Source organism: Thermomonas fusca DSM 15424, assembly GCF_000423885.1.
Taxonomy (GTDB): Bacteria; Pseudomonadota; Gammaproteobacteria; order Xanthomonadales; family Xanthomonadaceae; genus Thermomonas; species Thermomonas fusca.
In genome coordinates this window covers 57,474-112,131 of sequence record NZ_AUIV01000009.1, presented here as the reverse complement: position 1 = coordinate 112,131, position 54,658 = coordinate 57,474, and the positions used below count along the sequence as shown (strand labels likewise).

Here is a 54,658-nt window from a genome sequence, read left to right as displayed (position 1 = left end):
GCAGGCAGCTGGAAGGGCGCTCCAGCGGCGACACCTACCGCAGCGAATCGCTGCGGCTGGCCGCGCCGGCGCCGTTGATGTGGCTGGGTTTCGACATCGCCATCGGGCCGTTCGGCGACCGCGCGCTGACCCGCTGGGAGCAAGGCTTCCTGCCGCGCCGACTGGCCGACGACCTACGCAAGGTGACCCGCGCCGACGGCCGCCCGCTGGTGGCGGCAGAAATCGAGCTGTTGCCGCAGGGGCAGACCGCCGAACCGGTCGAACAGGCCCTGCCGCTGTGGCCGTGGCTGCTGGTGGGCGCGAGTCTGGCGCTGCTCGTGTTGGGCCTCGGGCGGCGCTACCCGCGCACGCTGGCGGGACTGGCCGGCGGGTTCTGGCTGCTGTGCGGATTGCTTGGCGCGGTGCTGGCGCTGAGCTGGGCGTTTACCGAACACCGCGCGCTGTGGGCCAACCGCAACCTGCTGCTGATGAACCCGCTGTGCCTGCTGCTGCTGCCGGGGGCCTGGGCGCTGCTGCGCGGGCGCCTGCCTTCGCCGCGCTTCCGCGCGCTGCTGCTGGCGGTGGCGGTGCTGGCGGCACTGGCCTGCCTGCCGCTGTGGCTGCAGGCGGTGCCACAGCGCAACGGCCACTGGATCGCCCTGCTGCTGCCGCTGCATCTGGCGTTCGCACGGCTGTGGTCGCGTCTTGTCCGCGCTTGATGGCCCGGATCCGCGCAGGCAGGATGCGGCGATGAGCAGCCCGCCCCTCCAACCCGCCTGCGTGGTCAACTGCGCCGCCTACGACCGCAGCGGCCAACGCCGCGAAATCAGCATCGAACAGATCAGCGACGTGCTCGCCATCGACGACGGCAGCTTCGTCTGGGTGGGCCTGTACGAACCCGAGGAATCGCTGCTGGACACGATGCAGGAAGAATTCGCCCTGCACGATCTGGCGGTGGAAGACGCCCATCACGCGCACCAGCGGCCCAAGCTGGAACCCTACGGCAGCACCCTGTTCATCGCCGCGCATACCGCGCAGCGGATCGATGGCCATGTGCGCTTCGGCGAGACCCACGTCTTCATCGGCCCGCGCTTCCTGATGACGGTGCGGCACGGCGCCTCCCTCAGCTTTGCGCCGGTGCGGCAGCGGCTCGAGCGCGAGCCGGAGGTGTTGGCGCACGGACCCAGCATCGCCCTGCACGCGGTGCTCGACTTCATCGTCGACAACTACCAGCCGATCGTCTCCGACTTCGAGGCCGAGCTGGACGCGCTGGAGCAGGACGTGTTCGCCGAAAGCTACAAGCGCGGCACCATCAAGCGCCTGTATGCGCTGCGCAAGGAACTGACCCAGATGCGGCTGTCGGTGGCGCCGATGCAGGACATCCTGTCGCAGCTGATCCGCACGCCGGTATTCGCCATCCCCGACGACGTGAAGCCCTATTTCCGCGACGTGCTGGACCACGCCGCGCGCGTTGGCGACAGCATCGACACCCTGCGCGAGATGGTGGCGGCGGCGATGAACGTTAACCTCTCGCTGGTCACCGTGGCGCAGGGCGAGATCGTCAAGAAGCTGGCCGGCTGGGCCGGCCTGCTGGCCGCGCCGACGCTCATCGCCAGCTGGTACGGGATGAATTTCCAGCACATGCCGGAGCTGCAGGGCCGCTACGCCTATCCGGTGCTGATCGGCGTGGTGGCGCTGTTCTGCGTGCTGCTGTACCGCTACCTGCGCCGGATCGGCTGGCTCTAGCGCGAGGGGGCCGAGTCCCAGCCATGGTGGCGACGATCCTTGCCGCTGCGCCGCTCGCCGCGATCAAGGTCGAAACGGATCATCTCCCGACGCTCGGCGTTGATACGGCGTTCGCCACGACGGCGCTCCGGGCCGGTGTAGCCGACGCGGTACTGTGGTTCCCTGGAATGAAACATCGGCCTCTCTCCCGGGCGGTACAGCCGCCCCCATGACGGGCAACGAAGTTTTCAGCCGGCGCCGGCCAGCGCGCGCAGCATCAGCCCGGTGAAATAGGCCAGCACGGTGCCGGTGGCATAGCCCAGCGTGCCCAGCAGCGCGCCCACCGGCGCCAGCGAGCGATGGAAGGCCGAGGCCACCACCGGCGCACTGGCCGGGCCGCCGATATGGCTCTGCGAGCCGATCGCGAAATAGAAGAACGGCACGTTCAGCAACCGCCCGACCAGCCACAGCAGGACGATGTGGATGCCCAGCCAGACCACACCGAGCAGGAACAGCAGCGGCTTGTCGAATAGCGCGCCGATTTCCATCTGCATGCCGATCGCGGCAATGAGGAAATACAGCAACAAGGTGCCGATGGTCGACGCGCCTGCGCCTTCCAGCGCGCGCGCGCGGGTGAAGCTGAGGCCCAGGCCGGCCATGGTGCACAGCCCGATGATCCACACGAACGGCTGGTCCAGGCTGACCGTATGGGCCCAGCCGACGTTGGCGCCGAACCACGCCGACAGCGGGCCGGCCAACGCGTGCGCCAGCCCGACCGCGCCGAAGGCGATGCCCACGATCACCATCATGTCGGCCAGGGTCGGGATCCGCTCGTGCTGCGCGCGATAGGCCTCCACCCGCTGCTTCAGGTCGTCCAGCGCAGTGGTGTCGGCGCCGCTGCGGGCGTCGATGCGCGCGGCGCGCTGCGCCATGAACAGCAGCAGCGCCATCCAGGCATAGCCCACGCCCACGTCGACCACCGCGAACTGGCCGAAGGTGGTGGCGTCGACGTCGAAGATCTCCTTCATCGCCATCATGTTGGCGCCGCCGCCGATCCAGCTGCCGGCCAGCGCCGCCATCCCGGCCCAGGTGTCGCCTGCCATGGTTTCCGGCGCGATCGCGCGCATCGCCAGGAACGACAGCACCGCACCCAGCATGATGCTGGCCGAGGTTGCCGCGTACATCGCCAGCAGCTTGGGCCCAAGCCGCAGGATCGCCTTCAGGTCCACCGACAGGGTCAGCAGCACCAGCGCCGCCGGCAGCAGCACCCGGCTGGCAACCGGGTTGTAGAGCTGGCTGTTGGCGCCGTCGATCAGGCCGACCGAGTTGTAGATGCCCGGCAACAGGTAGCACAGCAGCAGCGGCGGCACGATGTTGTAGAAGCGCTGCCAGCCGCCCGGCCTGGACGCGGTCCAGAACACCAGGCCCAGCGTGCCTGCGATCAGCCCGAAAATGACGATGTCGTTGTCGATCAAGGGGGCGGGGAGTACCGCTGCCGTCATGCCTTGGATTTCCTGTGGGTTGCCTGCGGCACCAGCTCGCCGCTGCCGCCACGCCTGTCGTGCGCGGGTGTGGATGGCCCGGGCACGCCGCTGCGGCGAACCCGGCCCTTGTGCTGTTGCCGTTTTACTGGCCGATGTGCTGCTTCAGCCAGGCGTTGACCGTGTCGTGCCACTGCACGCTGTTCTGCGGCTTCAGCACCCAGTGGTTCTCGTCCGGGAAGTACAGGAACTGCGACGCCACGCCCTTGCGCTGGTTGGCGGTGAACAGCGCGATGCCCTGCTCCACCGGGATGCGGAAGTCCTGCTGGCCGTGGATCACCAGCATCGGCACCTTGAAGTTGGCGACATGGTTGGCCGGGTTGAACTTCTGGTAGCTGGCGGGGTTGTCATACGGCGTGCCGCCGTTCTCCCACTCGCTGAACCAAAGCTCCTCGGTGGCGTAGCCCATGGCGTTGTTCTCGAACACGCCGTCGTGGCTGACCAGGCACTTCCACGGCTGCGTCCAGTTGCCAGCGATCCAGTTGACCATGAAGCCGCCGTAGCTGGCGCCGAGCGCGCAGGCCTTGTCGCCGTCGAGGAATGCGTACTTCTGCTGCGCCGCGGCCCACCCCTTCTGCAGATCTTCCAGCGGGCGGTCGCCCCAGTGGCCGCTGATCGCGTCGGTGAACTTCTGGCCGTAGCCGGTGCTGCCATGGAAGTCGATCATCACCACCGCGTAGCCCTGGCCCGCGTAGGTCTGCGGGTTCCAGCGGTAGCTCCAGCCGTTGCCGAAGCTGCCCTGCGGACCGCCGTGGATCAAGAAGGCGACCGGGTATTTCTTGCCGGGTTCAAAGTTCCACGGCTTGACCACGTAGCCATGCACGGTTTCGCCGTTCCAGCCGATGAAGTTGAACTGCTCAAAGTCGCCCCAGGCCACGTCCGGCAGCATCTGCGAGGCCGACGGGGTGATCGCGCGGATCGGCACCTTGCCGTCGGCGCTGGTGGTGGCGATGACATCGCCGGTCTTCAGCGTGTTGCGCGAGAACGCCAACGTGGGTCCGGCCAGGTCGAAGGCCGAAACGCTGCCGTCCTTCACCACGCCCTCTACCTCTCCATTGGCCAGCGAGACGCGGAACAGCGGATGCTGGCCCAGCTCCTGCGCGGTGGTGTAGATCCATTTGCCGTCGGCGGACAGGGTGATGCCGTCTGCGGAGGCATCCCAGCGCGGCGCGATCTCCTTCGCCTTACCGGTGGCGATGTCCATCGCCATCAGCGCGAAGCGGTCGGCCTCGAAGCCCGGGCGCGCCATCGCGCGGTAGTACAGGGTCTTGCCGTCGGCAGAAAACACCGGGCCGGCGTCCCAGGCCTTGTTGGCAGCGGTCAGGTTGCGTGCGCCGCTGCCGTCGGCATTGACCAGCCAGAGGTCGAAGTTGGTGCTCCACGGCTCCTCGCGGTTCGACTGACGCACGCTCATCGCCACCGACTTGCCGTCGGGCGACCACGCGAAATCGGACAGGTCGCCGAACGGCTTGGACGGGATGTCGCCGTGGACGTCGCCGCTCAGCAGCGTCGCCGAGGTCAGCATGCCCTCGCCCAGCGTCGCCGCGAACACGCGGTTCAGGCGGCCGTCGTTCCACGCGTCCCAGTGGCGGATGAACATCCGGTCGAACAGCAGGCCGGTGCTCTTGCGCGCCGCCTCGTCATCGAGCTTCTTCTTCGTGCAGGCGAGGTCGGCCTTGCAGTCCGGGAACACCGCGAACGCCAGCGCCACCTGCCTGCCGTCGGGAGAGAGCTTGTAGCCATCCACGTCAATGGCGAAGTCGGTCAGCCGCTTGGCCGCGCCGCCGTTGGCCGGCATGGCGTAGAGCTGCATCGAACCCGACTTCGCGCTCATGAAATACAGCGTCCTGCCGTCCGCCGAGAACGCCGGCGAGTTCACGTTCCAGCCTTCCGGCGACACCTGCCTGGGCGGCGCGTTGTCGCGCGTGACCAGGTTGCGCATCCACAGCGTGGTCGCCGATTTGTTGGCCTGCTTGTCGACCACGCGCTTGGCGAACACCAGCACGCGGCCGTCCGGCGACAGCGTGGGCGCGGAATGGCGGTCCATGTAGGCCATGTCGCGCACTTCGAAGCCGCGCTGGGCGGCGTTCGCGGCGGTGGGCAGCGACAGGGCGAGGGCGAGCGGAAGAAGGGCGTGGCGGAGCTTCATGGCGATGGTCCCGTGCAGCGGAAAATGAGGACGCCCGCGCGGGCGTCCGGTGGATCAGGCGTTCGGGTTGGCCTTGGCGCCGGTGCGGTACAGCAACCAGGCAACCAGCGCGAGCACGGCAAGACCGACGTATTTGCCGAATTGCAGGCTCTCCGGCGCGGCAATCACGTCGGCGCGGCCGGACAGCACGATCGGGATAGCGATGAAGATGCCCATCAACGCCTCGCCGGTGATCAGGCCGGCCGCGAACAGGGTGCCGGGGCGATGCAGGCGATCACGTGCAGCCTCGTCGTGGCTGCCGACCAGGCCGTGGCGCTTCTCCACCAGGTAGGCCAGCAGGCCGCCGAGGAAGATCGGCACCATCAGCTCCAGCGGCAGGTAGATGCCGATGGCCGCGGCCAGCACCGGCACGCGGAAGGTCTTGCCGGTGGCCTTCAGCCATTCGTCGAGCGCGATGATGGCCGCGCCGACCACCGCACCAATGCCGATGATCGTCCACGGCAGCTCGCCACCGAACATGCCCTTGGCCACCGAGGCCATCAGCGTGGCCTGCGGTGCGGACAGCGAATTGGGATGCTCCGGCGTCGGCGCGCCGATGCCATAGGCCTGCGCCAGCAGGTTCAGCACCGGCGCCATGATCAGCGCGCAGGAGAACGCGCCGATGCCCAGCATCAGCTGCTGCTTCCACGGGGTGGCGCCGACGATGTAGCCGGCCTTGAGGTCCTGCAGGTTGTCGCCGCCGACCGCCGCCGCACAGCACACCACCGCGCCGATCATGATCGCGGCCACCGCACCCAGCGGCGCGCCGGACGCGCCCACTGCCATCTTGCCGCCCTCGCCCAGCAGCACCAGCAGCACCGCGGAGGCGAACAGGATGGTGGCAATCGTGATGCCGGACACCGGGTTGTTGGAGGAGCCAACGAGGCCGGCGAGGTAGGCCGACACCGACACGAACAGGAAGCCGGCGACGATCATGATGATCGCCATCGGGATGCTCACGCTCCACATGCCGACGATGGCCTGGTACAGCAGCAGCAGCGGCACCACGAAGGCGATCAGCGCCACCAGCATCCACTTCATCGGCAGGTCGCGCTCGGTCTCGGCCACCTGCTCGCCGCTGCCCTTACGCGCCGCCGCGATGCCGCTGCGCACGCCCGACAGCAGCGACTTGCGCAGCGAGAACAGCGTCCACACGCCGCCGATCAGCATCGCGCCGACGCCGAGGTAGCGGATCTTTGCCGACCAGATCGCGCCGGCGATGTCCTCCGCGCCCGCGCCGGCGATGCTGGTGGCCAGCGCCGGGTCGGTGTCGAGGAAGAACATGTGGTACAGCGGGATGGCGATGTGCCAGGAGAGGATGGAGCCGGAAACCACCACGATCCCGATGTTGAGGCCGACGATGTAGCCCACGCCCAGCAGCGCCGGCGACAGGTTGGTGCCCATGTAGCCCAGGTATTTGCCGAAGAAGCCGGCGCCCGCAGCGGTATCCGGGATCAGGCGCATGCCGCTGGCGGCAGCCGCCTTGATCAGGCCGCCCAGCGTCGCCGACAGGGCGAGGATCTTCAGGCCGGGGCCGGGGTTCTCACCCGCCTTCAGCACCTCCGCGGCGGCCTTGCCTTCCGGGAACGGCAGCGGCTCCTCGACGATCATGGAGCGCCGCAGCGGCACGGAGAACAGCACGCCGAGCAGGCCGCCGAGGCCGGCGATCGCCAGCACCCAGGAATATTTGAAGTCGTCCCAGTAGCCCAGGATGATCAGCGCCGGGATGGTGAAGATCACGCCCGCCGCGATCGACGAACCCGCGGACGCACCGGTCTGCACGATGTTGTTTTCGAGAATCGTGCCGCCGCCGAGCAGCCGCAGCACGCCCATCGAGACGACCGCTGCGGGAATCGCGGTGGCGATGGTCAAGCCGGCGAACAGGCCGAGGTAGGCGTTGGCGGCGGACAGGATCACCGCCAGAACGATCGCCAGGATCACCGCACGCAGGGTCAGCTGCGGCACGGCTTTGACAGGGTTCGACATCGGACATCCTCGTCGGGAAGGCAAGCGACGAAACCTAGCCGCTGCCGGGCGGCAAGTCCAGTGCAGCAGGTTCCGGCCCGCGCCACCAACACGCGGGCGGGCGCCCCGGCATCCGGTGAAGTCGCGCTGAACCGGCGTCGCCGGCAGCGTCGGAACCCGCTGCTAAACTCGGGCGCTTCCCCCGCGAACGAGATCCACCGCATGCCGACACCGCGCCCGCTTGCCATCGCCCTGGTCATCGCCCTTGCCGCCGGACTGGCCTCGCCCGCCGGCATGGCCGCGAAGAAGAAGCCGGCGTCGAAGAAAGCAGCGACGCCCCCGGCCTGCACCGATTTCTATGCCGAAGCCAACAAGGGCTGGCTGGCCGCCAACCCGATGCCTTCAAGCGGTGCCATTTCAGCGCTGGGCCAGCTCACCGCCCGCGCGCAGCAACAGCAGCGCGACCTGCTGGACGCGGCCATGAGCGCGCCGCAAAACAACGTGCAGAAGCTGCTGGGCGACTTCTGGGCCAGCGGCCTGGACGAAGCGTCGGTGGAGCGCGACGGCGCCGCGCCGGTGGCGCCGCTGCTCAAGCGCATCGATTCGATCCGCAAGCCGAAGGACATCGCGCCGGCCATCGCCGCGCTGCACCAGGTCGGCATCCCGGTCGCTTTCCATTTCGGCGCCGACATCGACCTGCGCGACCTCGACCGCCACCTCGGCTACTTCAGCCAGGGCGGACTGGGCCTGCCCGATCCGGCCTATTACACCCGCGAGGACGCCGATACCAAGGCGCTGGTCGCACGCTACGCCGATTACATCCGCAAAATCCTCGCCCTGACCGGCGTGGCGCAGAAGGACATCGAAGCCCAGACCGCACTGGTGCTGGACCTGGAAAAACGCATCGCCACCACGGCGCGCCCGCTGGTGGAGCTGCGCGATCCGCGCAACACCTTCGCGCCGGTGGCCACCGCCGGGCTGGGCAAGCAGTACCGCAACCTGCAGCTGGATGCGTTCCTGCAGGTGCAGGGCGTGCACGACGACACCGTGTCGCTGGCCAACCCGGCGATGTTCGCCCAGCTCGATGCGCTGGTCGGTACGCTCAAGCCCAGCCAGTGGCAGGCCTACCTGCGCTGGCGGGTGGGCGATGCGATGGCGCCCTATCTGTCGAAGTCCTGGCGACAGGCCGCGTTCGATTTCCGCGGCAAGGTCCTGCTGGGCCAGGCCGAACCCGCGCCGCGCTGGCAGCAGACGCTGGACGCGATCAACCTGGCCGCCGGCCCGATGCTGGGCCGCGAGTACGCCGCCGCGCACCTGCCGGACGCCACCCGCAAGCAGGCCGAAGCCATCGCCGAGCAGATCCGCGATGCGCTGGTCAGGCAGGTCGCCGGCGGCAGCCTGCTGGGCGAGGCCGCCAAGGACGAGGCGCGCAAGAAGCTCGAGCGCCTGCGCATCGAAATCGGCACCCCGCGCTACGACCTCGACTACACCGTGCAGCCGATGGGCCGCGGCAGCTTCGGTGGCAACATGCTGATCGCCTCCACCTGGCGCCATCGCCAGGAGATGAAGCGGATCGGCAAGGGCAACGCCAACCGCCGCTGGGACGTGCTGCCGCAGCAGCCGGCACTGGCCTACGACCTCGCCCACAACCGCCTGATTGTCACCGCCGCCATGCTGCAGGCGCCGGTGCTGGACGCGGCGATGCCGGCCGATGCCCAGTTCGGCGCATTCGGCGCGCTGGTCGGCCACGAGCTCAGCCACGCCATCGATGGCCGCGGCCGCCATATCGATGCCAAGCGCGAGATCCGCGACTGGTGGAGCCCCACCGAAACCGGCGCCTGGGAGACACTGGCGCAGAAGGTGACGGCGCTGTATGCCGGCCTGCCCTATCCCGGCCTGACCGGCACCCGGGTGGACGGCGCGCTCACCCGCGATGAAAACATCGCCGACTTGGCCGGCCTGGAACTGGCCCATGCCGCGCTGGTTGCGACGCGGCCGGACGGCGGCTCACAGGCGGACAGGGCCTTCTACACCGGCTGGGCGCAGCTGTGGGCGCAACAGGTCACCCGCGACGAAGCCGAGATCCGCGCCCGCCAGGACGTGCGCGCCCCGGGTCCGTGGCGCGCCAACGCCACAGTGATGCAGCAGCCCGCCTTCGGCACCGCCTATGCCTGCAAGGCCGGTACGCCGATGCAGCCGAAACCGGAAACCCGCGTCGTCGTCTTCAATTGATGCAGCAGGCGCGCCGCTGCGGCGTGGCCCGTGGCGGAACGCAGCTTCAGCGCACGATCCGCATCTTCGGCCCGCCGCGCCCGCGCCCGCCGAACGGCGGCTGGCCGCGCCAGTGGCGAATCAGCAGCCAGCCGAACAACATGCCGCCGAGGTGGGCAAAGTGGGCCACGCCCGGCTGCAGGCCGGTGATGCCCACGCCCAGTTCGAAAAGGCCATAGACGATCACCAGCGTGCGCGCTTTCATCGGGATCGGGGGGAACAGCAGCATCACCCTTTGGTGCGGGAACAGCATGCCGTAGGCCAGCAGCAGCCCGAACACGCCGCCGGATGCACCGATGGTGGGATAGGGATCGGCGCCCTGCGCCAGCGCATAGGAACCGACCGCCAGCTGGCAGACACCGGCGCCGGCCACGCAGACGAGGTAATAGGTGAGGAAGCGGCGCTCGCCCCAGGTGTACTCCAGCGGCGCGCCGAACATCGCCAGCGCCAGCATGTTGAAGGCAAGGTGCATGAAGCCGCCGTGCAGGAAGCTGTAGCTGAGCAGCTGCCAGGGCATGAACGCGGGCGCCGCACCGGCCGGGTCGAAGTCGACATCGCCCCAGGGCCACAGCATCAGCGTGATCAGCCGCTGGTTGCCGAGCAGCCACTGCAGCAGGAAGCCGACGCCGTTGGCGATCAGCAGCGCCTTGGTGACGCGGGGAAGATTGAACGGCATCCGTGCGGCTTTCCGATTACATTGCAGCGCATCATAGCCGCTCAGCGCGGCGCCCACAGGGCTGCATCCAGCGTCCCTTCATCCTCCGGCATGCGAACCCGACCGTTGCGGGGCTCGACGCCATCGGCACGCAAACGCCGGCATTGTTCGGCGAACTCCACCGATTCCGGCGGGAACGCGATACGCCCGTCGGAACGCAGGATGCGGTGCCAAGGCAGCCCCGGATCCTCGTTCTGGCCGAGGATGCGCGCCACCAGCCGCGCCCGTCCGGGCAGGCCGGCGCGCCGCGCGATGGCGCCGTAACCGGCCACCTGCCCGCGCGGCACCGCGCGGATCGCGGCCAGGATGCGTTGCTCGGGCGTGGTCGGCGTCGATTTCATGTTCCGGGTTAGCATAGCCCGACACCCCTCGCTGATCGCCGCCCGCCATGAACAACTTCGAGCAGATCCGCAGCCACCTGGTGTCCTCCGGTTACCGGCTGACCTTGCTGGACCCGTTCGTGGCCTGCGTGGAGCTGTCGCTGGCGCAGGGCAAGCGCCACCAGGCGATCTTCCTGGCCGAGCTGCAGGACGACGACGGCCGCAACTACCTGCGGGTCAGCACTGCGATCGCGCCGACCACCGGCATGGACGCCCGCCGCGCACTGGCATTCAACTGGCAGAGCCGGGTCGGCTATCTGGCGGTGGGCGAACTGGACGGCGTGCCCTACCTGCAGCTGTGCGAGAACCGCCCGTACGACTGCCTCAACGCGGCGGAGATCGACCGCTTGGTGCTGGAAATCGGTGGTACCGGCGATGAGATGGAGCGCCGCATGTCGGCCGGCGGCGACCTGCTGTAGACATCGCCCCGTGCGGCAACGAGAAAACGCCGGCACTGGCCGGCGCTTTCCGTTTTGCCGCTATCCGGCGGTCGCAGTGCAGGCTCAGGCCCAGCCCAGCGCCTCCAGCAGGCGCAGCAGCCCGTAGGCGATGCCGCCCGCGGCCGGGATGGTCAGGATCCACGCCCACACGATCCGCTCGATCACGCCGAACTTCAGCGCACGCGGGTTCTTGGCGAAGCCCACGCCCATGATCGCGGTGGAGATGCTGTGGGTAGTGGACACCGGCATGCCGAAGTGCGCCGCCACGGTGAGGATGGTGGCCGAACTGGTTTCCGCGGCGAAGCCGTTGATCGGGTGCAGCTTGACCATCTTGTGGCCCAGGGTCTTGATGATGCGCCAGCCGCCCGAGGCGGTGCCGGCCGCCATCACCAGCGCGCAGGCCAGCACGATCCAGGTGGCGATGTCCTGCTCGCCGGCATTGCCCGGATGCAGGAAGCCCAGCCAGCCCGGCAGGTCGTCCAGCGCGCCGCTGGCCTCGGCGCCGAACAGGGTCAGGGCGATGATGCCCATGGTCTTCTGCGCGTCGTTGTGGCCGTGCGCATAACCCATGTAGGCCGCCGACAGGATCTGCGCCTTGCCGAAGAACTTGTTGACGAAATTCGGTCGCGCCAGCCGCCCCAGCCATCCGCCGGCCCGCGACAGGCCGGCGATCAGCGCCCACAGCGCCACCATCACCAGCATGCCGAGCAGGAACCCGGCCAGTGGCGAACTGATCATCGGCACCACGACCTTCCACAGGATGCCCTTGTTCTGGGTCCAGTCGCCAAGGGTCTTCGACCAGATCAGCGCGTTGAAGTCGTTGTGCGACGCCGCCAGCGCCGCGCCGATCAGGCCGCCGATCAACGCGTGCGACGACGACGACGGCAGGCCTTTCCACCAGGTGATCAGGTTCCAGACGATGCCGCCCAGCAGGGCGCACAGGATCACCTGCGAGGTCACCTGCACGACTTCGGTGTCGATCAGGCCGGAGGCGATGGTCTTGGCCACCGCGGTGCCCATCAGCGCACCGATCAGGTTGGTTGCCGCCGCCAGCATCACCGCCTGCGCCGGCGACAGCACCTTGGTGGCCACCACCGTGGCGATGGAGTTGGCGGTGTCGTGGAAACCATTGATGAATTCGAACACCAGCGCGGCGAAAATCACCACAAGCACAAGCGTCAGCATGACGTCGGTCCCGTCAGCTGTTCTTGAGGACGATCTGGTAGGTCACCACGCCGGCCTCGCGGCAGCGGTCGATGGCCTTTTCCAGGATCTCGAAGAACTCCTTGAGCAGGAACATCTGCAGGCTGTCGAGCTTGCCGGAATAGATCTCCCGGTACAGCTCCAGCATCAGCCGGTCGGCCTCGTTCTCGATCGAACGCAGCTTCTCGTTGAGCTTGGTCATGCGGTCGAGGTTCATCCGCTCCAGCTCGTCCACCATCTGCACCACCACCTCGGCGGCCTGCTCCAGCATCGCCGCGCGCGGGGCGAAGTCGATGTGGGCCAGATGCTGGGTGGCCAGCGCATAGCGGTCGGCGAACTTCTCGATCTGCTTGGGGATCTTGTGCAGCGCCGAACCCAGCGCCTCGATGTCCTCGCGCTCGATCGGAGTGATGTAGCTGTCCACCAGCGCCTGGCTGATCTTCTCGGCGGCGGTGCGCTCGCGCAGGCGCGCCAGCTTGAAGGCGTCCAGCGCGGGCTGGCGGTCACCCTCCCTCATCATCGCGTGCAGCGCCTTGGCGCTGTCGTGGGCGGCGGTGGCCGCGTCGTCCAGCAGCGAGTAGAACTGCGCGCCGGAGCCGAAAATGGTTTGCAGGGAGAACATGGGTGGTGGCCCCGGGTCTGGAGTTGAGGTGAAGATGAAAAAACGGTTGCAAAGATAATGCGCAATTATGACGCCCGCGTGACAGCTTGGCACTGACCCCCCCGCGCCCGGGTTCTCGCGCGGGCAGAGGACGGAGCCGCCACCGCGGCCTGTTATGATGCCCCCGCGCTCCTGCGCAGCCCATGGACGATCATCCTCCGCCGCCGTCATGCCCCTGCCCTAGCCGCGCATCCTGCCGCGGCCGACGCGCCGTGCCCCGCCCGGCTTCCCCGCTCCACTCCGCCGCCTGCGCCCGGTAACGCCCCGTGCTGGAACTGCTGCTGATCGTCCTCGCCCTGATCCTGCTGAACGGCTTCTTCGCGCTGTCGGAGATGGCCGTCGTCACCTCGCGCAAGGGGCGGCTGAAACAGCAGGCCACCACCAGCCGGGGCGCCCACAAAGCACTGGAACTGGCCGAACACCCGGAACAATTCCTGTCCACCGTGCAGGTGGGCCTGACCCTGATCACCATCCTCACCGGCATGCTCGGCGGCGAGGCGCTGGGCGCGCTGATCGGCGAATGGCTGGCCAGGGACGCGCCGACCCTGGGCGAATATGCCCGCCCGCTCGGCACGGTACTGGCGGTCGGCCTGATCACTTACCTCAGCATCGTGCTGGGCGAACTGTTGCCGAAGCGGCTGGCGCTGCTGGCGCCGGAACGGCTGGCCGCCGCGGTGGCGCTGCCGATGCACTGGCTGTCGCGGCTGGCAAGTCCGGTGGTGTGGCTGCTCAGCGCCACCGTGCGCGCCCTGCTGCGGCTGCTGCGCGTCGACGGCCGCGACGGCTCGCAGATCACCGAAGAGGAAATCCAGCTGCTGGTGAGCGAAGGCCACGAACAGGGCGTGTTCGACCTCGACGAGCGCAACATGCTCAACCGGGTGATGCGCCTGGGCGACCGCACCGCCGACAGCCTGATGACCCCGCGCACCCGCATCGCCTGGCTGGACGCCTCCGCGCCACTGGCGGAAAACCTGACGACGATGCAGGAGCACGAATACTCGCGCTACCCGGTCTACCGCGGCGACGACAGCGACGTGGCCGGCGTGCTGGAAGTGAAAACCCTGCTGGACGAACTGGGCAGGCCGCAGCCAGAGCTGTTCCGCGACCTGCGCCCGGCGCTGTTCGTGTCCGAGTCCACCCACGCGATGAAGCTGTTGGAGATCCTGCGCGAGGAGCAGCAATCGCTGGCGCTGGTGGTGGACGAGTACGGCGACATCCAGGGCATGGTGACGGTCAGCGACATCGTTGACGCGGTGATCGGCCGGCTCAAGACCGCAAGCGAAGGCGAGGACGACGAGGAAGCGCTGGTGGTGACCCGCGACGACGGCTCGCTGCTGGTGGACGGCGGCCTGCACGTGGACGAGCTGCGCGAGCTGACCGGCGAGCGCCTGGCCGACGCCGACGAACTGGAATACCGCACCGCCGCCGGCCTGGTGATCGCGCGCTTCGGCCGTATCCCGCACGTGGGCGAGCACTTCCGGATCGGCCCGTGGCGGGTCGAGGTAGTGGACCTGGACGGGCCACGCATCGACAAGCTGCTGCTGCAGCGCGACCCGCAGCAACCCCGCATCGAAGGCGACGGCTGAGTCACAGGCCGCGCGAGCGCGCAATAATGCCGCGCGCCGCTGCTGTCAGCCCAGCTGGGCGACGAATTCCGGCCCGCCCATCGGGTGGCCCAGCCAGTAGCCCTGCACCAGGTCGCAGTCGCGCTCGCGCAGCAGTTCGAACTGCCCCGCCCGCTCCACGCCTTCGGCCACCACGGTGACGCCCATCGAATGCGCCATCGCCACGATCGCGCTGGTCAGGGCCAGGTCATCCGGGTCGCGCAGCAGGTCGGTGATGAAGCTGCGATCGATCTTCAGCCCATCCACCTGCACCCGCCGCAGGTGGCTGAGGCTGGAATAGCCGGTGCCGAAGTCGTCCAGCCACACCTTGACGCCCAGCCCGCGAAGGCGCGCCAGCAGCGCGGCGGCATTGGCCTCGTCGCTGATGACCGCGGTTTCGGTCAGCTCCAGGTGCAGCCGCTCCGGCGGCAGGCCGCTCTGCTGCAGCGCGTCCGCCACCTGCTGGAGCAGGTCGCCGCTGCGCAGCTGGCGGGCCGACACGTTGACCGACACGAATGGCGCCTCGCCGGCGCCGGCCGGAACCGGCCAGCTGGCCGCCTCGTGGCAGGCATTGCGCAGGGCCAGCAGGCCGATCGCCTCAATCAGGCCGCTCTGTTCCGCCACGTCGATGAACACCGAAGGCGCGATCGCCCCGTCTTCCGGGTGGTTCCAGCGCAGCAGCGACTCCGCGCCGACCAGCACGCGGTCGCGGGTGCGGTAGATCGGCTGGTAGACCAGGGTCAGCTCGCCGCGCTCCCAGGCGCCGCGCAGGTCGTGCTCCATGCGCACGCGCCGCTCGATCGCCTGATCCATGGTGCGGCTGTAGAAGCGGTAGCAGTTCTTGCCCGCCATCTTCGCCTGGTACATCGCGATGTCGCCGTTCTTCATCAGCAGGGAAGCGCTGCCGGCATCGTCCGGGAAGATCGCCACGCCCACCGATGTCCCCAGCAGCACCTGCCGCCCGTTCAGCAGCATCGGCTCGCTCAACGACAGCACCAGCGCCTCGGCCAGCCGGATCGCCTTGCCGCGCACGTCGCCATCGGGTTCCGGGCCGCCGGGTTGCAGCAGGATCACGAATTCGTCGCCGCCGAACCGCGCCACCAGGGCATCCGCATCCTGCACCGCCAGCACCGCGCGCTCGATGCGCGCGGCGACCTGCAGCAGCACCTCGTCGCCAGCCTCGTGGCCGAGGGTGTCGTTGACGCGCTTGAAGTCGTCGATGTCGGCGAACAGCAGCGCCAGCTGGCAGCCGGTGCCCTGCTGCTCGCGCAGGCGCTGCTCCAGCGATTCGCGGAACGCGAGCCGGTTCGACAGCCCGGTCAGGGCATCGCTGTAGGCGACCCGGCGGATGTCGCGGTCGTGTCGAACCACGCTTTCCCGCATGCGCCCGAAGGTGCGGATCAGATCGCCCAGTTCGTCCTTGCGGCGGCTCTCCGGCACCGGGGATTCGAAGTCGCCGGCCTCGAACTGGCGGGCCGCATCGCCGAGCATGCGGATCGGCTTGACCAGCATCCGCTGCAGCACCCATGCGCCGATCAGCGCCAGCGTGCCGAACGCGCAGCACAGCAGCAGCAACCAGTTCAGGCTGCGCTGATTGACGTCGTCGAAGCCGGCGCGCAGCCCGTCCAGCGCACGTTCCTCGGCGCGCACCGCGGTTGTCATCGAATAGCCGATGCGCACGCCGCCGAGGCGTTCGTCGCCGATCGTGATCGGGTAGGACACATCCAGCAGTTCGTCGGTCTGGCGGGTGTGCGGCCCCTTGGCGGCGACGATCTCGGCGGCAAAGCCGTCGTTCATCGGCTGGCCGAAGGCGGCGATGTCGCCCGAGCCGTCGTGCAGGATGCGGCCCTTGGGGTCGTAGACCAGCACGTAATCCACGTCAGGCACTCGCAGCGCGCTGCGGGTGAGGATGCCGATCGCGTCGAGATCGAAGTAGTACAGCGGGTTGGCCAGCGCGTCGGCGAGCTGCCGCACCTGCGCTTCGCCACCGGCCCGCATCTGCTCGGACAGCAGCGAGTGGGTGCTCTGGCGGGCGATGCCCACGATTTCGCGCTGGCTGCTCTGCTGGCGGTTCCACAGCATCACCATCATCAGCACGACGATGCCGAGTACCACCAGGATCCCGACCTGGAAGCGCAACTGCAGGTTCAACCCGGTTCGCTTCACTCGACCTCCGCGCGCACGCGCTGCACGCCGGTTGCCAGCTGCTCCAGCGCGCGGCGTTCGTCATCGTCGATCGGCACGAACCGCACCGTGTCCATGAACCGCCGCAGCGCCTCGACGGCCTCGGGGTCGTTGGCCGCATCCATCAGCACCTCGCGCAACCGGGCCTCCACTCTGGGATCCATGCCGCGACGCGTCAGTATCAGCGCGCGCGGCACGTCCGGGGTGCGCGCGATGACCCGGAAATCCTGGGAAAAGGTCGGCGGCATGCGGGCGGGATTGATCCAGTCCAGGTTGCTGAGCACCCCGGCGTCGACCATCCGCTTGTGCACCCAGGTGGTGATGTTCAGTTCGGTGCGGGCGAACACGTAGCCCACCCGGTCCGCCGCCGGCTTGTCCATCGGCGACAGCAGCAGCTCAAGCGACTGGCCGTTCTCCAGCAGCTGCGCCGCCGGCAGGAAGTAGGCGCTGGTCGACAGCGGGCTCTGGAACGCCACGCTGCGCCCGGCAAGATCCTGCAGTGACTGCACCGGGCTGTCGCGACGGACGAAGAACAGGCTGTGGTAACGGGTGGCGCCCTCGCGCTCGCTGATCAGTAGCGAGCGGGCGACGTCGCGGTATTCCAGCAGGGCGGCGTTGCCGGCGGTCTCGTTGATCCAGTCGACCCGACCGCGGCGCAGGTAACTGGTCATCTGCTGCAGGTCCTTGGCCATCAGGATGCGGCCGCTGCGGATGCCGACCGAGGCCATCCGCGGAATCACATAGTCGAGCAGCGGCTTGAGCTGGTCGTAGTGCGCCTTGGGGTCGTCGCTGACCCTGCCCAGCACCAGCACGCTGGCGTCATCCGCGGAGGGCGTGCCCTGCGCGCGGGCAAACGGCGCCCACGCCAGCAACAGGCACAGCAGCGCTGGCATCAGGCGGCGCATGGATGCGGACAATTCCCCATTTCTTCCCGGCGACGAGGCTAACCGATTTTGCCGTCGCTTGAACGCTCTCCGGCCAAACGCGCCATCCGTTGGGCATCGGCCAGCACGCCGCGCAGCAGGCGGATCTCGGCGCTGTCGAGGTTGGCGCGCAGGTACAGGCGTCGCAACTTGCGCATCGCCGACTCCGGCGCGCGCCCCTTGTGGAAATCGATCTGGTCCAGCGTCTCGGCCAGCTGCCCGAACAGGCCTTCCAGCTCGGCATGCGAGGCGACACCTTCGCCCGGCGGCGGCGTGCGCACGGCCTCCGGGGCGGCGCTGCCGGCCTCCCCCAGCAGCGCGCAGCGCAGCTCGTAGCTGAGTACCTGCACCGCCGCGGCAAGGTTGAGCGAACTGAATGCCGGGTCGGACGGGATGTGCACCGCCGCGTGGCAGAGCTGCAGCTCGTCATTGTCCAGGCCGGTGCGTTCGCGCCCGAACACCAGCGCCACCGGCCCGCTGGCCGCCGCCAGCACCGCCCGCGCGCCGGCATCGCGCGGGTGCAGCGGCTCCAGCTGGATGCGCCGGCTGCGCGCGGTGGCGCCGAGTACCCAGCGGCAGTCGGCCACCGCCTCGGCCAGGGTGGCGAACACCGGCGCGGCCTCCACCAGGTCGTCCGCACCGGCGGCCATGGCCTGGGTATCGCGGTCCGGCGCCTTTTCCGGCGCGACCAGCACCAGCTTGGACAGCCCCATGGTTTTCATCGCCCGCGCCGCGGATCCGATGTTGCCGGGGTGCTGGGTGCCGACGAGGACGATGCGCAGCTGGTCGGCGAGTGCGGTGTTCGATGATGCATTCATGTGCGAATGGTAAACTTTGCAACCCGGCCGCTGCGCCGGGATTCGCTCTTTTCCGTCGTCGCCCCCTCCACCTCACTCGATCGAGGCGCTTTCGCCATGCAAAAACCCGTCGTCAACGTCATGGTCAAGGCAGCCCGAGCGGCCGGTGGCGTGCTCCTGCGCAACATGAACCGGCTCGACGCGATCAACGTGATCGAGAAGGACCGCCTGGACTACGCCAGCGAAGTGGACGAGCAGGCCGAGCAGGCGGTGGTCAAGGAACTGCGCCGCGCCTTCCCGGACGCCGGCTTCCTCGGCGAAGAAGGTGGCGCGCAGGGCCGCAAGGGCGGCACGCTGTTCGTGATCGACCCGCTCGACGGCACCAGCAATTACCTGCACGGCTTCCCGCACTGGTGCGTGTCGATCGCCATGGTCGAGCAGGGCGAAGTGCAGCACGGGGTGATTTTCGACCCGCTGCGCAACGAGCTGTTCACCGCCAGCCGCGGCAGCGGCGCGGTGCTCAACGACCGCCGCATCCGCGTCTCCGAGCGCAAGGACCTGAACGGCGCGATGCTGGGCACCGGCTTCGCCCCGCGCGAGCGCGCGAGCGCGCCGGCCCAGCTGGAATGCGTGCGTGAACTGCTGCGCAGCGCCGAAGACATCCGCCGCACCGGTTCGGCCGCGCTCGACCTCGCCTACGTGGCCTGCGGCCGCAGCGACGGTTACTTCGAGGCCGGCGTGAAGCCGTGGGACATCGCCGCCGGCGTGCTGCTGGTGCGCGAAGCCGGCGGCCGGGTCAGCGATTTCAAGGGCGCAGCAACCGGCCCGATGGACGCGCGCGGCATCCACAGCCGCCAGCTGTTGGCCGGCAACCAGAAGCTCAGCATCGAGCTGCAGAAGGTGATCGTGCAGTCCGGCTACGCCGCCGCGTTCGGCTGATCCCGCCGCCCGTCGCCAACGAAGAGGCCGCGCATCACTGCGCGGCCTCTTCTTTTGTCCTTCGCCCCGCACTAGGCGGGGCAAAAGCAGGCACTTAAGGACGACGCGCCAGCTCGGCGTGGTCCTTCGCCTTCGGCATCAGGTCCTGCTTGCTCACCCGCAGCGGGCCCATGGTCAGCAGCGCGCCGGAGATGAAGATCGACGACAGCGTGCCGATCACGATGCCGATCATCTGCGATTCGGCCATGCCGCGCAGCGAGTCGCCGCCGTAGATGTACAGCGCCAGCGAGGTCAGGAAGGCCACGAACGACACGATCACGGTACGCGAGAGCGTCTGGTTGACCGACTTGTTCAGGATCTCCACCGGGTCTGCGCGCATGCTGCGGAAATTCTCGCGCACGCGGTCGAACACCACGATGGTGTCGTTGATCGAGAAGCCCATCACCGACAGGATGCCGGCCAGCACGTTGAGATCGAATTCATGCCCGCTGATCGCGAACCAGCCGGCGCAAACGATGACGTCATGCATGGTGCCGATGGTGGCGGCGATCGCGAACTTCTTCTCGAACCGCATCGAGATGTAGGCCAGGAAGCCGATGATCACGAACAGCACCGCGTACATGCCGTTCAGGGCCAGGTCCTTGCCGACCTGGGCGCTGATCACCGAGCTGCTGCGCTTGCTGGCGGGGTTGCCGGCCAGCGAGGCCGCCTTGGCCACCGCGTCGCCGATGCTGCTGGCCCGGTCGGCGCCGCCTTCCTGGGTGCCCTCGGCCTGCAGGCGCACCAGCAGATCGTTGCCGCTGCCGAAGTTCTGCACTTGCGCGCCGCCGAAGCCAGCTGCGTCCAGCTGCTTGCGCACCGTGTCGACGTCAGGGGCCTTGTCGTAGCGCAGCTCCACGCCGATGCCACCGGTGAAATCCAGCGCGAAATTGAAGCCGCGCGTGACCATGGCGCCGATCGAGACGACCATCAGCAGGACGGCGATCGATACCGACACCCAGCGCATCCGCATGAAATCGATGCTGCTGTCGTAGGGGAACACATTGAACGGTTTCATTTGCGTGCTCCTTTAGATCGCGACCGACTTCAGCTTGCGCTTGCCGCCGTAGATCAGGGTGGCGATGCCGCGCGAGACCGACACCGCGGTGTAGGCGGAAGTGATGATGCCGAGCATGGTGGTCATGCCGAAGCCCTTCAGCGGGCCGCTGCCGAACGCGAACATGGCAAGGCCGGCGAGGAAGGCGGTGACGTTGGCATCGAGGATGGTGCCGGACGCGCGGTCGTAGCCTTCGGCGATCGCCTTCTGTGGCGGCAATCCCAATCGCAATTCCTCGCGGATGCGTTCGTTGATCAGCACGTTGGCGTCCACCGACATGCCCACCGTCAGCGCGATGCCAGCAAGGCCCGGCAGACTCATGGTGGCGCCGATCACCGACATCAGCGCGAACACCATCATCAGGTTGATCAGCAGCGCAAGGCAGGTGACCAGACCGAACACCCGGTAGTAGAACAGGAAGAACACCAGCGCGAACACGAACGAGGAGCCCACTGCCAGCAGGCCGCGCTCGATGTTTTCCCGGCCCAGGCTGGGGCCGATGGTGCGCTCGTCGACGAAGTCCATCGGCGCCGCCAGCGCACCTGCGCGCAGCAGCAGCGCCAGGTCGGAGGCTTCCTTCATGCTTTCCAGGCCGGTGGTCTGGAACTCCTTGCCCAGCGTGCCCTGGATGGTGGCGACCGAGATGACCTGCTCGCTGGTGCGGGTGGTATGCACCTCCTTGCCGTCGATGATCTTCACCTCGGGGATGCGCTCGATGTAGACCACCGCCATCGGCTTGCCGACGTGGGCGCTGGAGTAGTCGAACATCCGCTGGCCGCCGACCGCGTTCAGGCGCACCCGCACCGCCGGCGTGCCGCTTTGTGAATCGAAGAACGAGGAGGCGCTCTGCAGCTGCTCGCCCGAGGTGATCACGCGCTTGTTGAGCAGCACCGGCAGCGGCTTGCCGTCGGGGCCGATTTCCTTGCGCGAATAGACGCGGGCTTCCGGCGGCACGTTGCCGGTGTCGCGGGCTTCGACCGCGTTGCCCTCGACCACGCCGCGGTATTCCAGGGTCGCGGTGGCACCGAGGATGCGCTTGGCCTGCGCGGTGTCCTGCACGCCGGGCAGCTGCACCGCCACGCGGTCGGCGCCCTGGCGCTGGATGATCGGTTCGGCCACGCCCAGTTCGTTGATGCGGTTGCTGAGGGTGCCGATGTTCTGCTGCACTGCGTCGGTCAGGATCTTGTCCAGCTCGGCCTCGGGGATGCGCACGCTCAGCGTCTCGCCTTCGGCGTCGAGCTGGTAGGTCGGCATGTCGCGGCCGATCAGCTGGCGCGCCTTCGCCACGTCCTGGCCGGCGCCGAGCTTGGCGACCACGGTGCCGCCGGCGGTGGGCTCCACCGAGATGTAGCGGATGCGGTTGTCGCGCAGCAGGCTGCGGATGTCCTCGGCGGTAGCTTCGAAGCGCTTGGTCAGCGCCGCCTGCCGGTCCACCTGCATCAGGAAGTAGACGCCGCCGCGCAGGTCCAGGCCCAGGAACATCGGCTTGGCGCCCAGCGCCTGCATCCACGCCGGCACGGTGGAGGCCTGGTTCAGCGCCACCACGTAGCTGCTACCCAGTTCGCCGCGGACGATATCGGCCACCCGGGTCTGCACGTCATCGCTGGCGGTGCGCACCAGCAGGTTGCCGTCCTTGTCGATCTCGCTGCCGATCACCGGGACCGATGCCTGCTTCAGCATGGCATCGACGCGCTGCTTCAGCGCTTCGTCGATCTTCGCGCCGCGGTTGGCGGTGATCTGCACGGCGGGATCCTGCGGGAACGCGTTCGGCACCGCGTACAACACGCTGAGCGCCAACGTCAGCAGGATCAACAGGTATTTCAGGCGGGAATATTCAAGCATCGCGGCACCCCGCGCACGCCCCCGGGGGCGCACGCCTCTTGCGGCTGGGAATGGATCAGGCGGACTTCAACGTGCCCTTGGGCAGAACGCTGGCGATGGCGCCCTTCTGCACGCGCAGCTGCACGCCGCTGGCCACTTCGACGGTGATGAAGGCATCGCTCATCGCCACCACGGTGCCGGCAATGCCGCCGCTGGTGATGACTTCGTCGCCCTTGGACAGCTTGTCCAGCATCGCCTTGTGCTCCTTCTGGCGCTTCATCTGCGGGCGGATCATCAGGAAATACATGATCGCGATCAGGATGACCGGGAACAGCAGGGTGGACATCATGCTGGGGGCGGCGGCGGGAGCGGCGGCCTGGGCATTGGCAACGGGAATCAGGAAATCGAGCGGGTTCATCGGGAATCCGTGGTCAGCGAAAACAGAAGGTCTGGCCGAGGCCAGCCGGGGATTATGCCACGCCCGGGCCGCCCCCCCCCTCTGCCACAGGGGGGGTCGGGGGAGCCATCAGCCGCGCATGGCGTAGAAAGACTCGCGGAACTCCGTGAAAGTTCCCGCCGCGATGGCATCCCGCATCTGGGCCATCAGTCGCTGGTAGTAGCGCAGGTTGTGCAGTGTGCCCAGCATCGGCGCCAGCATTTCGTTGCAGCGGTCGAGGTGGCGCAGGTAGCTGCGGCTGAAGCCGCCGGCGCAGGCCACGCAGTCGCAACCCTCTTCGATCGGCCGCAGGTCGTGCTCGTACTGGCTGTTGCGCACGCGCACCACGCCGGTGGAGGTGAAGAAATGGCCGTTGCGGGCGTTGCGGGTCGGCATCACGCAGTCGAACATGTCGATGCCGCGCGCCACCGCTTCCACCAGGTCCTCCGGTCGGCCCACGCCCATCAAGTAGCGCGGGCGGTCCTGCGGCAGCTGCGGGCAGGTGTGGTCGAGCATGGCGTTGCGCTCGTCCTCGCTCTCGCCCACCGCCAGCCCGCCCACGGCATAGCCGTCGAAGCCGATCTGCTGCAGGCCTTGCGCCGACAGCGTGCGCAGGTCGTGGTGCACGCCGCCCTGGACGATGCCGAACAGCGCCGCATCGTTGCCTTCGTGCGCCTTCTTCGAGCGTTCGGCCCAGCGCAGCGACAGCTCCATCGACTTCTCGACCACCCGCCGGTGCACCGGCTCGCCGTCCTTGCCGTTCACCGGCGGACACTCGTCGAATATCATCACGATGTCGCTGCCCAGCACCTTCTGGATGTGCATGGACTCTTCCGGGCCGAGGAAGACCTTGCGGCCGTCGATGGGCGCGGCGAAGGTCACGCCGGCCTCGGTGATCTTGCGGCGGTGCGCCAGCGAGAACACCTGGAAGCCACCGGAGTCGGTCAGGATCGGCCCGTCCCAGCGGGCGAAGCCATGCAGCCCGCCGTGCGCTTCGATCACTTCGAGACCGGGCCGCAGGAACAGGTGGAAGGTGTTGCCGAGGATGATCTGCGCGCCCAGGTCGCGCACCTGCTGCGGCAGCACGCCCTTGACCGAACCGTAGGTACCCACGGGCATGAATGCCGGCGTTTCGATGACCCCGCGCGGGAAGGTGATGCGGCCGCGGCGGGCGGCGCCATCGGTTTGCAGAAGCTGGAAATTCATGCGGCTCATGCGGAAACCTCCTGCGGCCACAGCAGCATCGCATCCCCATAGCTGAAGAAGCGGTAGCGCTGGCGCACCGCGTGTTCGTAGGCGGCGAACATCCGCTGCTTGCCGGCGAACGCCGACACCAGCATCAGCAGGGTCGATTCGGGCAGGTGGAAATTGGTCATCAGCGCGTCGATGCTGCGGATCTTGTAGCCGGGGAAGATGAAGATGCTGGTATCGCCGGCGAACGGCAAAAGTTCGCCATCGACCATCGCGCTCTCCAGCGCGCGCACCACGGTGGTGCCCACGGCAATCACCCGTCCGCCGGCGGCGCGCGCGCGCCGCACCTTGGCGACAAGTTCCGCGCCGACGTTGATCCACTCGCTGTGCATGCGGTGCTTGTGCACATCGTCCACCCGCACCGGCTGGAAGGTGCCGGCGCCAACGTGCAGGGTCACGTGGCCGAACTCGACGCCGCGTGCGCGCAGTGCGTCCAGCAATGCCTCGTCGAAATGCAGCCCGGCGGTGGGCGCAGCCACGGCGCCGGTTTCGCGCGCGAACACGGTCTGGTAGCGCTCGGCGTCGGCCGCGTCCGGGCGGCGTTCGATGTAGGGCGGCAGCGGCAGCTGGCCGGCGTGCTGCAGCCACTCCTCCACTGCGCCGGCCAGGTGGAAGCGCAGCTGCCAGAAACCGTCGTCAAGGCGCGCCAGCACCTCCGCCTCGCCGCCCGCATCCAGCGCGAGCCGGCTCCCGATCTGCGGCGGCTTGCTCACGCCCAGCTGCACGCGCGCCTCGTTGTTCGGCAGCAAGCGCTCGATCAGGATCTCCACCCGCCCGCCGGTGGCCTTGGCACCGAACAGCCGCGCCGGGATCACCCGGGTGTCGTTGAACACCAGCAGGTCGCCAGGCTGCAGCAGCGACGGCAGGTCGCGCACCTGCAGGTCGGCGAAGGCGGCATCGCCCGCCGGCACGTGCAGCAGGCGGCTGGCCGAACGCTCCGGCAGCGGCGCCTGTGCGATCAGTTCCGGCGGCAGGTCGTAGTGGAAATCGGAGGTTTTCAAAGGCGCGGGCGCGGCGAGGGAACCGCGCATTGTAAGCCGCGTCAGCGTTCGAACTTGGTCGACAGGATGATCGAGGTATTGGTGCGCTCCACCCCGTCGATGACGCCGATGCGGTCGGTCAGCACGTCCATCTCACCCACCGTGGCGGTGACCGCCAAAGCGATCAGGTCGTTGTCACCGCTGATCGAATACAGCACCCGCACCTCGTGCATGGCCTGCAGGGCCTTGACCACCGCAGTCATCTGCTTGGGCCGCAGGGTGATGAGGATGTGCGCGCGGATGCGGCTGCGCTCCAGTTCGTCGTCCACCCGCACGGTATAGCCGCGGATCACGCCCTGCTGTTCCAGCCGCGCGATGCGGTTCTGCACGGTGGTGCGCGACAGCCCCAGCCGGCGGGCGATGTCGGCGGTGGCGGCGCGGGCGTCCTCTCGGAGCAGGGACAGCAGCTGTTCGTCGGCAGGGGAAATTCGCATATCGCCGAATGATAACGTCGTTCCGCCCATTTTGCTCGGCGGACAAGGCGAATTCACCCTACCGAATGACGCCAATCCCGCCATAATGTGGGTTTCGCCAGCCGCGGTCCCGCGGCCCGGCCCTGGACGGGAGACCCTATATGAGCCTGATCGACACCCTCGCCCCGCTGCGTGCCCACGGCAAGGTCCGCACCGTCGGCCTGGACGACGCCGTCATCCTCGATTTCGCCGCGCGCGACCCGCAGCTGGGCGAAGCCATCGCCGCCGCGGCCGCCGAATACGCGCGAATCGGCGAGGAGTTCCCGGAGTTGCTGGCGCTGGACGAAAACGCCCAGGCCGCGCAGGTGCAGGCCGATTTCATCAACTTCTACGCCGCCGATGCCACCAACCCCTACGTGGCGCTGGCCGCGCGTGGCCCATGGATCGTCACTCTCAAGGGCGCGGTGCTGTACGACACCGGCGGCTACGGCATGCTGGGCCTGGGCCACGCGCCGCAGGCGGTGCTGGAGGCGATGGCCAAGCCGCAGGCGATGGCCAACATCATGACCCCCAGCGTCTCCCAGCTCCGCTTCACCCGCGCGATGCGCGCGGAAATCGGCCAGACCCGCGGCGGCTGCCCCTACACCGCTTTCATGTGCCTGAACTCCGGCTCCGAGTCGGTGTCGCTGGCCTCGCGCATCGTCGATGCCAACGCCAAGACCCAGACCGACGCCGGTGCCCGCCATGCCGGCAAGACGATCAAGCGGCTGGTGGTGAAGGGTGCCTTCCACGGCCGCACCGAGCGCCCGGCGCTGTATTCCGACTCCAGCCGCAAGACCTATCTGCAGCACCTGGCCAGCTTCCGCGGCGAGGACTCCGTGTTGACGGTGGCGCCGTACGACAAGGACGCGCTGCGCAGGATCTTCGCCGAGGCCGATGCCAACGGCTGGTTCATCGAGGCGATGTTCCTCGAGCCAGTCATGGGCGAAGGCGACCCCGGCCGCAGCGTGCCGGTCGACTTCTACAACCTGGCCCGCGAACTGACCCGCGCCCACGGCAGCCTGCTGCTGGTCGACTCGATCCAGGCCGGCCTGCGCGCCACCGGTTACCTGTCGATCGTGGACTACCCCGGCTTCGAGCAGGCCGAGGCGCCGGACATGGAAACCTATTCCAAGGCGCTCAACGCCGGCCAGTACCCGCTGTCGGTGCTGGCGGTCAGCGAGGCCGCGGCCGACATCTACAAGCGCGGCCTGTACGGCAACACCATGACCGCCAACCCGCGCGCCCTGGACGTGGCCTGCACCGTGCTGGCTTCGCTGACTCCGGAACTGCGCGCCAACATCCAGCAGCGCGGCCGCGACGCCGTGGCCCTGCTGGAAGCGCTGCAGGCGGAACTGGGCGGCCCGATCACCAAGGTGCAGGGCACCGGCCTGCTGTTCTCCTGCGAACTGACCAAGCAGTTCAAGGGCTACGGCGCCGGTTCCACCGAGGAATGGATGCGCGAGCACGGCATCGGCGTGATCCACGGCGGCGAGAACTCGCTGCGCTTCACCCCGCAGTTCGCGGTCACCAGGGAAGAACTGCAGCTGGTGGTCAACGTGGTCAAGCGCGCGCTGCTGGAAGGCCCGCGGGTGTCCCAGGCCGCGGCGGCCTGAACCGGCGCACTTGCGACGATGCAATGCAGCGGGGCGGCCATTGGCCGCCCCGTTTGTTTTTGCGTGCGCTATCCGGCTAGGCTTGCGCCATGAAGACCATCACCGTCGACCATCCGCTGGTCAAACACAAGCTTGGCAAGCTGCGCGACATCGCCACCGACCCGGTGCACTTCCGCCAGCTGGCCGGCGAGATCGCAGGCTTGCTGGCATTCGAAGCCACCCGCGACCTGCCCACCGAACCGATGACGGTGCAGACGTGGGCCGGCCCGCTGCAGGTCGAGCACGTGCGCGGCGAAGACCTCACCCTGGTGCCGATCCTGCGCGCCGGCCTTGGTTTCCTGCCCGGCGTGCAGGCGCTGCTGCCGGCGGCCCCGGTCAGCGTGATCGGGCTGCGCCGCAATGAGACCACGCATCGCCCCGAGGGCTATTACCAGCGCCTGGCCGACCGCATGGACCAGCGCACCGCGCTGCTGATCGACCCGATGCTGGCCACCGGCGGCAGCGCCGCGGCGGCCGTCACCATGCTCAAGCAGGCGGGCTGCCCGCGGATCAAGTGCATCTTCCTGGTCGCCGCGCCGGAAGGGCTGGCGGTGCTGGCAGCGGAGCACCCGGACATCGAGGTGTTCGTTGCCGCCATCGACGAACGGCTGGACGAGAACGCCTATATCCGTCCCGGCCTGGGCGATGCCGGCGACCGTCTGTTCGGGACGCCGGTGGACTGAGCGCGGCTCAGCGCAGCGCCAGCCAGAGCCCGGCCAGCGCCATCAGCAGGAACACCAGCCAGGTCAGCGCGGTGCCCCAGAAGCGCCCGATCGAATAACCACCGCCGCGCGACAACCCCAGCGCGTGCAGCACCCGACCCAGCAACAGCGCGCCGCCGAACCCCCAGGTGGCCGCGGCCGGCAGCCCGCACAGCTCCAGCAGCGCCAGCACCAGAAGCGCGAACGGTGCGTGCTCGACGAAATTGCCGTGCACCCGGATCCGGCGCGCCAGCAGCTTGTCGCCGCCATCACCCAAGCCGATCTTGTGAGCGTGACGATGCCGCGAGATCGGCACCAGCAGGGCCAGCATCAGCAGCACGTGCAGGGCGGCGAACAGCAGGGTGATCTTCGGCATCGCGGTGCTCAGGCGGCCAAGGTGCGGGCGTGCAGTTCGGGATGCTCATGCGCGGTGCCGAAGCGCCCCTTGTCGTCGCGCACCACCTGCGCCAGTGCGCAGCCGGGATCATGGGTGAAGAACAGGTGCACGTTGCGCGCGAGCTTGTCCTCCAGGAACGCGCGCTTCTCGTCGATCAGCAGCTCGGCGTTGCGGTCGTAGCCCATGGTGATCGGCACGTGCACCCACGGCCGGCCGGGGATCAGGTCGGCGCAGAAGACCACGCCGCCGTGCGGCTGCCCCTCCACCGTTTCGGCGCCGACGATCTCCGCCAGCATCAGCCCCGGCGTATGGCCGTCGCTGTGGTGGAAGCGCACGGCCTCGCCCAGCGCTTGCGAATGGTCGCCGTCGACCAGTTCCAGCCGGCCACTGGCCTGCAGCAGCGCCGGCATTTCAGGGATGAAGCTGGCGCGATCGCGCGGATGCGGATGCAGCGCGCGCTGCCAGTGCGCAGCGCCGACCACGAAGGTGGCGTTGGGAAACAGCAGCTCCGGCGCGCGGCCTTCCGCCCACGGCGCCAGCAGGCCGCCGACGTGGTCGAAGTGCAGGTGCGACAGCACCACCACGTCGATGTCCTCGTGGCTGAAGCCGGCCTGGCCCAGCGAATCCAGCAGCACGTGGCGGTCTTCGACCACGCCGTAGCGCTCGCGCAGCGCCGGCGCGAAGAAGGCGCCGATGCCGGTTTCGAACAGCACGGTCTTGCCGGCAAGCGGGCTGGCCAGCAGCGCGCGGCAGGCAAGGTCGATGCGGTTGTGCGCATCCACCGCCATCCAGCGCTCCCACAGCGCGCGCGGCGCGTTGCCGAACATCGCGCCACCGTCGAGCTTCTGCGAATTGCCCAGGATCGACCAGAGTTTCATGGCGGGAACGTACCCCTCGCTGCGTTACGGCTGCGGCAGCACGGCTGCCTTGCCTTCCGGGTAGCGCGGGTCGCTGCCGCCGCGCAGGAGGTTGCCGTCGCGCACCCACTCCACCGTCTGCAGGTTGCCCCAGACATGGCTGGAACCGCGCCCGCCTTCGGCTTCCGCCGGCGGCAGGTCAAGCGTGTGGCCCATCGCCCGCAATGCAGCCGCCGCTTCCGTGGAAATCGCCCCCGGCTCGGCGCCGATCACGTCCGGCAGCCACTGGTGGTGGTAGCGCGGCAGCGCGGCGACCTGCCGCGCATCCAGTCCGGCGTCGTAGCCGAGGATGCCCAGCAGGACCATGGTGATGATGCGGCTGCCGCCCGGCGTGCCCAGTACCACCACCTTGTCCTTCGATTCCATGAAGGTCGGGGTCATCGAGCTGAGCATGCGCTTGCCGGGCTTGGGCGCGTTGGCCTCGTAACCCATCACCCCGAACGCGTTGGGGGTGCCGGGCTTGAGCGCGAAGTCGTCCATCTCGTTGTTGAGCAGGACGCCGGTACCCGGAGGGACCAGTCCGGAGCCGAACAGCAGGTTCACCGTCTGGGTGGCGGCAACCCGGTTGCCCTCGGCGTCGATGATCGAGAAATGGGTGGTTTCCTCGTCTTCCAGCGGCGTGGGCTGGCCCGACAGCAGGTTGCTGGGGGTGGCCTTGGCGGGATTGATGGTGGCGCGCAGCCCGGCGGCGTAGTCGGCGCTGGTCAGCAGCCGTTGCGGCACCTGCACGAAGTCGGGATCGCCGAGGTAGAACGTGCGGTCGCGGAAGGCGCGGCGCATCGATTCCACCACCAGGTGCACGCGTTCGGCCTCCGGCATCGCCTTGAGGTCGTAGGGCTCGAGGATCTGCAGCATCTGCGCCAGCGCGATGCCGCCCGAGGACACCGGCGGCGCGGTGACGATGTCCCAGTCGTGGTAGCGGAAGCGGATCGGCTCACGCTCTTTCACCCGGTAGCCGGCCAGCTCGTCCAGCCGCCACTGCCCGCCCTGCGCGTTGACGCCGGCCACCAGCTTCCTGGCGGTGGTGCCGCGGTAGAAACCATCGAAACCCTGCGTTGCCAACCGCTGCAGGGTGGCGGCCAGGTCGGGCTGGCGCAGCAGGTCGCCTTCGGCGATCGGCTTGCCGTTCGGCGAGAACACCGCGCGGGTGCCGGGGTAGCGATCCATCACCTTGCGCTTGGTCGCGTAGCCGCGCGCCATCCGCGCGTACACGGGGAAGCCGTCGCGGGCGATCCGGATGGCCGGGGCCAGCGACTGCGACAGCGGCAGGCGGCCGTATTTTTCCGCCACGTGCACCAGCATCGCCGGCAGACCGGGGATGCCGGCCGCCCACGGGCCGTTCTGGGCGCGGTCGGGATCGAGATTGCCGTCCTTGTCGAGGAAGCGCTCGGGCGTGGCCGAAGCCGGCGAGGTTTCGCGCGCGTCCACGAATACGTCACGCCCGCTCCGGGCGTCATGCAGCAGCCACAGGCCGCCGCCGCCCAGCCCGGAGCTGATCGGCTCGACCACAGACAATGCCGCCGATACCGCTACCGCGGCGTCGAAGGCGTTGCCACCCTTGCCGATCACCTCGATGCCGGCGTCGGTGGCCAGCGTGTGTGCGGACGCGATCGCGGCGCCGGGCGGATGCGCGGCCGGATCGACGGGAGCAGCGGTTGCCGCCAGTGGCAGCAGCAGGGCGAACAGCAGCGACGCGATACGCTTCATTCGGTGACTCCTTGGGCACGCAGCCGGAACAGCTTGGCCAGCAATTGTTCCTCCGATTCCGGATGTTCCGGATCGGGATCGATGCATTCCACCGGACAGACCGCCACGCACTGCGGCTCGTCGAAATGGCCAACGCACTCGGTGCACAGGCCGGGATCGATCACGTAGATCTCCGGCCCCATCGAGATCGCCTTGTTCGGGCAGACCGGTTCGCAGACGTCGCAGTTGACGCAAAGCTCGTTGATTTTCAGCGACATCGCCTGGGGACCGCCGTTTCCTTGCGGAGGGCCCGCCGCCGCGCAGGCGGCGGGCACGGGCGCACGGCCGTGAAGCCGGCGCCGGAACCGTTACTTCGCTTCTTCGAAGATGTAGTTGACGCCGGCCGGCTCGACCGCTGCCTTGACCCGCTCGCCCAGGATCGGGGTGCCGATGAAGACCACCTTGACGCCCTTCATGGTGCCCGGCGCGACCTGCTTGAACGCGGTCTCGATCATCTCGACTTCCTTCTCCGGCACCGGCGATGCGAACACCAGCATGTTGCCTTCGGTGATGCCACGGCCCAGGTCCGTTTCCAGCTTCTCCAGCTGGCGCTCGTACTTGCCGCCGAAATCCTCGGTGTCGTTCTTGGGCAGGAAGTACACGAACGGGCTGTTGGTGATGCCGCCCATGTGCGGGATCAGCTTGTACTGCAGGTAGGGCACCCAGTCCTTCTGCTCGCCGCTGGTCGGCAGCGGGACGGCGGCAACGGCCTCGGTCTTGGGGGGTTCTTCCTTCTTGCAGGCGGTGAACGGCAGTGCGAGGCAGGCGACGACGAGCAGGCGGGACAACATGTTCATGGACTTTCCCCGGGGCATGGCAGTGGCGATGGATACAACGTTGGCATGCGGATCGCGGATCATTTCGACCCGCCCCGCCATTGCGCTTCGAGCGCCGCCACGACCGCGGCGGGCACGAAGCCGGACACATCGCCGCCAAGGCGCGAAATCTCGCGCACCAGCGACGACGAAATGAAACCGTATTGCTCGGCCGGGGTCAGGAACAGCGTCTCGACCTCGGGGATCAGGTGGCGGTTCATGCTTGCCATCTGGAATTCGTATTCGAAATCGGACACCGCGCGCAGGCCGCGCAGCAGCACGCCGGCACCGCATCCGCCGACGAAATGCGCCAGCAGCGAGTCGAAACCGCGCACCTCCACGTTGGGATGATGGCCCAGCGCCTCGCGCGCCAGCGCGACGCGCAGATCCAGCGGCAGCGCCGGCCCCTTGCTGGGGCTTGCAGCCACGCCGACGACGAGCTTCTCGAACAGCGGCGCCGCCCGGTTCACCAGGTCCAGATGGCCGTTGGTGATCGGGTCGAAGGTGCCGGGATAGACCGCGATGCGGGCCGCCGCGCTCATGTCGTCAAGGTTTCGCCGCATTCTGGATGCCCGGAAGTGTAACCCGCCGGTAAAGCGCGTAGCGCACATCGCGGGTGCCGCTTTCGCGATGCAGTGCCCATTCCGCGGGCAGATCCGGCGCGTATTCGGCCGGACTTTCGAGATAAATCCATGCCTCCGCCGCCAGCCGCGCCGGCAGCAGCTCCAGCACCGCCGGCCACAGCCCGGCCGCGAACGGCGGGTCGACGAAGGCGATGTCCCACGGTTCTCCGGAGTCGTCGCGCAGGAAAGCCAGCGCATCGCCGCGCCGCAGCGCCACCCTGCCCTGCGCATCCAGCCGCGCCGCCGCACCCGCCAACGCCTGAGCCAGCGCGCCGTCGGCTTCCACCAGCTGCACATGGGCCGCGCCGCGCGAGGCGGCTTCCAGCCCCAGCGCACCGCTGCCGGCGAACAGGTCCAGCACGCGCGCACCCGGCAGCACCGGCTGCAGCCAGTTGAACAGGGTTTCGCGGACGCGGTCGGAGGTCGGCCGCAGACCGGGCCGGTCTGGCACAGGCAGACGCGTGCCGCGCCACTGGCCGGCAATGATGCGGACGCTGCCGACGCCGCCTGCGGGCGGCTTGCCGCGGCGCGCGCTCATCGGGGCTGGCAGGGGGCGAGTGCTAACATGGCCGCCATTCTCCGACATTCCCACGGCCTCATGGTCAGCTGGTTCCGCCGCAAGAAACCCGACGCGCAAACCCCCACGCCGGAAGCGGCCCAGCCCCCCGTTGCGAATGCCACCCCGGCCGAGCTTCCGGCGGATGCGCCGACGTCGGCGCCACTGCTGCCCGAGCCCGAGATCCTAGACGTTGCGGCCGCCGAGCCTGCGCACTCCGAACCCGCAGCGGCCGGCAAGACCGGCTGGCGCGAACGCCTGCGCGGCAGCGCCTTCGCGCGCAGCTTCAGCGGCCTGTTCTCGCGCAACCCCAAGCTCGACGACGAGCTGCTGGACGAAATCGAAACCGCCCTGCTCACCGCCGACGTCGGCGTGACCGCCAGCACCGCGCTGGTGGAATCGCTGCGCAAGCGGATGAAGGCACGCGAATTCGCCGATGCCAATGCGCTGTTGAAAGCACTGCGCGCCGACCTGATCGCGCTGCTGGTGCCGGTGGCGAAGCCGCTGCAGATCGATGCTTCGAAGAAACCCTTCGTGCTGCTGACCATCGGCGTCAACGGCGTCGGCAAGACCACCACCATCGGCAAGCTGGCACGCCGCTACAAGGACGAGGGCCGCAGCCTGATGCTGGCGGCCGGCGATACCTTCCGCGCCGCCGCAGTCGCCCAGCTGCAGATGTGGGGCGAGCGCAACGGCGTGGCGGTGATCGCGCAGGGCCAGAATGCGGATGCCGCCTCGGTGGCGTTCGATGCGCTGCAGGCGGCGAAGTCGCGCGGCGTGGACGTGCTGATCGCCGATACCGCCGGCCGTCTGCACACCCAGGGCGGACTGATGGACGAGCTGGCGAAAGTGGCGCGGGTGCTGCGCAAGCTCGACGCCGAAGCGCCGCACGAGGTGCTGATGGTCATCGACGGCACCACCGGCCAGAACGCGATCAACCAGGTCCGCAAGTTCAACGAGAAGATCCCGGTCACCGGGCTGGTGGTCACCAAGCTCGACGGCACCGCCAAGGGCGGCGTGGTGTTCGCGCTGGCCCGCGAGTTCGGCATTCCGATCCGCTACGCCGGCATCGGCGAACGCCCGGAAGACCTGCGCGTGTTCGATGCCGAGGCCTTCGTCGATGCGCTGCTGCCGGCCGAGTTGGGGCGGGCCTGAACCGGCCGGCCGCGCGAAGCGCCTGCCTGCGCGGCGTGAATGGCCCGTGCCGCATGATGTCGCGCAATGGACGACATCGCTGACGCCATGAAGCGCGATCCGGACGCAGTCCCGCGCAGGCCGCTGCCGCGGCGACTGCTGCGCATCGCCGCGACCCTCATCGTCCTGCTGCTGGCCGGGATGCTGCTGGCCGGCTGGCTGCTGCAACCCAGGCGCGCGGGCGCGACCCTGCTGTCGCTGGCGGGCGATGCGCTGGGCCTGCAGCTGCGTGCGCAGGAGATCGACTACCGCCTGCGCGGCACGCCCCAGCTGGTGCTGGGCAACGTGGAGGCAAAACGCCCCGACGACCCCACCGCACTGCTGCGCGCCAAGCGCGTGTTCGTCTCGCTGCCCTGGCGCACGCTGCGCAGCCGCGGCGCCGACCTGACCGTGCAGCGCATCGAGCTGGACGCGCCGGTGCTGGACCTCCCTGCCCTGCAGCGCTGGCTGGCCACCCGCCCGCCCAGCGGGAAAACCCGCATTCCGGTGCTGACCGGCGGCTTGCGCGTGCGCGACGGCCGCATCGACAACGACGACTGGCGCATCGACGGCCTCGCCATCGACCTGCCTTCCCTGCATCCGCAGCGCCCGCTGCGCGCGCACGTGCGCGGGCGCTACCTCGATGCGCCGCTGTCGATCCCGGCCGACCTCGCCATCGCGGTCGCCCATCCGCAGCGACTGCTGGACGGCGCGCCCACCGGCGTGGCCGGAGTGGGCGCGCTGACGCTGGCCGGCGCCGGCTGGCGGATCCCGGCGCAAGTGTTCCTGGCCGGGCCGCTGCGGCTGGGCAAGGACTCGGCGCTGATGAAGCCGGCCAGGATCGGAATCGCCGCGCGCTATCTGTCCGGTTCCACCAGCGCCCCGTTCCGGCTTGGCCTACACGGCCCGATGGCTTTCAACAACGCGACCTGGCGGTTGGTGCCGGTGACCGTGGTGCTGGACGGCGACGGCCCGGTGCCGGATGCGCGCGCGCGCGGCAGCGTGTCGGTGGGACGGCGCCTGCGCCTGCACCTGGACGGCGCGCTGGCCGGCTGGCCGCAAAGCTGGCCGGCGCTGCCGCCGCCGCTGTCGGCATCCACCTCGCCGCTGCCGTTTGCGCTGGACTACAGCGGCGCGATGGCATTTTCCGACACCGCTTCGCTGACCCTGCGCCGCGACGCCACCGCGCTGGACGCGCGCTTCCATCTACCGGAAGTGCTGGCGTGGCTGGATGCAGGCAACAAGGCATCACCGCTGCCGCCGCTGGCCGGGACGCTGTCCACGCCCAGGGTGGAAATCGCTGGCGCGACGCTGGAAGGCGTGGAAATCGAGCTGGGCGAAGAATGAGCGCGCGCAGTCCAGCCACACCTCGCCGTTCCGGCCGAGGCGAAGCGCCTGATTCTTCATCCACGCAGCAGGCGCACGTCCTCGCCGATGGCGAAATCGCCGCACGGCTGCTGGCATGGTTCGACCGCCACGGCCGCGTCGACCTGCCCTGGCAGCATCCGCGCACGCCGTACCGGGTGTGGCTGAGCGAAATCATGCTGCAGCAGACGCAGGTATCGGTGGTGAGCGGCTACTTCGAGCGCTTCGTCAGCGCCCTGCCCGATCTGCCAGCGCTGGCGCGCGCCTCGCAGGACCAGGTGCTGGCGCTGTGGTCCGGGCTTGGCTACTACGCCCGCGCGCGCAACCTGCACGCCACCGCGAAGCTGTGCGTGGAGCGCCACGACGGCGACCTGCCGCGCGACCTCGATGCGCTGATCGCGCTGCCCGGCATCGGCCGCAGCACCGCCGGCGCGATCCTGTCGCAGGCGTGGAACGACCGCGCGCCGATCCTCGACGGCAACGTCAAGCGCGTGCTGTGCCGGCTGTTCGGCATCGGCGGCTGGCCGGGCACGCCTGCGGTCGAGAAACAGCTGTGGTCGATTGCCGCAAGCCTGCTGCCGGATGCGCGGCTTGCCGACTGGACCCAGGCGCAGATGGATTTCGGCGCCACCCTGTGCACCCGCGCCAGTCCGTCCTGCGCGATCTGCCCGCTGCAGGACGCGTGCGTTGCCCGCCGCGAAGGCCGCATCGCCGAGCTGCCCGCGGCCAAACCGGGCAGCAAGCCGCTGCCGCAGCGCGAAACCCGGATGCTGATCGTGGAAGACCCGGCCGGCCGCGTGCTGCTGTGGCGCCGGCCGCCCACCGGCGTCTGGGCGTCGCTGTGGTCGCTGCCGCAGCACGAAAGCAGCGACGAGGCGCAGGCATGGTTCCAGCGCCACCTCGATGGCGATTTCGCCAGCGCGCGCGCCCTGCCCGCGCTGGACCACGGTTTCACCCACTTCCGCCTGCGTATCCACCCGCGGCTGATCGCCGTCAACGGCCCGCGTGCAGCCATCGGCGATAATGCCGACCTGCGTTGGGCAAGCCGCGCGGAACTCGCCGCGATCGGCCTGCCCGCGCCGGTGCGGAAACTGCTTCAGGAGCAAACGGAATGACCCGCAAGGTGCGCTGCGTGGTGGATAACATCGATACCGACGGTCTGGACTTCCCGCCGTGGCCGGGCGAAGCCGGCAAGCGGGTCTTCAACGAGGTCGGCAAACCGGCGTGGCAGCGCTGGCTGGCGCACCAGACCATGCTCATCAACGAGAACCGGATCTCGCCAATGAACCCCGAACACCGCGCCTTCCTCGAGGCGCAGATGGTGAAGTACCTGTTCGAAGGCGGCGCCGAGAAGCCGCCGGGCTACATGCCGGAGGCCTGAGCCGCGGTTTTCTCGCGCAGCGCCTTTTCGCCTGCGCGCAGCGCCTTGACATCGAGTGGGCGGATTTCCCGGATCAGGCAGCTGAGCTGCGAGCCGGGCGCAATCACCTTGTCGAAGCGCGACAGGGTCATCCCGCTGAAGGACGACAGGCCAAGGAACGGCGAGCCGTTGCTCCATGCCAGACACGGCCCGGACAGGCGCAGCAGCCAGCTTTCGTTGGGCCGCATCTGCAGGACCACGTGCTGGTCGTCGATGCGCTCCCAGCCCATCGGGTCGATGTAGCGGATCTGGTTCACCGGCGCGCCAGCATGCTGCTGGTACAGCGCCAGACGGTCGGTATCGCTGATCCGGCCGGTGGTGCAACCCGCCAGCACCAGCGCGATTGCAGTGGCAATGATCGCCTTCATGGCGCTCTCCTGACCATTGGATATCGCCATCCTCCTCCCCCGATGCCGAACGCCTGCCCAACGGCTACGGCGACCGCCTGCGGCCCCCGCCTCGAAAATGGGTTGCCCAACCGGCCGGCGATCCGTATCATGCGCGGCTCGCAACACAGCTTGGCTCGGTAGCTCAGTTGGTAGAGCAGGGGATTGAAAATCCCCGTGTCGGCGGTTCGATTCCGTCCCGAGCCACCAAATTCGGCGCCCAACTGTCCGCAGTTGGGCGTTTTCGTTTGTGCCCGCGCAACCGCCCCCGACCCGGCGCACTTCAACCCGCGTTGACGGCGCTCGTGCGAGCGTTTTGGGCATGCCGGAATCCGCGCTGCTCATCGTCGACGTGATCAATCATTTCGCCTTCGACGGCGCGCGCCCGCTTGCCACCGCGGCTGGCGCGATCTGCGCGCCGCTGCGTGCGCTGCGCGATCGGTTCGATGCGGCCGGCTGCCCGGTGATCTATGCCAACGACAACTGGACGCACTAGCAGGGCGGCTTTCCGGAACTGGTGGCGTCCTGCCATGAGCGCGGCGGGGCATCGGCGCGGCTGGCGAAAGGCCTGACGCCGGAACCCGGCCACTACCATGTGCTGAAGCCGAAGCATTCCGCATTTCGCGCCACCGCGTTGCCGATCCTGCTGCAGCAGCTGGGCGTCGAGCGACTGGCGATCACCGGGATCGCCACCGATTCCTGCGTGCTGGCCACCGCACTGGACGCGCACATGCGCAGCTACCGGCTGTGGGTGCCGGGCGACTGCACGGCCGCGCGCACGCAGACGCTGCAGCGCGCGGCGATGCACCTGCTGCGGCATACCTGCGACGCGGAAGTGGCGGCAAGCAGCGGCAGACGTGATCCGTTCGGGCTCGCCCGCAAGTGAGCGGCCGGCTTGCCCGCGCCTGCTTGTTGCCACCCGACCGGCGCGGCGGCACTGGCGCCAGTTCACTGGCCAGGGGCGCCGCGGGATGAGCGGGGGCGCGCGCCTGCGCCATGTCAGCGACGCCCTGCCCGGCATCCGCAGGCAAGGCCGCACCCGCTTCCATTACCTGTCGGCCGGCGGCCGACGCGTTCGCGATGCCAAGACCCTGGCGCGGATTCGCGCGCTGGCCATTCCGCCGGCGTGGACCGACGTGTGGATCTGCAATGACCCGCGCGGCCACCTGCAGGCCACCGGCCGCGACGCAAAGGGCCGCAAGCAGTACCGCTACCACCCGGCGTGGATCAGCCGCAGCCACCACGACAAGCACGAACGCGTCATCGCGTTCGGCGCCGCGCTGCCGCAGTTGCGGCGGGCGCTGCGCAGGGCGCTGGCCGGGCCGGGGTTTCCCAAGGACAAGGTGGTGGCGATGGTGGTGGCGGTGATGGCCACCACCCTGATCCGGGTCGGCAACGACGAATACGCCTCCAGCAACCGTTCCTACGGCCTGACCACGCTGCGCAACCGGCATGTGCAGGCGGTGCGCAGCGGCGGGCTGCGCTTCCGCTTCCGCGGCAAGTCGGGGCAGTCGCAGGAAGTGCCGCTGACGGATGCGCGGCTGGTGCGGCTGGTCCGGCGCTGCCAGCAGCTTCCCGGCCAGCGCCTGTTCCAGTATGTCGAGGCCGGGCGCTTCCGGCCGGTCAGTTCCGCCGACGTCAACCGCTGGTTGCAGGACGCGATGGGCGAGGATTTCTCGGCCAAGGACTTCCGCACCTGGGGCGCCACCGCGCTGGCATTCCGGGCTCTGGCCGCCACCCCGCTGCCGGAGGGCGATGCCGCCAGCGAGCGCAGCTTGGCCGCGCTGGAGAACGCGGTGGTGGAACAGGTGGCGGCCACCCTGGGCAATACCCGCGCGGTATGCCGCAGCGCTTACATCGACCCGCGCGTGTTCGCGGCCTGGCGCAGCGCGCAGTTGCAGCGCCATGTCCGCGGCGCCACCGGGGAACGCCAGTGGGAAGCCGCCACCCTGCGCTTCCTGCGCGCGCAGCGGCGCAAGTCGCGGGTCCCCGCATAGCCCGCGCTTCGGCGCCCCCGCGCGCAAAGTCACCGGCGCCCCATGTCAGGCTTTCGACCGCGCGCCCACACAATTGCCGCTCCGCGACCGGCGCCGGCTGCCCAGCACCAGTCCGACGCCGAACACGGCATAGGTCGCCCACATCCCGGCCGCGCCGATCTTGCCTTCGAAGCCCGGGCTGAGCCGGCGCGGCACCACCTTGTAGTCCACCCAATAAGCCACGGCGGCGATCGAGGCGGCGCGCAGCACCTGTCCGCGACGGTCGGTTTCGGCGGGCCGCAGCAGCTGGTAGCCGACTGCCCAGAACACCGAGCTGGCGTGGTGGATGAGATAGCCGATGCCGGTATGCCGCCATGAGGCCGCGCTGCGCGAACGCGCCTGCGGATACCAGATCCACTGGCTGGCGGAATTGGTGCCGGCCGCGGCATGGCCGGTACGCAGATGACTGAACAGCGACACCACCAGCGTGGACAGCAGGCTGGCGACACAGCCGCTGCACTGCGCATCCAGCAGCAGGCGACGCAAGCGTCGCGCGCCGGCCGGCGCATCGTGGCCGGCCTGCATGCGCGGCGCCGCGGAGTTCACCGGGCGTCCTCCAGCCGCAGCCGCTCCAGGTCCGACAGTGCCGGCCCGTCCAGCACGCGGCCGTCGGGATGGAAGCGGCTGCCGTGGCAGGGGCAGTCCCAGCCCGGCTGTTCCGGGTTCCACGCCACGTGGCAGCGCAGGTGCGGGCAGACCGGCGACAGCACGGTAAGGGTGCCGTCCGAAGCGCGATAGACCGCAAAGGTCTTGCCCTGGTGATCGACCAGCTTGCCCTGCCCCGGCGCCACCGACGACAGCGATGCCGGCTCCACCTGCCGCAGCCGGTCGCCCACCAGGTGCTTGACCACCGCCGCGTTTTCCTCGGCCCAGCCCTTGGCTGATTTCACCGGGGTAAGCCGCCGCGGCGACAGCAGGTCGACGGCGGGATTGCCCTTGTCCTGCACCAGGTCGCGGATCAGCCCGGCGGCCACCGTACCCCAGGTCAAGCCGTCGGCGGCAAAGCCGGTGGCGATGAACACGTTGTCGTGCGCGCTGCGGCCGATGTACGGCAGCCCGTCGGCGGAACGCAGCTGCTGCGCCGACCAGCAGTGTTCGAATGTCTCCACCCCGAAATGGCGCCGGGCGAAGCCGCGCAGGCGCTCCAGACGGACCGCTTCTGGCTCCTGCTCGCCGGTGCGGTGCGGCTCGCCGATCACCACCAGGTGCTCGACGCCGGCGTGCCGATAGCGGCGCAGCGAATGTTCGCCATCGCGGAACCAGAAGATCCCGGACGGCATCGCGCCGGCTTCCACCCGCGCCGAAATGCCGTATTCGATGCACGGCTGCATTTCGGCCTGCACCAGGTTGAAACCGATCGGCGAATGGGTGGCAATGACTATCGCGCCAGCACTGATTTCGCCGTCGGTGGTACGCACCCGGCCGTCGCTGGCATCGATGTCGATGACCCGGGTCTCCTCGAACAGCCGTGCGCCGCGACGCTGCGCCTGCGCAGCCAGCGCCTGCACGTAGGCGCAGGGGTTGCACTGCGCCTGCCCGCGGATCCTCAGCATCCGCCCGGACGCCATCGCCAGCGGCGGTTCCACCCAGTCGGGCGCCAGCCCGGCCAGCGCCAGCGCCGCGAACTCCTCGCGCAGCGCCTGCAGGGCGTCGCCGGCTTCCTGCTCCAGGCCGATGTGCAGGTCCACCCGTTCGAAGTCGCAGTCCAGCCGCAGCGTTTCCACGTCGCGGGCGATCTGCGCCACCGCTTCGCCACGCAGGCGGACCACGCTGCGCAGGGTTTCCTCACCCCATTTCCCGAGCAGGGTGGCGAGCCCATGCGACAGCGTCGCGTACAGGTTGCCGGTGGAACGCCCGGTATTGCCGGCGCCGATCCGCGCACTTTCCACCAGCGCCACCGACATCCCCGCCTCGGCCAGCCGCAACGCGGTGGTCACGCCGGTGATGCCGCCGCCGACCACGGCGACATCCGCGACTTCGGTGCCCTTGAGCGACTCGAAACCCGAGCGCGTATTGCTGGTGCTGGTCCACAGGCTGTTCATGCCATCTCCTTTGGCGGGTGTGGTGGCGTCTCAGCGCGCCGTCCTGGACTTGGCCGCGCGCTTGGCCGGCTTCGGTTTTGCGGCTGCCGCCTTGCCGGGCTTGCCGGCCTTGCTGGCGGTCTTGGCTGGTTTGCGGGCCACCGCCTTGGACGCCGGCGTGCGGCGCTTGGCGTCGATGCTTTTTTGCAGCAGCGACATGAAGTCGACCACGTTGGTGGTGGCGTCATCGCGCAGCGCGGGTTCTTCCAGCGACTTGCGCACCTTGCCGCCCTTGGCCTTGATGCGCTTTTCGATCACCTTCTGCAGGCCCGCGCGGAACTCGTCGCGGTAGCCGGCCGGCTTCCATTCGCTTTCCATCGAGGCGATCAGCGCTTCGGCCATTTCCAGCTCGCGCGGGCTGATCCGGTAATCGCCGGCCTGCCCGGCCGGCAGCGCGTAGTCGCCGGCATCCACCAGTTCCTGCGGGTAGCGCATCATCACCAGCAGCAGCGCATCGCCCTGCGGCAACAGCGCGCACAGGTTTTCGCGGGTGCGGATCACGATGCGGGCGATGCCCATGCGGCCGGTGCGCTTGAGGGTTTCGCGCAGCAGCACATAGCCCTTCTCCGCCCTCTTCGCCGGCACCAGCACATAGGGTTTCTCGAAATACTGCGGGCCGATCGCATCGACGTCGACAAACGCCTCCACCTCGATGGCGTCATGGCTTTCCGGCGCGGCCGAGCGGATGTCCTCCTGCTCCAGCACCACGTAGCTGCCCTTGTCGTATTCGAACGCCTTGACGATCTCCTTCCACGGCACTTCCTCGCCGGTTTCGGCGTTGACGCGCTCGTAGCGGATCGGCGATTTGTCGCGCGCGTCCAGCATGCGGAACGACAGGTCGGTGGTGCGGGTGCCCGCCATCAGCTGCACCGGGATATTGAGCAGGCCGAAGGACAGCGAGCCGGACCAGATCGGACGTGGCATCGTCGTGACCCCCCTTCAGCCGCGCGGGCCGCCCATCACCGGCAGCACCACGCCGTTGACGTAGGAGGCGGTGACGGGAGATGCGAGGAACACGAATGCAGGCGAGATTTCCTCCGGCTGCGCGGGCCGGCCCATGTCGCTGTCTGCGCCGAACTTCGCCACCTCTTTTGCGGACTTGTCGGCGGGGTTTAGCGGCGTCCACACCGGGCCCGGCGCCACGCAGTTGACCCGGATGCCGCGCGCCAGCAGGTGGCTGGCCAGCGATTTCGTCCACGCGTGGATGGCGCCCTTGGTGGCCGAGTAGTCCAGCAGCTTGGGGCTGCCGAACAGCGCGGTTTCCGAGCCGGTATTGATGATGCTGCCGCCGCGCGGCAGGTGCGGCACCGCCGCGCGCGCCATGTGGAAATAGCCGGCGATGTTGGTCTGCAGGGTTTCCTGCAGGCGCGCGTCGTCGATGTCCTCGATACGCTCTGCGTGCAGCTGGAAGGCGGCGTTGTTGACCAGCACGTCGAGCTTGCCGAAGGCCTTGCGCACCTGTTCGACGGCGCGCTCGCAGAAGCTGCTGTCGCGGACATCGCCGGGAATGGCGATGCAGCGGCGCCCTTCGGCTTCCACCGCCGCGCAGGTCTGCTTTGCGTCGTCGTGTTCGCTGAGGTAGAGGATGGCCACGTCGGCGCCCTCGCGCGCGAACAGCACCGCTACCGCGCGGCCGATTCCGGAATCGCCGCCGGTCACCAGCGCCGCCATGCCGTCCAGCTTGCCGCTGCCGACGTAGTCCGGCGCCTGCCAGCGCGGCTGCAGCTCGAGATCGGCCTCCTTGCCCGGCTTGCGCAGGTGCTGCGCCGGCATAGGGTTCTGCGGCTGCCGGCGGGTGCCTGCCTGCACCGCTTTCTTTTTGCCGCCGTCGGTCTTCTTCGCAGCCTTCTTGCGGGGCGCGGCGTCCGCCTCGGCCTGCAATTTGCGCTGGCGGTGCGCAGTGGCGTCTGCTCGGCTGGTCATGGCTGCATCACCGGTTCTTCCGTTGCGTTGAAGGTGCACGACGCCCCGTGAAGGAGGCGTCCGCCCAGTGTTCACTCCGCTGGTTTGCCGCGGCGTTTTTCCAGCGCGCAGCCGGCGTTGCGCCCCAGCCGTTCGTAGTATTGGCGCAGCGCCTCCAGCTCGGCTTCTTCCATCCGCCCCAGGTCCATCATCGCGTTGTCCGCGTCCTTCACCGCCCGGATCAATTCGTCCAGCTTGATCTGGATCGCTTCGGTGTCGCGGTTCTGCGCGTTCTGGATCAGGAACACCATCAGGAAGGTGACGATGGTGGTGCCGGTGTTGATCACCAGCTGCCATTCGGCGGAGTAGTCGAACATCGGCCCGGAAATCGCCCACACCAACACTGCGCCCGCGGCGATGCCGAAGGCGACGGGGTGACCTGCACAGCGTGATGTGGTCTGGGCAAAGCGGCGAAAGCCTGCCATGTGCGCCTCCTTGCGCTGGAATTCAGATGCGGATGCGCTCATCCACGGTGACCGGCAGCAGCCGGATTACCACCATCTGCGCGAAATGCGGGTGATCGGGATTGATGAGGATGTTGCATTCGTCCGGACACAGCGCGCTGGGGACGCGCAGCGCCAGCGATTTGCCGGACTTGTGCCAGGTATCGCCGATGGCCTGCACGTGTTCGCGATAGGGCCGCTGGTCCCAGTCCGCCAGCAGTTCGCCCTGTACCAGGACGTCCTGCACCGGCAGGCTGGCCACCGCCAGCATCAGCGACTGCGGGGTACGGCCTTCCAGATGGGCCATGAATTCCAGCATCGCCCCGGCCGGCGACAACGATGCATAGATCGCCGGGCTCTCGCGGCTGGTCCAGCGACCCTCAGCGGCGCCTTCGGCACCGCTGAAGGCCTGGGCGGACTTCCTGTCCTCGACGATGCGATACACGTGAACCCTGCCGTCCCTGGCTGCATCGTCCGTGCTTGCGGGCAGTACGTCGCTTGCCGCGGTGGCGGCGACCGACGAGGTGAACGCCGGCGGGTCACTGGCCGGGAAACTGTCTTCGAGCGCTTCGTCCAGATTCTTGTTCATGTTCTGCCCGTGAGGGGGAGGTTGGCGGGCCGCTTCAGCGGTTGCCGCGCCTGTCGTTGTTCAGGTCGCTGTCGCTGCGGCCCTTGTTGCTGCCCTGCTGCTCGTCCGGGCGCGAGCCGGCGCTGCGCTGGTGCTGGCCCGAGCGCTCGTTGGTGCCGGCGTTCTTCATGCCCTGGTTCCGGTCGTTGTCGGTGTGCTGGTTCTTACCGGTGGGGTTGTTGTTCGGCATGTCCTTGCTCCTTGTTGTTCCGGATCGGATTGCCCTGCTTGCGCATGGGCATGTTGAGTTATGCAGGTTGCGGGCCAACCGGTGGAGCGCGCTCCCATGCGGTTCTGCGCGTCCTGCCCGTGGTCGTCGCGCGCAAAATCCGCGTTGACGCGCAGGACCTGCACGCGCCGCTGTTCATGGCGCTCACGAAAGCGAGCCCGACCCGCCGCCCGACGACTTGGTGCTGCTGCCGTTCTTGTTGCCGGTGGTCGTGTTCGACGCGTTCGATGCCGCGCGCGGGTCCGACTGCGAAGACGAGCTGGATGCTGACGCCGATGCCGACGCACCGGACGCAACGCGGATGTTGTTGCGCACTTCGCGCACGCCGCTGCAGCCATCGGCCAGGTCTTCGGCGCGATGCTTTTCCCAGCGCTCATCGACACTGCCATTCAGGTTCACGGTGCCGTTCTGCACTTCCACCGTGATGTTGCGGGCATCGACGAAGTCATCGTCCATCAGGCGTTCGTTCAGATCCTCGCGGATGCGCTCGTCGCTGCGGGTGTAGCTGCTCGGCCCCAGGCCGCGCCGGCTCTCGAAGCTGCGGCTCTGGCCGGACTGCTGGCCCCAGTAGCTGGAACCCGAACGCATCCCGCCCTGTTCGCCGTATTCCCGGCCATACACATGGTCCTGTTGCGAGCCGTAGCTGCCCTGCTGCGGATAGCTGCCCTGGCCGTAGCCCTGCTGCCGCGCGTAGCTTCCCTGGCCATAGCCCTGCTGCTGCGGATAACTGCCCTGGCCGTAGCCCTGCTGCGCGTAGCTGCGGCCCTGCTCCTGACTGAAGCCCTGTTGCGGATAGCGGCCCTGGCCATAACCCTGCTGTGCAAAACCGCGACCCTGCTGCTGACCATAACCCTGCTGCGCGTACTCCTGGCCATAGCCGGAGCCCTGATAGGCGGAGCCACCCGGGCCGCCGCGCATGTCGTCGTACTGCTGGCTGCTGCCGAATCCGCTGCCGCGCTCCTGCTCGCGGCCGTAGGTGCGCTCGGCCTCGTCCATGCCGTAGCCGCCGTGGCGGGCCTCGGCGCGATTGCCGTGCTGGTCGTATGGATAGTCGCCACTGCCCAGACCCTGTTCGCGCCACGGCGCATGCCGCTGCTCGAATTCGCCGCGCATGTCCGAGGACGCCGACTCGCCAAATCCCTGGCTCTGTTGCCCGTATTCCTGGCGCCCGCCAAGGCGATTGCCGTTGCCGGTCATGCCGTTGCGATAGCCGGCCTGCGCACGTGCGCGATCCTGTCCGTGGTTGTCCTGGTTGCGGTCTTTCATTCTGATTGCCCTCATGTTGTCGAGCCAATTGCCCGCCGCGTGCAAGGCGTGCGCTCCCACGTCCCACGCCTCCTTGGCAACCGCTTTCAGTTCGCCGGTGCCGGTGGTGGTCGAATGTCCGCTGGGGATCGAATTGCGCACGGTGTCCTCCTTGTGTTTGCGATGGCGCGGGCCACGACGGCCCGCATCAATACCTACGCAAGCGCCGTGCCAGCTGCGGAACCCAGTGCGGCCGCGGCTTTCAGGACTTCGATCGAAAACTGCGCGGGCAATTCCTTCCGCGCGATGCAGTTGTGTCAGGCCGGCGTGCAATGCCCGTCGCCACGCGCGGGCTTTACTGCGAACAGTTGCCGGCATTGCCGGCTGGCCTGCTCCGCACGGGCGATGAATTCCACCGCGCGCTCGGCATCGTCATGCTCCAGCGCATCGCGGGCGATGGACAGCGACAGTTCCAGCACGCTCAAGGCATTGCGCAGCGCGTGTTCGCGCCGTGCTGCGGCGGAAAGGCCGGCTATGCCATCGTTTGGTCGCACCCGGGCCGGCCTTCCTCGGCGGCGATCCGCGCGAGGTGGTTGTGCACCGTGCGCACGCTGATGCCCAGCGCGCGCGCCGCCGCGGTCTTGTCGTTGTCGAAATGCGAGAGCGTCTTCAGCAGCATGCGGCGCTCCATGTCGGCCATGGTGGTGCCGATGCTGAACACGATGCTGGTATCGGTTTCTCGCAGCACCGCCTGTTGCGCGGACGCCGGCCCAACCATCACCTGGTTGCCGGGCTCGAGCAGGTAGGCGCGCTGCACCGCGCTGCGCAGCTCGCGCACGTTGCCCGGCCACAGGTGCCGCAGCAGCGCCCGCTCGCAGCCGGGCGCCAGCCGCTTGCGCTGGCCATAGCGCGCGTTCAGGCGATCGATGAACGCACGCGCCAGCAGAAGCACGTCGTCGTCGCGATCGCGCAGCGGCGGCATGTGGATGGCGATGTCGGCCAGCCGGTAGTACAGGTCTTCGCGCAGCCGGCCTTCGGCTACGGCTTCCAGCGGGTCGCGGTTGGTCGCGGCCACCACCCGCACCGGGACGCGGATGTCGTCGCTGCCACCAACGCGGGTGATGCAGCCGGTTTCCAGCACGCGCAACAGGTACACCTGCAGCTGCGGCGGCATCTCCGCGATTTCGTCGAGAAACAGGGTGCCGTGCTCGGCCTGCTCGAACACGCCGATGTGGCGGTTCATCGCGCCGGTGAAGCTGCCGCGCTCGTGGCCGAACAGCTGGCTGGCCAGCAGTTCACCCGGCACCGCGCCGCAATTCAGGGCGACGAATGCGCCGCGGTTGCCGCTGGCCTCGTGCAGGGTTTTCGCGGCCAGCTCCTTGCCGGTGCCGCTTTCTCCGGTCAGCAGCACCGACACATCGGTCGGCGCGATCCGCAGCAGGGTCGCCACCGCTTCGCGCAGCGGGCGCGAACGCCCCAGCAAGCCGGTCCGCATCAGCTGCTGGTCGGAAGCGATGGTGCGCGCGTTCTCCGCAGCATGGGCGAACATCGAAATCAGCCGCTCCGCCGGCAGCGGCTTGAGCAGGTATTCGACGATCGGCTCTGACACCGCGCGGCGCGCGCTGTCCAGGCAGGGGTGCCCGGTGAGCACCACGATCCTGCCCTGCTGGGCAAGGTCGATGTCCTGCAGCAGGTCAAGCCCGCTGCCGTCGGGCAGGTGCAGATCCAGCAGGATCAGATCCATCCGCTGCGCCAGGGCTTCCCTCGCCTGCGCCAGCGTCGGCGCCAGGATCACCTCGCATCCCTGCTGTGCGGCAAAGGCCGCCGCGCATTCCCCGAAGTCGGGATCGTCATCGACGATCAGGATTCTCGCCATTGCATCGACCATGGCGGTGATTCTCTCGCGAGGTGGTTAAACGCCCGCCCGGTTTCACTCACGCAGCTGAATCGATGCCGATCACGCCGCCCACGAATGCACTACCGCGCGCCGCAGCCAGCACGTTTCGGCGTGGCGATGCCATGCCGCAATCCGGCTTTCGCCCGCTACCGTGGCGCGTCGTGGGCGAACGCACAGTCGATCAGGCCCTCCACCAGGTCGTGGTAGCAGAACGGCTTGGTCAGGCAGCGCGCATTGCGCGCGTCGCCCACCGAAACCGGCCGGTCACAGGTCAGCAGGAAAGGCAGCCCCCAGCGTTGCGCATCGCGCGCGGCGGCTTCCGGGTTCCCGGTCGAGCGCGTGCCCACCACCAGCGCCTGCGGCGTTTCGCGTCCGCGCGCGGCTTCGCTCAGGTTCGAGCACATCGCCACGACGCGAGCGCCGGCCAGGGTCAGAGCATCCGCCAGCACGAAGGCCAGCGTCCTGTCGGGTTCCACCACGAGTACGCGCAGTCCAAGAAGATCACGCATGTGCGCTCCATCCTGCCGGTTTCCCTAGTCGGCCATCATCCCACCATCGATGCCGACAGGGTTCGCGCGCACACCACCCATTCAGCGCAGATTTTTCCCGCCGTTGCAGCTTGTTCAGCGTTCCGGCTTCTGCGCGCTACCGTGCAACCGCTGCGCGCGCCGCGTCGCCGCCTGCTGAGGGCGTGAATGTGGCGGGCGCGCGCCCTGCATGGCCGGCAGCGGCGCCTCAGCCAGGATCGACGATCCGCGACAGGTCCTGCTGCACATCGTCGATGCCGGCCCACGGATGCGCGCGCAGCCGCCGCATCCGCGCCGCCGCGTTGCGCAGGGTGAACTGCGCCGGGCCCTTCAGCCGCCCCAACTCTTCCCAGCGGATCGGCATCGCCACCGGCGCGCCGGTGCGCGCGCGCAGAGAGAACGAGGCCACGCTGGTGGCGCCGCGGCTGTTGCGCAGGTAGTCCACGAAGATCCGGCCCTTGCGCACCTGCTTGGACGCGGTGGCGACGAACTTCAGCGGCTCGGAAGCCGCCAGCGCCTCGGCGAAACCGTGCGCGAACGCCTTCGCCTGCGGCCATGCGAAAGCCGGCCGCAGCGGCACCACCACGTGCAGGCCCTTGCCGCCGGAGGTGCGCAGCCAGCTGGCCAGGCCCAGTTCCTGCAGCCGCTTGCGCAGCGTGCGCGCCGCCGCGACGACTTCCTTCCACGCCACGTCCGGGCCGGGATCGAGGTCGAACACCAGCCGGTCGGCGCGCTCGGGATCGGCGGCCTGCGCGCCCCAGGGGTGGAACTCCAGCGCGTTGAACTGCACCAGCTCCAGCAGGCCGGCGGCATCGCGCACCACCAGGTAGTCCTCTTGCGCGCCGGACTCCTCGCGCAGGCGCAGGCTGTCCACCTGTTGCATGCCGGCGCCGCCGTGCTTCTGGAAAAAGCACGGCCGCGCCGCGCCTTGCGGGCAACGCACGATCGAGAGCGGGCGGCCGGCGATTTCCGGCAGCAGCCACGGCAGCATGCTGCGGTAGTAGTCGAACACCTGCTGCTTGCGGATGCCGTCGTCGGGAAACACCACCCGCTGCGGATGGGTGACGACGATCGCCTCTTCCGTTGCCTTCTTGCTGGCCATGGTCTTGCCCTCGGTCTTCGCCGTGGAAGCCGGCGCGCGGTCGCGGTCGTGCAGGTCGGCTGCGGTCTTGTCGGCACGCATCGCCTTCAGCGAGGCCTGCCGCAGCAGGCCGTTGCCGCCGATGCCACGATAGTTCGCTTCCACCACCAGCTGCGGCGCGACCCAGCGCGCGCGGCGCAGTTCGGGATCGCCCACCTCCACCCGCGCGGTCGGTTCGCGTTGGCCTTCGCCCAGTTGCTTTGCCAGCTGCAGCAGCAGCGCGTCGCTGAAGCCGCTGCCCAGCCGGCCGACGTAGCGCCAGCCGCGCCCTTCCGGCGTGGCCAGCAGCAGCGCACCAATGCCGACGCGGCTGCCCTTCGGCGCGCTGTAGCCGACCACCGCGAATTCGTCGGCAAGCACGTGCTTGGTCTTGCGCCATTCCGGCGAGCGGCCGGGGTGGTAGGCGCGGTCCGCACGCTTCGACACGATGCCTTCGAAGTCCTGTTCGCAGGCCAGCCGCCAGGCGCGCTCGCCCTCGCCCAGCACGTGCGAGCTGTAGGCCAGGTGCGGCGGCGGCGTGTCCAGAACGGCCTCCAGCAGCGCCTTGCGCTCGACCAGCGGCGCGCCGGACACGTCCACGCCGTCCAGGTGCAGCAGGTCGAACAGCACCAGCGACAGGCTGGCGTTCCTGTCGCCGGACAGGGTGGCCTGCAGCAGGTTGAAATCGACCTTGCTGCCGCTGCCGGCGATCAGCTCGCCGTCCAGCGCGGCGTCGCCGAGCTTCAGCGCCTCGATGGCGGCCACGATCTCCGGCAGCTTCGGAGACCAGTCCAGCGCGTTGCGCGAATACAGCCGCGCCTTGCCATCGGCCACCGCCACCAGCAGGCGGTAGCCGTCCCATTTCAGCTCGTGCAGCCAATCGTCGCCGGCCGGCGGCGCATCACCCAGCTGGGCCAGCTGCGGCGCGAAGTAGCCGCCGTGGAAACGCAATGGCTTCGCCCCGGGCAGCTGCAGCGCGCGCTTCGACCAGTCGCGCTTGCGGCGCCGTTTCGCCGCTGCCGGCGGCGTGGTGCGCTGCGCCTTGGCCGGCTTGCCTGCACCGGCGCGCTTGATGTCGGCGGCCGGCGCGGAGGTCACGTCGCCCAGCAGGTCGTCCGCTTCCAGCGCGCCCGCGTAGCCGTCCTTGTCCTTGAACAGCAGCCACTGCACCTGCCGACCGGGCTTGCTGGAGCGGACCAGATGCCAGCCGCCCTTGAGCTTGTCGCCGAACAGCTCGAAGCGCAGATGGCCCTTGGCCAGCTGCGCCTGGGCGTCGCCGTCGGTGGACCAGTAGCCGGCGTCGAACCGGGCGACGTGGCCGCCGCCGTACTGGCCCTTGGGGATGTCGCCCTCGAAGCCGGCGTAGGTCAGCGGATGGTCTTCCACTTCCACCGCCATCCGCTTCACCGCCGGGTCGAAGCTGGGCCCCTTCGGCACTGCCCAGCTCTTCAGCACCCCGCCCACCTGCAGGCGGAAGTCGTAATGCCGGCGCGAGGCATGGTGCAGCTGCACCACGAAGATGGTGCGCTTTGCCGACCCAGCGGACCGACCGGGCGCGGGTTCCCGCGTCTTCGAGAACTCGCGCTTGCGCCGGTATTCGACGAGGCTCACGCCCGCGGCATCACATCATCTGGTCGCGCGCGTGCTCCGCGCGCGCCGCGCCGATGGCGGTCTGCACCTTCTTCACTTCCTCCGGCGGCGGCAGCACGGCCGGCATGCCCAGCGCCTGGATCCACAGCTCACGGCACCAGCCCTTGGTGTGGTAGAGGTGCTCGTCCTCCTGGTTCTCCACTTCCTCGTAGGCCTGCTTCAGCAGCTTCGCGCCGCTGGCGCGGGTCTCCCCGACCTTGCCGATCAGCTCCCAGTTCAGATGGTCCTTGGTTTCGGCCAGCACCACGCATTCGGCGGCGACGATCTCGGCCGCGGCCGGGTTGCCGGCTGCCATCGCGGCGTTGATCGAATCCACCAGCGCCGCGCCCAGCCCGGCCACCACTTCGCGACCAGGGCTCATCTCCTCGGTGTCCATGCCCAGCTGGGCGAACACGTCGGTGAGGATGCGCTCGTGGTTGGTGGTCTGCTCCAGGTAGTGCTTCCACTCCTTGCGCAGATCCTTGTTCTGCGCGGCCTCGATGGCGGCGGTATAGATCTGGATGCCGCCGCGCTCGGTCTCCAGCGCCTGCAACAACAGTTCGTGGATCTGACGGCTCTCTGCCTGCTTGGCCATGGTGGTTCTCCTGCGGTTTGGGGGAAGAGTGGTTGTAGGCCTGCCGGTGTGCAGGCGCGGTCAATGCGGCTGCGACGGGCTGATCCGATGCAGGCCGCTGCCGGTCAACTGCCGCAACTCCCATGCTAGCGTCCGCGACGCTACCGGCCGTCGTGCGCCGTGAGGGAAGCGTGCATCCGCTGCTTCCGCGCGCAGCGTTTTCGCACCCGGCAAGCGCCGGCGAAAGACCCGCTGAACAAGCCGCGACAAGGGCTGCAACGTTCACGCCGCTGCAACCCGCGGCGCGCAATCCTGTGACGCCCCCCAGCAGGAGTACGCCCATGCAGAACGTGAGTTCCATCATGACCAGCAACCCCGCCTTCTGTCGTATCGACACGCCGTTGCACGCGGTGGCGCGGCTGATGATCGACAACGACTGCGGCGGCATCCCGGTGGTGGACATGGAAGGCAAGCCGCTCGGGTTCGTGACCGACCGCGACGTCGCCGTGCGCATCGTCGCCACCGGCCATTTCGAAGCCTCCAGCATCGCCGGCGACGCGATGAGCGCGCCGTGCAAGACGGTGAACACCAATACCAGCCTGCAGGAATGCACCAAGCTGATGGAATCGGAAAAGATCCGCCGTGTGCCGATCGTGGACGACGACGGCCGCCTGTCCGGCATCGTGTCGATCGCCGACCTGGCGTTGGCCGGCAAGGACAGCGCGACCGCGGAAGTGGTCAGCAAGGTCTCGGAACCGGGCCTGCCGCACTGACGGCTGCGCCCACAGCTGCCCGGGGAATGTCGATGCAGCACCAGCATGATGGCTGCCGCACGCGCGCCGGCGACGCCCCGCTGGGCGCGAAGTGACGGCGGGCGCGAACGGATTCGGCGATGGACATCCACCTCAACCGGTTTTCCATCGCGGTCGAACCCGACGATGCGGTCGATGCCACCTTGCTGGCGCCGCGGCCGGAGCTGCCCGGCATCCTGTTCGTGCACGGCTGGGGCGGCAACCAGGAGCAGGATCTCAGCCGCGCCAAGCAGCTCGCCGGCCTGGGCAGCGTATGCCTGACCTTCGACCTGCGCGGCCACCGCGCCAACGCGGCGCGCAAGGAAACCATCACCCGCGCGCAGAACCTGCACGACCTCTGCGCCACCTACGACTGGCTGGTGGGCCAGCCGCAGGTGGATGCCGGCGCCATCGCTCTGGTCGGCGTCAGCTACGGCGGCTACCTGACGGCGCTGCTGTCGGAAATGCGGCCGGTGCGCTGGTTGGCGCTGCGTTCGCCGGCGCTGTACCTGGACCGCGACTGGGACCTGCCGAAGGCACGCCTGCACGACGACCCGGAACTGTTCCGCTACCGTCGCCGCGAGGTGGACGCGGACGACAACCGCGTACTGCGCGCCTGCGCGGCCTTCACCGGCGATGTCCTGCTGGTGCAGGCCGAACACGACGAGATCCTGCCGCAGGCGGTCATCGACAACTACGCGCGCGCCTTCCATTCGACCCGCTCGCTGACCCGCCGGCTGATCCCCGGCGCCGACCATGGTTTCAGCGGCAAGCCCGCGCAGCGCCAGTACACCGAAGTGCTGGAAGCGTGGATGACCGAAATGATCATCGGTGCGCGCAGCATGATCGCCGCCGGCAAGGTCCGCGACGACAAGCAGCAGCGTCGCGCCGGGCAGGGCCGCTAGCGGCCCGCGGGGCGATTCAGCTGCGCGGCGCGGCGCGCAGCGTGGCCAAGAAGTCCTCGCACCAGGCGTGGATGTCGTAGCGCGCCACCGGCGCCATCATCGACCGCCAGCGCTCGCGCCGCTCCGCCAGCGGCATCGCCGCGGCGCGCGCGAACGCGTCGGCCACCCCATCGAGATCGTGCGGATTCACCAGCAGCGCCCCTTCCAGCTCGGCGGCGGCACCGGCAAACATCGACAGCAGCAGCACGCCCGGGTTCTCCGGGTCCTGCGAGGCCACATACTCCTTCGCCACCAGATTCATGCCGTCGCGCAGCGGCGTCACCACGCCGATCGCGGCCAGCCGGTAGAAACCTGTCAGCGTGGCATGGGCGAAGTTTCGGTTGACGTAGCGCAGCGGCGTCCACTCCGGGTCAGCATGGGTGCCGTTGATGTGGCCGGCGATACCCTCCAGCTGGTCGCGCAGCAGCCGGTATTCCTGCACCTCGCCGCGCGAGACCGGCGCGATCTGCAGGAAGGTCATGCGCCCGCGATCCTCGGGATAGCGCTCCAGGTAACGGGAAAAACCTCGGAAGCGCTCCGGCAGGCCCTTGGAATAGTCCAGCCGGTCCACGCCGATGGCCAGCTCGCGCCCGCCCATGCTGGCGCGCAGCTTGCGCACCGCCGGCTTGGACACGGCAGCCGCAGCCTGGCTGGCGATCCGGCGTGCATCGATGCCGATGGGGAAGGCGCCGACGCGGACGCTGCGCCCGTCGGGCAGGCGCAAACCATCATCGCCGACGAGAGTCGCGCCACCGAACAGCCGCGCGTAACTGCGGAAGCGCTCGGCATCGCGCCGGGTCTGGAAGCCGACCAGGTCGTGGGCGAACAGCGCGCCGAACAGCTGCGCGTGGTCGGGCAGCGAGGCGGCGATGTCCGCCGACGGCATCGGCACGTGCAGGAAAAAGCCGATCCGGCAACCCACGCCGCGTTCGCGCAGCATCGCCGCCAGCGGGATCAGGTGGTAGTCGTGGATCCACACGGTGTCGTCGTCGCGCAGCAGCGGCGCCAGCCGCTCGGCGAACAGCGCGTTGACCCGGCGGTAGCCGGCGCGGGTTTCGCGCGCGTAGTCCACCAGGTCCAGGCGGAAGTGCAGCAGTGGCCACAGCGTGCGGTTGGAGAAGCCGTTGTAGTAGGCCGCCACGTCCTGCCGCGACAGGTCCAGGGTGACGTACCGGATGCCGCCGTCG

Annotated in this window: 55 protein-coding genes, 1 tRNA gene and 2 pseudogenes (2 of these 58 only partly in view); 18 read left to right on the top strand and 40 right to left on the bottom strand. The window is 68.8% G+C overall.

Annotated elements, in window-relative coordinates; translation table 11 throughout:
• Both G582_RS15625 and corA read left to right on the top strand, forming a co-directional pair.
• On the top strand, positions 1-698 hold the 3' portion of the coding sequence (locus G582_RS15625; RefSeq protein ID WP_083960983.1) for a lipoprotein N-acyltransferase Lnb domain-containing protein. It extends 541 nt beyond the left edge of the window; only the last 698 of its 1,239 coding nucleotides appear in the window; its start codon lies off the left edge, out of view; it ends in the stop codon at positions 696-698.
• 31 nt (positions 699-729) lie between these two features.
• On the top strand, positions 730-1,725 hold the full coding sequence (gene corA, locus G582_RS0105250; RefSeq protein ID WP_028838933.1) for a magnesium/cobalt transporter CorA: 996 nt from the start codon (positions 730-732) through the stop codon (positions 1,723-1,725).
• On the opposite strand, the gene G582_RS17465 is transcribed toward corA, so the two are convergent.
• The 4 genes from G582_RS17465 to G582_RS0105235 all read right to left on the bottom strand — a co-directional run bounded on the left by G582_RS17465 (position 1,722) and on the right by G582_RS0105235 (position 7,419).
• The gene (locus G582_RS17465; protein ID WP_083960981.1) at positions 1,722-1,901 is read right to left on the bottom strand and encodes a hypothetical protein; all 180 of its coding nucleotides are present in this window, start codon (positions 1,899-1,901) and stop codon (positions 1,722-1,724) included. The genes corA and G582_RS17465 overlap by 4 nt on opposite strands.
• 51 nt (positions 1,902-1,952) lie before the next feature.
• A complete protein-coding gene (locus G582_RS0105245; RefSeq protein WP_028838932.1) occupies positions 1,953-3,206 on the bottom strand; it encodes a DUF819 family protein in 1,254 nt (417 codons plus the stop codon).
• Between the two features lie 124 nt (positions 3,207-3,330).
• Positions 3,331-5,394, bottom strand: coding sequence for an alpha/beta hydrolase family protein (locus tag G582_RS0105240; protein ID WP_028838931.1), 2,064 nt, complete (start codon positions 5,392-5,394; stop codon positions 3,331-3,333).
• A 54-nt stretch (positions 5,395-5,448) separates the two neighbouring features.
• A complete protein-coding gene (locus G582_RS0105235; RefSeq protein ID WP_028838930.1) occupies positions 5,449-7,419 on the bottom strand; it encodes an OPT family oligopeptide transporter in 1,971 nt (656 codons plus the stop codon).
• A gap of 201 nt (positions 7,420-7,620) precedes the next feature.
• Here G582_RS0105235 and G582_RS0105230 point away from each other — a divergent pair, with 201 nt between their 5' ends.
• Positions 7,621-9,630 (top strand): M13 family metallopeptidase, encoded by a 2,010-nt coding sequence (locus G582_RS0105230; protein ID WP_028838929.1) that lies wholly within the window; start codon positions 7,621-7,623, stop codon positions 9,628-9,630.
• A 46-nt stretch (positions 9,631-9,676) separates the two neighbouring features.
• Here G582_RS0105230 and G582_RS0105225 read toward each other — a convergent pair whose 3' ends face one another.
• Both G582_RS0105225 and G582_RS0105220 read right to left on the bottom strand, forming a co-directional pair.
• Positions 9,677-10,345, bottom strand: coding sequence for a rhomboid family intramembrane serine protease (locus tag G582_RS0105225; RefSeq protein WP_028838928.1), 669 nt, complete (start codon positions 10,343-10,345; stop codon positions 9,677-9,679).
• Positions 10,346-10,386: 41 nt separating this feature from the next.
• On the bottom strand, positions 10,387-10,725 hold the full coding sequence (locus G582_RS0105220) for an MGMT family protein (protein ID WP_051246763.1): 339 nt from the start codon (positions 10,723-10,725) through the stop codon (positions 10,387-10,389).
• A gap of 47 nt (positions 10,726-10,772) precedes the next feature.
• Between G582_RS0105220 and G582_RS0105215 the strand changes: the two genes are divergently transcribed.
• On the top strand, positions 10,773-11,183 hold the full coding sequence (locus G582_RS0105215; protein ID WP_028838926.1) for a hypothetical protein: 411 nt from the start codon (positions 10,773-10,775) through the stop codon (positions 11,181-11,183).
• A gap of 84 nt (positions 11,184-11,267) precedes the next feature.
• Here G582_RS0105215 and G582_RS0105210 read toward each other — a convergent pair whose 3' ends face one another.
• Both G582_RS0105210 and G582_RS0105205 read right to left on the bottom strand, forming a co-directional pair.
• Positions 11,268-12,389 (bottom strand): inorganic phosphate transporter, encoded by a 1,122-nt coding sequence (locus tag G582_RS0105210; protein ID WP_028838925.1) that lies wholly within the window; start codon positions 12,387-12,389, stop codon positions 11,268-11,270.
• 13 nt (positions 12,390-12,402) lie between these two features.
• Complete coding sequence (locus tag G582_RS0105205; RefSeq protein ID WP_028838924.1) at positions 12,403-13,029, bottom strand: DUF47 domain-containing protein; 627 nt, start codon at positions 13,027-13,029, stop codon at positions 12,403-12,405.
• Positions 13,030-13,334: 305 nt separating this feature from the next.
• On the opposite strand from G582_RS0105205, the gene G582_RS0105200 reads away from it, so the two are divergent.
• The gene (locus tag G582_RS0105200; RefSeq protein WP_028838923.1) at positions 13,335-14,654 is read left to right on the top strand and encodes a hemolysin family protein; all 1,320 of its coding nucleotides are present in this window, start codon (positions 13,335-13,337) and stop codon (positions 14,652-14,654) included.
• A gap of 45 nt (positions 14,655-14,699) precedes the next feature.
• Here G582_RS0105200 and G582_RS18650 read toward each other — a convergent pair.
• The 4 genes and pseudogenes from G582_RS18650 to G582_RS0105185 all read right to left on the bottom strand — a co-directional run.
• Positions 14,700-15,443, bottom strand: a pseudogene (locus G582_RS18650) (putative bifunctional diguanylate cyclase/phosphodiesterase); the annotation flags it as partial.
• A 69-nt stretch (positions 15,444-15,512) separates the two neighbouring features.
• Positions 15,513-16,184, bottom strand: a pseudogene (locus tag G582_RS18645) (diguanylate cyclase domain-containing protein); the annotation flags it as partial.
• 650 nt (positions 16,185-16,834) lie between these two features.
• Positions 16,835-17,761 carry a phosphate/phosphite/phosphonate ABC transporter substrate-binding protein gene (locus tag G582_RS0105190; protein ID WP_028838921.1) on the bottom strand — a complete coding sequence of 309 codons (927 nt, stop codon included), beginning with the start codon at positions 17,759-17,761 and terminating at the stop codon, positions 16,835-16,837.
• Positions 17,762-17,799: 38 nt separating this feature from the next.
• Positions 17,800-18,597, bottom strand: a complete 798-nt coding sequence (locus tag G582_RS0105185) for an RNA methyltransferase (protein WP_028838920.1) — start codon at positions 18,595-18,597, stop codon at positions 17,800-17,802.
• Between the two features lie 96 nt (positions 18,598-18,693).
• Between G582_RS0105185 and G582_RS0105180 the strand changes: the two genes are divergently transcribed.
• Entirely contained in the window at positions 18,694-19,515 is an 822-nt protein-coding gene (locus tag G582_RS0105180; protein WP_028838919.1) for an inositol monophosphatase family protein, read from the top strand.
• Between the two features lie 94 nt (positions 19,516-19,609).
• Here G582_RS0105180 and secF read toward each other — a convergent pair whose 3' ends face one another.
• The 6 genes from secF to G582_RS0105150 all read right to left on the bottom strand — a co-directional run bounded on the left by secF (position 19,610) and on the right by G582_RS0105150 (position 25,593).
• Positions 19,610-20,572: a protein translocase subunit SecF gene (gene secF, locus G582_RS0105175; RefSeq protein WP_028838918.1), complete on the bottom strand. Its 963-nt coding sequence runs from the start codon at positions 20,570-20,572 to the stop codon at positions 19,610-19,612.
• 12 nt (positions 20,573-20,584) lie between these two features.
• On the bottom strand, positions 20,585-22,453 hold the full coding sequence (gene secD, locus G582_RS0105170) for a protein translocase subunit SecD (protein ID WP_028838917.1): 1,869 nt from the start codon (positions 22,451-22,453) through the stop codon (positions 20,585-20,587).
• Between the two features lie 55 nt (positions 22,454-22,508).
• A complete protein-coding gene (yajC, locus tag G582_RS0105165; protein WP_028838916.1) occupies positions 22,509-22,850 on the bottom strand; it encodes a preprotein translocase subunit YajC in 342 nt (113 codons plus the stop codon).
• Positions 22,851-22,958: 108 nt separating this feature from the next.
• Positions 22,959-24,083, bottom strand: a complete 1,125-nt coding sequence (gene tgt, locus G582_RS0105160) for a tRNA guanosine(34) transglycosylase Tgt (protein ID WP_028838915.1) — start codon at positions 24,081-24,083, stop codon at positions 22,959-22,961.
• Positions 24,080-25,150, bottom strand: a complete 1,071-nt coding sequence (gene queA, locus G582_RS0105155) for a tRNA preQ1(34) S-adenosylmethionine ribosyltransferase-isomerase QueA (protein WP_028838914.1) — start codon at positions 25,148-25,150, stop codon at positions 24,080-24,082. The genes tgt and queA overlap by 4 nt, the downstream gene beginning before the upstream one ends.
• A gap of 11 nt (positions 25,151-25,161) precedes the next feature.
• Positions 25,162-25,593 carry an Lrp/AsnC family transcriptional regulator gene (locus G582_RS0105150; RefSeq protein WP_028838913.1) on the bottom strand — a complete coding sequence of 144 codons (432 nt, stop codon included), beginning with the start codon at positions 25,591-25,593 and terminating at the stop codon, positions 25,162-25,164.
• A gap of 140 nt (positions 25,594-25,733) precedes the next feature.
• Between G582_RS0105150 and G582_RS0105145 the strand changes: the two genes are divergently transcribed.
• Positions 25,734-27,227 (top strand): aminotransferase class III-fold pyridoxal phosphate-dependent enzyme, encoded by a 1,494-nt coding sequence (locus G582_RS0105145; protein WP_028838912.1) that lies wholly within the window; start codon positions 25,734-25,736, stop codon positions 27,225-27,227.
• A gap of 89 nt (positions 27,228-27,316) precedes the next feature.
• Positions 27,317-27,949, top strand: a complete 633-nt coding sequence (gene upp / locus G582_RS0105140) for a uracil phosphoribosyltransferase (RefSeq protein ID WP_028838911.1) — start codon at positions 27,317-27,319, stop codon at positions 27,947-27,949.
• Between the two features lie 7 nt (positions 27,950-27,956).
• Here the strand turns inward: upp and G582_RS0105135 are convergent, their stop codons facing one another.
• From G582_RS0105135 to rsmD, 7 genes are all read right to left on the bottom strand, one after another.
• Positions 27,957-28,343 carry an MAPEG family protein gene (locus G582_RS0105135; protein WP_028838910.1) on the bottom strand — a complete coding sequence of 129 codons (387 nt, stop codon included), beginning with the start codon at positions 28,341-28,343 and terminating at the stop codon, positions 27,957-27,959.
• A gap of 8 nt (positions 28,344-28,351) precedes the next feature.
• Complete coding sequence (locus tag G582_RS0105130) at positions 28,352-29,242, bottom strand: MBL fold metallo-hydrolase (protein ID WP_028838909.1); 891 nt, start codon at positions 29,240-29,242, stop codon at positions 28,352-28,354.
• A 24-nt stretch (positions 29,243-29,266) separates the two neighbouring features.
• Positions 29,267-30,988 carry a gamma-glutamyltransferase gene (ggt, locus tag G582_RS0105125; RefSeq protein WP_051246760.1) on the bottom strand — a complete coding sequence of 574 codons (1,722 nt, stop codon included), beginning with the start codon at positions 30,986-30,988 and terminating at the stop codon, positions 29,267-29,269.
• Positions 30,985-31,245, bottom strand: coding sequence for a YfhL family 4Fe-4S dicluster ferredoxin (locus G582_RS0105120; protein WP_028838907.1), 261 nt, complete (start codon positions 31,243-31,245; stop codon positions 30,985-30,987). The genes ggt and G582_RS0105120 overlap by 4 nt, the downstream gene beginning before the upstream one ends.
• A gap of 90 nt (positions 31,246-31,335) precedes the next feature.
• Positions 31,336-31,824, bottom strand: coding sequence for a hypothetical protein (locus G582_RS0105115; RefSeq protein ID WP_028838906.1), 489 nt, complete (start codon positions 31,822-31,824; stop codon positions 31,336-31,338).
• A gap of 59 nt (positions 31,825-31,883) precedes the next feature.
• Entirely contained in the window at positions 31,884-32,384 is a 501-nt protein-coding gene (gene coaD / locus G582_RS0105110; protein WP_028838905.1) for a pantetheine-phosphate adenylyltransferase, read from the bottom strand.
• A 4-nt stretch (positions 32,385-32,388) separates the two neighbouring features.
• The gene (gene rsmD / locus G582_RS0105105) at positions 32,389-33,003 is read right to left on the bottom strand and encodes a 16S rRNA (guanine(966)-N(2))-methyltransferase RsmD (RefSeq protein ID WP_028838904.1); all 615 of its coding nucleotides are present in this window, start codon (positions 33,001-33,003) and stop codon (positions 32,389-32,391) included.
• 60 nt (positions 33,004-33,063) lie between these two features.
• On the opposite strand from rsmD, the gene ftsY reads away from it, so the two are divergent.
• The 4 genes from ftsY (at position 33,064) to G582_RS0105085 (ending at position 36,940) form a co-directional block, all read left to right on the top strand.
• On the top strand, positions 33,064-34,176 hold the full coding sequence (gene ftsY / locus G582_RS15620) for a signal recognition particle-docking protein FtsY (RefSeq protein ID WP_156880281.1): 1,113 nt from the start codon (positions 33,064-33,066) through the stop codon (positions 34,174-34,176).
• 66 nt (positions 34,177-34,242) lie between these two features.
• On the top strand, positions 34,243-35,541 hold the full coding sequence (locus G582_RS0105095; RefSeq protein WP_028838903.1) for an AsmA family protein: 1,299 nt from the start codon (positions 34,243-34,245) through the stop codon (positions 35,539-35,541).
• Positions 35,538-36,674 (top strand): A/G-specific adenine glycosylase, encoded by a 1,137-nt coding sequence (gene mutY / locus G582_RS0105090; RefSeq protein ID WP_083960976.1) that lies wholly within the window; start codon positions 35,538-35,540, stop codon positions 36,672-36,674. The genes G582_RS0105095 and mutY overlap by 4 nt, the downstream gene beginning before the upstream one ends.
• Positions 36,671-36,940 (top strand): oxidative damage protection protein, encoded by a 270-nt coding sequence (locus G582_RS0105085; protein ID WP_028838901.1) that lies wholly within the window; start codon positions 36,671-36,673, stop codon positions 36,938-36,940. Before mutY ends, G582_RS0105085 begins: the two co-directional genes overlap by 4 nt.
• Here the strand turns inward: G582_RS0105085 and G582_RS0105080 are convergent.
• Entirely contained in the window at positions 36,922-37,347 is a 426-nt protein-coding gene (locus tag G582_RS0105080; RefSeq protein WP_028838900.1) for a DUF6491 family protein, read from the bottom strand. The genes G582_RS0105085 and G582_RS0105080 overlap by 19 nt on opposite strands.
• 152 nt (positions 37,348-37,499) lie before the next feature.
• On the opposite strand from G582_RS0105080, the gene G582_RS0105075 reads away from it, so the two are divergent.
• The 4 genes from G582_RS0105075 (at position 37,500) to G582_RS15610 (ending at position 39,362) form a co-directional block, all read left to right on the top strand.
• Positions 37,500-37,575: transfer RNA gene (locus G582_RS0105075), tRNA-Phe, on the top strand.
• Between the two features lie 112 nt (positions 37,576-37,687).
• The gene (locus G582_RS18415) at positions 37,688-37,861 is read left to right on the top strand and encodes a cysteine hydrolase family protein (protein ID WP_248642689.1); all 174 of its coding nucleotides are present in this window, start codon (positions 37,688-37,690) and stop codon (positions 37,859-37,861) included.
• A gap of 21 nt (positions 37,862-37,882) precedes the next feature.
• Positions 37,883-38,251, top strand: a complete 369-nt coding sequence (locus tag G582_RS15615) for a cysteine hydrolase family protein (protein ID WP_248642687.1) — start codon at positions 37,883-37,885, stop codon at positions 38,249-38,251.
• Positions 38,252-38,336: 85 nt separating this feature from the next.
• Positions 38,337-39,362 carry a DNA topoisomerase IB gene (locus tag G582_RS15610; RefSeq protein WP_051246755.1) on the top strand — a complete coding sequence of 342 codons (1,026 nt, stop codon included), beginning with the start codon at positions 38,337-38,339 and terminating at the stop codon, positions 39,360-39,362.
• A 45-nt stretch (positions 39,363-39,407) separates the two neighbouring features.
• On the opposite strand, the gene G582_RS15605 is transcribed toward G582_RS15610, so the two are convergent.
• From G582_RS15605 to G582_RS0105000, 13 genes are all read right to left on the bottom strand, one after another.
• Positions 39,408-39,947, bottom strand: coding sequence for a hypothetical protein (locus G582_RS15605; protein ID WP_156880279.1), 540 nt, complete (start codon positions 39,945-39,947; stop codon positions 39,408-39,410).
• On the bottom strand, positions 39,944-41,443 hold the full coding sequence (locus G582_RS0105055; protein ID WP_028838899.1) for an FAD-dependent oxidoreductase: 1,500 nt from the start codon (positions 41,441-41,443) through the stop codon (positions 39,944-39,946). The genes G582_RS15605 and G582_RS0105055 overlap by 4 nt, the downstream gene beginning before the upstream one ends.
• Positions 41,444-41,473: 30 nt before the next feature.
• Positions 41,474-42,406 carry a non-homologous end joining protein Ku gene (ku, locus tag G582_RS0105050; RefSeq protein WP_028838898.1) on the bottom strand — a complete coding sequence of 311 codons (933 nt, stop codon included), beginning with the start codon at positions 42,404-42,406 and terminating at the stop codon, positions 41,474-41,476.
• Between the two features lie 15 nt (positions 42,407-42,421).
• Positions 42,422-43,405 carry an SDR family oxidoreductase gene (locus G582_RS15600; RefSeq protein ID WP_051246749.1) on the bottom strand — a complete coding sequence of 328 codons (984 nt, stop codon included), beginning with the start codon at positions 43,403-43,405 and terminating at the stop codon, positions 42,422-42,424.
• Positions 43,406-43,476: 71 nt separating this feature from the next.
• A complete protein-coding gene (locus G582_RS17855; RefSeq protein ID WP_038053025.1) occupies positions 43,477-43,869 on the bottom strand; it encodes a low affinity iron permease family protein in 393 nt (130 codons plus the stop codon).
• A gap of 22 nt (positions 43,870-43,891) precedes the next feature.
• Positions 43,892-44,476, bottom strand: a complete 585-nt coding sequence (locus tag G582_RS15590) for an RES family NAD+ phosphorylase (protein ID WP_051246746.1) — start codon at positions 44,474-44,476, stop codon at positions 43,892-43,894.
• Between the two features lie 34 nt (positions 44,477-44,510).
• A complete protein-coding gene (locus G582_RS0105030) occupies positions 44,511-44,705 on the bottom strand; it encodes a hypothetical protein (protein WP_028838897.1) in 195 nt (64 codons plus the stop codon).
• A gap of 183 nt (positions 44,706-44,888) precedes the next feature.
• Complete coding sequence (locus G582_RS17155; protein ID WP_051246744.1) at positions 44,889-46,151, bottom strand: BON domain-containing protein; 1,263 nt, start codon at positions 46,149-46,151, stop codon at positions 44,889-44,891.
• 155 nt (positions 46,152-46,306) lie between these two features.
• Complete coding sequence (locus tag G582_RS17850; RefSeq protein WP_156880277.1) at positions 46,307-46,474, bottom strand: hypothetical protein; 168 nt, start codon at positions 46,472-46,474, stop codon at positions 46,307-46,309.
• A gap of 47 nt (positions 46,475-46,521) precedes the next feature.
• Positions 46,522-47,865, bottom strand: coding sequence for a sigma-54-dependent transcriptional regulator (locus G582_RS0105015; protein ID WP_028838896.1), 1,344 nt, complete (start codon positions 47,863-47,865; stop codon positions 46,522-46,524).
• Positions 47,866-48,032: 167 nt separating this feature from the next.
• Complete coding sequence (locus tag G582_RS0105010; protein ID WP_156880275.1) at positions 48,033-48,395, bottom strand: hypothetical protein; 363 nt, start codon at positions 48,393-48,395, stop codon at positions 48,033-48,035.
• A 226-nt stretch (positions 48,396-48,621) separates the two neighbouring features.
• Complete coding sequence (gene ligD / locus G582_RS0105005; RefSeq protein ID WP_028838894.1) at positions 48,622-51,144, bottom strand: DNA ligase D; 2,523 nt, start codon at positions 51,142-51,144, stop codon at positions 48,622-48,624.
• 10 nt (positions 51,145-51,154) lie between these two features.
• Complete coding sequence (locus G582_RS0105000) at positions 51,155-51,757, bottom strand: hypothetical protein (protein ID WP_028838893.1); 603 nt, start codon at positions 51,755-51,757, stop codon at positions 51,155-51,157.
• Positions 51,758-52,077: 320 nt separating this feature from the next.
• Here G582_RS0105000 and G582_RS0104995 point away from each other — a divergent pair, with 320 nt between their 5' ends.
• Both G582_RS0104995 and G582_RS15580 read left to right on the top strand, forming a co-directional pair.
• Positions 52,078-52,509 carry a CBS domain-containing protein gene (locus G582_RS0104995; protein WP_028838892.1) on the top strand — a complete coding sequence of 144 codons (432 nt, stop codon included), beginning with the start codon at positions 52,078-52,080 and terminating at the stop codon, positions 52,507-52,509.
• 119 nt (positions 52,510-52,628) lie between these two features.
• On the top strand, positions 52,629-53,432 hold the full coding sequence (locus tag G582_RS15580) for an alpha/beta hydrolase family protein (protein ID WP_038052984.1): 804 nt from the start codon (positions 52,629-52,631) through the stop codon (positions 53,430-53,432).
• Between the two features lie 16 nt (positions 53,433-53,448).
• Here G582_RS15580 and otsA read toward each other — a convergent pair whose 3' ends face one another.
• On the bottom strand, positions 53,449-54,658 hold the 3' portion of the coding sequence (gene otsA / locus G582_RS0104985; RefSeq protein ID WP_028838891.1) for an alpha,alpha-trehalose-phosphate synthase (UDP-forming). Its footprint extends 167 nt past the window's final position; only the last 1,210 of its 1,377 coding nucleotides appear in the window; its start codon lies beyond the right edge, outside the window — the gene reads right to left on this strand; its stop codon occupies positions 53,449-53,451.

Coding starts and splice junctions, on each gene's coding strand:
- corA (WP_028838933.1), top strand. CDS start 730: ATGAGCAGCCCGCCCCTCCAACCCGCCTGCGTGGTCAACTGCGCCGCC.
- G582_RS17465 (WP_083960981.1), bottom strand. CDS start 1,901: ATGTTTCATTCCAGGGAACCACAGTACCGCGTCGGCTACACCGGCCCG.
- G582_RS0105245 (WP_028838932.1), bottom strand. CDS start 3,206: ATGACGGCAGCGGTACTCCCCGCCCCCTTGATCGACAACGACATCGTC.
- G582_RS0105240 (WP_028838931.1), bottom strand. CDS start 5,394: ATGAAGCTCCGCCACGCCCTTCTTCCGCTCGCCCTCGCCCTGTCGCTG.
- G582_RS0105235 (WP_028838930.1), bottom strand. CDS start 7,419: ATGTCGAACCCTGTCAAAGCCGTGCCGCAGCTGACCCTGCGTGCGGTG.
- G582_RS0105230 (WP_028838929.1), top strand. CDS start 7,621: ATGCCGACACCGCGCCCGCTTGCCATCGCCCTGGTCATCGCCCTTGCC.
- G582_RS0105225 (WP_028838928.1), bottom strand. CDS start 10,345: ATGCCGTTCAATCTTCCCCGCGTCACCAAGGCGCTGCTGATCGCCAAC.
- G582_RS0105220 (WP_051246763.1), bottom strand. CDS start 10,725: ATGAAATCGACGCCGACCACGCCCGAGCAACGCATCCTGGCCGCGATC.
- G582_RS0105215 (WP_028838926.1), top strand. CDS start 10,773: ATGAACAACTTCGAGCAGATCCGCAGCCACCTGGTGTCCTCCGGTTAC.
- G582_RS0105210 (WP_028838925.1), bottom strand. CDS start 12,389: ATGCTGACGCTTGTGCTTGTGGTGATTTTCGCCGCGCTGGTGTTCGAA.
- G582_RS0105205 (WP_028838924.1), bottom strand. CDS start 13,029: ATGTTCTCCCTGCAAACCATTTTCGGCTCCGGCGCGCAGTTCTACTCG.
- G582_RS0105190 (WP_028838921.1), bottom strand. CDS start 17,761: ATGCGCCGCCTGATGCCAGCGCTGCTGTGCCTGTTGCTGGCGTGGGCG.
- G582_RS0105185 (WP_028838920.1), bottom strand. CDS start 18,597: ATGAATGCATCATCGAACACCGCACTCGCCGACCAGCTGCGCATCGTC.
- G582_RS0105180 (WP_028838919.1), top strand. CDS start 18,694: ATGCAAAAACCCGTCGTCAACGTCATGGTCAAGGCAGCCCGAGCGGCC.
- secF (WP_028838918.1), bottom strand. CDS start 20,572: ATGAAACCGTTCAATGTGTTCCCCTACGACAGCAGCATCGATTTCATG.
- secD (WP_028838917.1), bottom strand. CDS start 22,453: ATGCTTGAATATTCCCGCCTGAAATACCTGTTGATCCTGCTGACGTTG.
- yajC (WP_028838916.1), bottom strand. CDS start 22,850: ATGAACCCGCTCGATTTCCTGATTCCCGTTGCCAATGCCCAGGCCGCC.
- tgt (WP_028838915.1), bottom strand. CDS start 24,083: ATGAGCCGCATGAATTTCCAGCTTCTGCAAACCGATGGCGCCGCCCGC.
- queA (WP_028838914.1), bottom strand. CDS start 25,150: ATGCGCGGTTCCCTCGCCGCGCCCGCGCCTTTGAAAACCTCCGATTTC.
- G582_RS0105150 (WP_028838913.1), bottom strand. CDS start 25,593: ATGCGAATTTCCCCTGCCGACGAACAGCTGCTGTCCCTGCTCCGAGAG.
- G582_RS0105145 (WP_028838912.1), top strand. CDS start 25,734: ATGAGCCTGATCGACACCCTCGCCCCGCTGCGTGCCCACGGCAAGGTC.
- upp (WP_028838911.1), top strand. CDS start 27,317: ATGAAGACCATCACCGTCGACCATCCGCTGGTCAAACACAAGCTTGGC.
- G582_RS0105135 (WP_028838910.1), bottom strand. CDS start 28,343: ATGCCGAAGATCACCCTGCTGTTCGCCGCCCTGCACGTGCTGCTGATG.
- G582_RS0105130 (WP_028838909.1), bottom strand. CDS start 29,242: ATGAAACTCTGGTCGATCCTGGGCAATTCGCAGAAGCTCGACGGTGGC.
- ggt (WP_051246760.1), bottom strand. CDS start 30,988: ATGAAGCGTATCGCGTCGCTGCTGTTCGCCCTGCTGCTGCCACTGGCG.
- G582_RS0105120 (WP_028838907.1), bottom strand. CDS start 31,245: ATGTCGCTGAAAATCAACGAGCTTTGCGTCAACTGCGACGTCTGCGAA.
- G582_RS0105115 (WP_028838906.1), bottom strand. CDS start 31,824: ATGAACATGTTGTCCCGCCTGCTCGTCGTCGCCTGCCTCGCACTGCCG.
- coaD (WP_028838905.1), bottom strand. CDS start 32,384: ATGAGCGCGGCGGCCCGCATCGCGGTCTATCCCGGCACCTTCGACCCG.
- rsmD (WP_028838904.1), bottom strand. CDS start 33,003: ATGAGCGCGCGCCGCGGCAAGCCGCCCGCAGGCGGCGTCGGCAGCGTC.
- ftsY (WP_156880281.1), top strand. CDS start 33,064: ATGGTCAGCTGGTTCCGCCGCAAGAAACCCGACGCGCAAACCCCCACG.
- G582_RS0105095 (WP_028838903.1), top strand. CDS start 34,243: ATGGACGACATCGCTGACGCCATGAAGCGCGATCCGGACGCAGTCCCG.
- mutY (WP_083960976.1), top strand. CDS start 35,538: ATGAGCGCGCGCAGTCCAGCCACACCTCGCCGTTCCGGCCGAGGCGAA.
- G582_RS0105085 (WP_028838901.1), top strand. CDS start 36,671: ATGACCCGCAAGGTGCGCTGCGTGGTGGATAACATCGATACCGACGGT.
- G582_RS0105080 (WP_028838900.1), bottom strand. CDS start 37,347: ATGAAGGCGATCATTGCCACTGCAATCGCGCTGGTGCTGGCGGGTTGC.
- G582_RS18415 (WP_248642689.1), top strand. CDS start 37,688: ATGCCGGAATCCGCGCTGCTCATCGTCGACGTGATCAATCATTTCGCC.
- G582_RS15610 (WP_051246755.1), top strand. CDS start 38,337: ATGAGCGGGGGCGCGCGCCTGCGCCATGTCAGCGACGCCCTGCCCGGC.
- G582_RS0105055 (WP_028838899.1), bottom strand. CDS start 41,443: ATGAACAGCCTGTGGACCAGCACCAGCAATACGCGCTCGGGTTTCGAG.
- ku (WP_028838898.1), bottom strand. CDS start 42,406: ATGCCACGTCCGATCTGGTCCGGCTCGCTGTCCTTCGGCCTGCTCAAT.
- G582_RS15600 (WP_051246749.1), bottom strand. CDS start 43,405: ATGACCAGCCGAGCAGACGCCACTGCGCACCGCCAGCGCAAATTGCAG.
- G582_RS17855 (WP_038053025.1), bottom strand. CDS start 43,869: ATGGCAGGCTTTCGCCGCTTTGCCCAGACCACATCACGCTGTGCAGGT.
- G582_RS15590 (WP_051246746.1), bottom strand. CDS start 44,476: ATGAACAAGAATCTGGACGAAGCGCTCGAAGACAGTTTCCCGGCCAGT.
- G582_RS0105030 (WP_028838897.1), bottom strand. CDS start 44,705: ATGCCGAACAACAACCCCACCGGTAAGAACCAGCACACCGACAACGAC.
- G582_RS0105015 (WP_028838896.1), bottom strand. CDS start 47,865: ATGGCGAGAATCCTGATCGTCGATGACGATCCCGACTTCGGGGAATGC.
- G582_RS0105010 (WP_156880275.1), bottom strand. CDS start 48,395: ATGCGTGATCTTCTTGGACTGCGCGTACTCGTGGTGGAACCCGACAGG.
- G582_RS0105000 (WP_028838893.1), bottom strand. CDS start 51,757: ATGGCCAAGCAGGCAGAGAGCCGTCAGATCCACGAACTGTTGTTGCAG.
- G582_RS0104995 (WP_028838892.1), top strand. CDS start 52,078: ATGCAGAACGTGAGTTCCATCATGACCAGCAACCCCGCCTTCTGTCGT.
- G582_RS15580 (WP_038052984.1), top strand. CDS start 52,629: ATGGACATCCACCTCAACCGGTTTTCCATCGCGGTCGAACCCGACGAT.